This window comes from Shewanella sp. HN-41 (genome assembly GCF_000217915.1).
GTDB lineage: Bacteria > Pseudomonadota > Gammaproteobacteria > Enterobacterales > Shewanellaceae > Shewanella.
On the sequence record NZ_AFOZ01000017.1, the window covers coordinates 57,672 to 115,342 of the forward strand.

The following is a 57,671-nucleotide window of genomic DNA, read 5'->3' on the forward strand; positions in this document are numbered from 1 at the left end:
CTAAATAGTGAAGGTGAGGTGGTGTACACCACCCACGAGTCTGATGCCAATCTTGACCGCTTTCTAAGCATGTTAGCTAAAGGTTCGCAGCTGAGCTCTGCAACCACAGATGCCATTGATGGCGAACGGATGCAGGCGCTGCTGGCGCCGTGGCAGAAAGGGGAACACTTGCTGTTTTTCACCGCGACGTGGTGCGACTGGTATCTACTCGACTCTAGGCCTGCGATGGCACAGCAATGCAAGCAAGTGCAGGACGGTTTAAACGGTTTGCAGCAGCGGTTGCCAAACACACCTTGGCATGGGTTTGTTAATCATCTATGGACCGACGAGCAGGCGCTGGCAGAGTTCAATCAGCTTTATCACATGCAGGTGCCGTTTAGCATAGATACCGCCGGTGCTCTGTTTACTGAGTTTAATATCAGGAGCATCCCTATGTTGATCAGAGTCAAAGATGGCAAGGTCACGGCTCGTATTAGCGATTTTAGCAATCAGGATGTCGTGATTAAGCAGCTATCAACAAATTAAACAACGATCCACAGATTAAGAAATGTTCACATGCTGAAAGCATGTAGCAGCGATTAGCTGTGGGTGTTGCCAGACAATAGAGGTCTTTCTGGGGTCGCTTACCTGTGACTAAATCGACTCGTGGGCGTGACTGGAAACTAAGTCACTCCCCGCAAGTATTTCACCCAGTCGATTCTTCTAATGTGTGTTGCTTGGACACCCAACCTAAAATGGCGTAACAGTTAACCTCTGACTATGTTTTGGTTGAATATTAAACAAAGATCCGTTCTCGCAGAAATCAGATAAGTCTTGAAGAAGATTTAATCAGACTCATTGTTAAATTAGGCATCATTTATTCAATAGTTTGCAGACGAGAACTGTCGCGCTAGTGGCCATCGGGAAAAGGGATTTTTCCGTTGAGCCCCCAAGGATGGGTTTACGGCGTGCCACTGACGTGACAGTGCCGAGCAGAAACTGAACCAAAAATTGAACCCAAAAAACGAGCAGGTTAAGTTTTCCTTCACCTGCTCGATAGGCTTTGATCAAAAGGGACTAGCAGCGTTGCAGTGGTTTCCAGCGTTGCAGGCTAACCGGAATGCTCACCCCTTGGGATAACAGCAGGTTAATGCGGGATTGATATGCTGCGCCCACCATTAAATGTTTGGCTAAATCGACCGCATTGCGCTCGCGGTAATCATCTAAATAACTGCCTTTGGCCCAGGCGTTAAATGCGCCTAGGGCTGGGCCTGCCCAGATTTGGTAATCCATTTCGCGGCCGACTTCACCTGTGTTTGACCAGCGGCTCGATAAACCTAAATACCAGCGGAAAATCAACGCCATCTTACGTTTTGGATTATCCAGTGCGCGCTCGATTTGTTTAGGATCGCGCTCGTTAAAGTGGGCGACTGTGCCTGCCCAAATATCATCGAGTGATGCGCGGAACACTTGCTCTTCGAGCTTTTTACGCTCATCCGCAGGGATGGCATCAATCGAATCGTAACGGGTGTAGATCTCATACAGCTTATTGGCGCGCATCGGGAACAGGGTACCGCGCTTAACCACTTGTAATTTCACGCCCATTTCGAACATATCGGCGGCAGGCGCCATAGTCACATCGGCCATTTCTGTGGTGGCGAGTAACTTACGGGTGTGCTCGCTCGCGCCCGCCTCCACACACGCTTGGTTGATTGAACCTGTGACTATATAAGCCGCACCCATGTTGAAGGTGGCTAGCGCTGCATCGGGAGTACCGACGCCGCCGCCTGCGCCCACGCGGATGGGCGTCTTGTATTGGTACTTAGCTTGGATTTCATCTTTGAGCGCCAAAATTGTCGGCAATAGCGTGACCAAGGGACGATTGTCGGTATGGCCGCCTGAGTCGGCTTCAGCCGTGATGTCATCCGCCATTGGCACGAGTTGCGCCATCGCCATTTGATCTTGGCTGATAAGGCCTTCAGTCACTAATTGCTGGAGGATTTTGGCAGGTGCCGGCTCCATAAACTTAGTCGCGACTTCGGTGCGGCTGATTTTTGCGATGACTTTATTGCCAATAACTATCTCGCCATGTTCGTCACGGCTCAACCCCGCCGCGCGGTAATAGACGATTTGTGGCGTTAAACCTAAAAAGGCCGAGGCTTCGACCGTGCGCACTTTATGTTTTAAAAACAGCTCGACGCTGCCGCGCTCTAATGCGGGTTCACTCGGGCTGTGAATTAAGTTAAAGGCGTAGGGACCATTGGGCAGCGCCGCTTGGATGCGGGTAATGGCCGCTTCAACGCGGGATGGAATTAACCCCGCCGCGCCAAATGAGCACAAAATGCCCGCTTGGCCGAGCGCGATAACCAGCTCTTCAGAGGCAATACCGTTAGCCATAGCACCGGCGTAATAAGCGTATTTAACCCCATGGACGCGGCGAAAATTACTGTCACCTAAACTTTGGGTACCAAGGGCGGGCGCAAAGGCACTGACGGGGTGTAAGCCAAGTGGTGCTTGGCTGTCATTTGTGGTCACTTCGGCAACTTGCGCTATGCCTAAGCCTTTTTCGCTGTGATTCACTAAGTAGCAGGCTTGGCTTAAATCTTTGAGTTTTTTGCCTAATGAGTCGATATCAAAGCTCAACTGTGCATCGTTGACTTGCCACGGCCAAGGGCTGAATTTTTCGTTATTGCTATTGAATTGATCTAGGGTATGGCTCGTCATCTTGGGTCTCGTTTTTATTGCCGCTGCGTTGCTTTTACCTGGGTAAAACGTTCGGGTGTAAAAGCCAACGCAGCGGCAGGATTATTTTTAAGTTATTCAATAAAAAGAATTTACCGCATTAAGCTTCTTCAATACAGATGGCGATATCTTTAACTTCATAAATCCGCAGGCCATCTTTACTCAAGTTGGCGTCGCCCATAATGATGCGTTTGCCATTGTCGTCTGTCACGCTGGTAATGTGCACATCCAGCGACATCTGTTTGTTTAATGGGTTAATTTGGCCGCGATACTTCCATTTGATATCCGATAAAATCTGCCCAAATTTAGGGCTGTTAAAGCCCGCACCAAGGTCTTGGTCAATCGCATAGGTTTGCATCAGCTCGATAATGGCTTCAACCCCTAAGGAGCCTGGCATGACCGGATCTTGATGGAAGTGGAATTGGAAGAACCAATCACTCGGGTCAATGGTGCGCTCGGCGTATAAATAGCCAAGGCCCGCTTTACCGCCGGCTTTCACGATTTCGGCCTTGTCGATAAAGTTAAGTTGACCGCCCGCTAAACGGTAATGTGGCTTGCCTTCTGGGGCGTTAAAGCTGCGATGCTGTTTATCTAACAGATTGATTTGGCTGTCGGCCGCTATGCCATTTTGCACATGCCAAGGCTGAGTTGTCTTGCCGTTGTCTATGCCGAGTTGGTTTTTCAGTGCATCGCCCTTGAAGTAACCAAATACCGCTTTACCTTGGTAGAAAGGCTCACCATCGCAGCTTAATTCAAAACTGAAATTCTGGATGATGTTGCTGCCGGCAATCACAGTCGATAACAGACGGGAGTCGTTCACTATGGTTTTGCCGCGTAAATCCACATGGCGCAGCAGCTTACCGCTACCGTCTAAGTTACGGAAAAACAGCTCTTGGCCGGGGAAGCCCAAGGTGGTGCCCATATAGCCTGAGATAAAGCCGTTTGGCTGCAGTGATATCTCCATCAGCACGGAATAGGGCATCACGGCGTGATGGCTATTTTTACTGTAATACCAAGCGTTTGCTGGCACTTCGTATTCGGCGATGCAAGATGATGGCTTTTTCAGTTCGCCGCGTTTGCCGTCAATCGCAATGACGCGGGTGGTAAGCTGTAAATCACCGCAAGGCGTGCGCGGTGGAATAAGGCCGCGATAGATGCTGAAATCGGGGCCGAAGCAGTTTTCGATGTCGCCCGTGGCAAATTCGAACATGTGGTATGGCGTGAACGGCAGGGTATCGGGCACGCGGTTGGCGTACTTTGAATCCGCTGGCGCAATCGGCGCAGGTACATGCTTAAGCGGCACTACGCCTTTGTTGGTTAGCGCGGTTAAATCAGGCAATTGTGCCATCTGCGGCGCGGCGAACGATGCGACTGTTGTCGAAACCAGCGGCGCAGCCGAAGCAGTTTTTTTAGCTACATTTTTAGTCGTATTGTTAGCTGTGCTGGCATGATTATCCGCAAGGTAGCGGGTGCATTCGGCTTCTTCTTTGATCATCACCCCAAGGTTTTGGAAGTCCACCACCACTTTGCCATTGAGCAGAATATCGATATTCGCCTTAGCATAGGGGCGCGGGCTCATACCAATTTCGGTGATTTCCATGCGATAGGTGAGCAGGCCAGATTGCGGTAAGACTTGACCGCGACAGCGCACTTTTTGTGAGGCGTTTTCTAACGGTTGGAAACGACCATCTTTAACACCGAGGTGCATGCCAATATGCAGCATGAAGAATTGCAGTAATTGACCACAGCCTTCGGCCATTAATGACCCCGCCATCACTTGGTCGCCCTTGAAATGACACGGGAAATACCAATGGTCGGCCTCAAGTTGCTTATGGCCTTGAACTGAGCCTAAGCCCCACGCGCCGCCGTGCACCTCAAGATGACTGACCTGTTCAATCATCAGGAATTTTTCCGAGGCAAAACATAATGAGGGCTGCAAACCATATTGGGCTTGATGCGCCGCATGAGCGCCGCCAAAACAGCCACCGATATCGGCGCCGAGCAGTTTATGGATTTGGCTGTAATCAAATTGGTTTTGCGCGCAGTCAAGTAACGGATTAAAGCGCGGCTTATTCGGATTGTTCAAGGCAAGGTTGCGCGCTTTGATTTCGGCTTCGGTGTGAATCACGCCCTTGCCGTCCGCTAGTTCTTTATCGGTGAAGAAACCGGCGCAGCCGCCATCCATTTTCAGGATCAGCTTGTCGCCCACGAAACATTCGTAGGAGAAGAAGAACAACAAGGTATCGCCATTGCGGGCAAAGTGATTGATGGAAATATCGTAGCGCAGGGTGTCGCCACCGCGCGGTAAGTCGCCAAGGAAGGTCAGGGTGCAATCGAGTAGGCGATAAACGCGCTCGCCCTTGTTTTCAAAGTCGATACCTAAGTAGCTGATCAGCATTAAGTCGCATTGACCCGATTCAACGGCTACGGCCCAGGGGATTTGACCATCGACCAAATACGGCGCGTCCACAGGAATGTCGTATTCCGTGGTCATAGTGCAAGGCTGATATTGGTTCATCTGGGCGTTTAATTTCGTTACCCGAGATACCAGCAAATAGTCCGTGGTTGGCAGGCGCACACGGCGCGAATAGCTGTCGATAATGGCGTAATCTTGGCCAAATACCTTAGCGATATCCCCTTCGGCGTACTCGACTAAATCCGCATAATCCCAAATACAAGGCTTGTTTATCGGCGTTGGTGGCGTGTACTGCGGCACCTTTGCATGGTTTGGATAAAGCGCTGTTGGGCTTGGCTTTGTTGCTACAGTTGGTGCTAAAGCGACATTATGCTCCGCCGGCGCAGCGTGGCCAATCGATGTCAGTTCGCCCTTAAGCTGGGCTTTCATCAAGGCATCGGCCAGTTTCAGTCCTTCAGCGCGACTTTGCAAAAAGGCTAAATGGGCTTCACGGGCGAGTTGCTGATTGTTTAAAAATGCAGCGTCTTTTAGCTCTGCTTGAGCGGCGTTGTCATTGGGCGTGCTTTGGGCATTCATTGGCATGCTGCTTAATGTCTCTTTTAGTAGAGCCGTGGTTGGGCTGCTTGTTGCGAAGCGATTAATATCTTTGCTCGCTATTTTGGCTAAATGCTTGCGTTGGCTGCGCACTGGCAGTGCTGTCATGGCTCGGGCTTTTTGTTGTATTGCATCTAGATCTGCCAACGGCGTATCTAGGATATGCTGATAGATATCGCGGCCTCCGAGTGTCACTTGTTTTATTAAGTGTTTTTGCTCAGAAAGCGTTAAGTCTTGTTCAAGCCTTTGCTGCAAACTCTGTGCTTGCGTGGTGCTTTGGCTAAGCAATAACTGTGAACATTTCCCTTGGCTAAACGTGGCAACGAGCGCGTGCTGCGCTTGAGTTTTAAGCTGAACTTGATTTTTTAACTGAAGCAGCGCGCTCAAAATACTCGCCATTCCCGCGGCGGCAAAGTTGTGGCCAATGGTATCAGCGGCTTGGCTGCGCTGGCTGACACTCGGCAGCAGCGTATTGAGTACCAGCGCTGGACCGCTGAGTTGCTCAACCGCAATACTGGTTTCAATCAAGCTAATCTGGCTGCTATTCACCTTGGCCTGGGTTAACAAGTCATCGCAAATGCGCGCTGTGTTGCTGTGACCTTGTATGTCACACATAGCGCCAAACACTTGGCCGCTGATGTGACCATAACTGTTGCTATTGGCATCATTAAGTAGAACATTAGTATTTGAATTTTCAGCAGTGAGTACCAGTGCGCCGGCACCTTCACCGACTTTCCAGCCAGCGTCCGTCGCATTCAATGCCACTGGCGATACGGCGTTCTTGAGGATCACTTGCTCTAGACTGCCACTTAAATCGACGGCGGCGATCACCACGGCATCTAAGGATTCTTGGGATAATAGGTTTTCCGCCACATCGATACAGCGGGCGACTGAAAGCTCTGCCGCCGAAATGGTAAAGGCTGGGCCGTTAAAGTCCCAAAGGGATGCGATGCGTGACGCCATGATATTGCCAATAAAACTGGTGTATTGGTTCAGTTTGGCGGCATCGAGCACACTGTCCATGGCGATTTTTTCAAGGGCGAGATACTCGGCTTGTGTGAGTGTTATCCCTTGTTTTTGAAGACTATCTGCCAGTTGCGTGTGCAGATTCACTCGGCCACGGAACTGGTGCAGCTCAAGCTCTGTTTCCATCGCCACTAATACGGCCACCTTGCCGCCGGGCTTAAGGTTGGCATCACGGATCGCTTCATCGGCCACTTTGATCAGCAGCAGTTGCTGGGAGATCAGGCGATCATCCTCATTGGGCGGCACTTTAAAGCGCAGGAAGTCAAAATCGAACTGGTCGATATAGGCGCCTTGGGGGACAGAAGGCAAGCCAAAGTTAGCTAAGATGTCAGGATGTTTATCTAAGCCTTTCCAACGTTTAGCGGGCAGCGGGATAAAGGCATTCTTCTTTGCACTTAGCGTATTATCCAGTGCATTAATCGAGGATAAAGGGCCGAAGTGTGATGCTAAGCCAATGATATTTAATGGCGTGTGCTGGTAACTTACAGCGGCTGCGGCTTGTTCATTCTTCTTGTTTGTATTGGCAGCATAGGATTCCAGCAACAAATGCGCGTTACAGCCGCCAAAACCAAACACGGAAACCCCCGCGTGGCGGCGGTCATTGCCGGCTTTATCGGGCCAAGCATGCATCTCTGTCGGCAGATTTTTAGCGCTAAACAAGCCCTTAGGCGAGGATATCGGCGCCGATAAGTTAATACTTGGCGGCAAGCGGCCCGAGCGCATGGCAAAAATCATCTTCATGATCCCCGGCATGCCAGCGGCCGTGAGTAAATGGCCTAAGTTGGATTTTGCCGAACCGATCAGCGGCACTGCAGAGCCCGCGAGTTTGTCCTCGAAGAAGCGCTCCATCGAGGCGAGTTCGACCTTATCCCCAAGCGGCGTGCCCGTGGCATGGCATTCAATCACTTCAATATTGGCGGGCTGTGTGTTTGCGGCACTGTAGGCGCGCTCGAAGGCTTGCACTTGGCCCTTGCTGTTGGGGCTTAATACAAATTGGCCTTTACCGTCGTTGGACAAACCAATACCGCTGACGACGGCATAGATGTTATCGGCATCGCGCTCTGCATCCTCCAAGCGTTTTAAGACTAAAACCCCTGCGCCTTCTCCGGCGAATAAGCCCTTGCTGTTGCGATCAAAGGGCGCAGAGATACCATGATCTGGATAGGCGTGGAAAATCGAGAATCCCATGTTGATAAAGAAGGGATCTGCGCCCGATACTGCGCCCGCTAGCATCATATCTGCCTTGCCTGTGGTCAGGTAATCGCAGGCAAGTTTGAGCGCATAAACCGAGCTAGCACAGGCTGCGTCCAGACTTAACTGGGTGCCACCTAAACCGAGTGCATCGCTGACTAGCTTTGAGGCTGTGTGGGCAACGGCGCCATTGGCAAGGTTTAATGCTTGCTCGCCGTCTAATGCTTTATCAGCGTAAGGTTGGTTAAAATCAGCCAGCTGAAATGCGCTTTGGTTAAGTTTGTTTTGCAGCGCCTTTTCAACGGTTTGATGATACAGAGGCAAAAATAATTCGTTGGAGCGAGCCGTGGGGAACGACAAGGTTCCCATTACGATACCTGTGCGCGCCAGCACGGCATCGCTTGGGGCAATCCCTGCGTCTTGCAGGGCTTTGCGACTGCAATCGAGTGCCCATAAAAAGCTTTCATCTAAACCATCAAAGGCGGACTCAGGCAGTTGATAACCCTTGGCATCAAACTGGAAGTGTTGGATATAGCCGCCTTTATCACAGTAAAAGCGATCAGACTGGCCCTGCACACCTTGGTAATCGGCGGGATTAGCATTGAGCTTTTCGCGGCTGATTTGGCTGCGCGAGTCTTTTTTATCCAGCAAATTTTGCCAGAAGGTGTGGGGATTATCGGCGTCAGGATACTGAGTCGCAAGACCGACAATCGCAATTTTTGACGCGCGGTTTGACGAAATCATAGTCACGCTAGTGTTATCAATCCTAGGGGAATGCTGAGAACTCACTGGGGTTCTCCTTGTTGTGATACTGCTGATGATAAAGGGGCTGCGTTAGCACTTAAGGGCTGAATAAGCGGCGCGAGCGACAGCGGTACTCTGTGGCTTATCAGCTGAGCTAAACACTTGAGTAAGCTGGTGATAGCATCGGCACCCTTGGCATTGCAAGCAATGGCGGCTGTTGCCTCGTTCGCAGTGCTTTGGCCTGCATGGACGTGGCTAATTTTATCGATAAGTGTGCTGGTTTGCCTATCGGCGCCCACTTCGACAAACAGCCTTGCGCCTTGCTCGGTGGCATTTTGAATGAGTGCACTAAAGTCGAGTGGCGAACAAAAGGTATCGGCAATCGCGCGGCCGATGCTTGTGCTATCAACGGTGACTGGCGCAGTTTGCGCTGCGCTGATAAAGCGAATAGGCAGATCTTGCGCCGCCGCTTTTAGCACCTCAGGTTCCAGCGCCTCAGGTTCCAGTGCCTCAGGTTTTAGCACCTCAGGTTTTAGCGCTTGAGTATAAAAATCTTGTACTTGCCCGTGAACTAACATGGCGGGCGCGGTATGCATCGCCGTGACGCGATTGGCGGCAATGCCGCGTTTGCCTAACGTGGCAAGCAGGGCTTTACAGCTTGTTTCGCAGCCTGCTATGACGCAAGTATCACCTTGGGTGATGGCTAAGTAGGCACGAGGAAACTCTGGCAATAATGCCTTGATTTCATGGCTATCAGCGCGCACCACAAAGCTGTTCCACACTATGGCTTCATCATCCGCAAGCTGCCACGCTCGGCGCACTGCGGTTAGCTCGCCAGAAATGGCATGGTTGAAAATATCGCTATTTTCGGTGGCGTTGATCATAGCATGGGGCGTTTGCCACACATCTAGGCTGGCCCACATGGCGGCTTCACCCATTGAGTAACCGAGCGCCATTTTTGGCTTAATATTAAAGACTTGGGTGAGCAATTTAGTGAATAGATAACTGGCACCCACACCACTAATCGCTTGCTGGCTTAAGCTCATGTTGGCTGCAGTTTTAACATCTGCCGCATAGATTAGCGATGATTGCAGCATGGCGCTTAAATCGCCTTCACGTTCTAGCTGGTGATACAGCGCGGGGAAATACTCATGCAAGTTATTGAACATATTGGCGTAAACCGTACCAACGCCGGGATACACGAAAGTCAGCCCCGCATCCCCTAGCGGCTTAGCGGTAAAGCAGCTGCCCGCTGGGGTCTTAAAGTGTTGACCATGATGACGAATAGCATCATTTTCAAGCGCCGTAAGCATGGCCTTAGCTTCAAGTTTAAGATCGTCAATCGATGCCGCCATCAAGACTAATGCCAGAGGCGCGTTGGCATCGTAGCGTTCAAACCAAGGTTTGAGTTGCTCAGCGCGAAAGTCAGCGTGAAAGCCCGCGCTATTTTCCAGTGTGCCCGGACCATTTTCTAGAGTAACTAGCTGCAATAGTTGCGCGATGAGTGAATCAATATTGTCACCACTTATTGGCGCAAACAGCCTGTTTTCATCGACAAGGGCTTTGGGCGCGATAACTTGTGTGCCTTGGGTCAGCACAATGCTTTGGTTTAGATTTCGAGACTCATCCGCTTGATGTGACGTCTTTGCTACAAGATTTAGACACAACACCCGCGCTTGATGTTGGCCGCTAAACCAATAGCCCGTTTGCTGATTTTCCCCTTCTTTACCATTAAGCGGCGCTTGTGTTCGGGCGGCGATGGCGGTTACGCCTTGGCGCAGCGCAATAAATGCCTCGTTGAGTGTGTTGGCGACTCGCCGGTGCTGAACGGTTTGTGCTGGATTGCGCTTTGCCGCCGCTAATGCCGCATTAGCAACAGCCGCCGCATTTTCAACAACCGCATTCGAACCACCTGTAGTCTCATTGCCAGCGGCAAAGCCAGCAATAAACGCGTGGGCGTGAAGACGCAGTTTGGCGGCGCTTAAACCATCGAGCAAATACAGCGACTGAGTCAAAGGCTGCGGCTGATTAGCATCATTGAATATCAGTTCAACCAGCTTGCCTTGCTCAATGGCCGTCACCGCTTGGCTCAATAAGGTTGTGAATGACGTCGGCTCATGTGTTGTCGATAGGTCGACATCTAAGGTGCAAATTTGAACGCTTTCAAGTTGCGCTAATTTAAGGGCTGAATGAGCGTCAAGATTGACCGCATCGCCAAGCAACACTGCAATACGCAGTGGCTTGGCGCTTTTGTCAGCAATAGCCTTGTCCTTAATCGAAGAGTCAGCTTGGCCGCGATTTGTCGTTGCTAAAGGGTTGGCTAAGTTCACTCGACTTTTGCCTCCACGCTTTCAATGGCTTTATTGGCAACTTTATTGGCTAAGAATGCACCGTTAAGGTTTTTGCTGATCGTGACTTTAGCGTTGCTCATCCCGCAGCTTAAGCGGCCATCTTGATGATACAGCGCGATATTGGCTTCAAGGGCACGGCCTGAGTGTTTTACCACCTCGAGCACTAGATAACCTTTATCGCCAAAGGCAAACGGAGTATGGGAGATAAACTCACCAATGCTTGATGGCAAACTCGCCGCGCCATATTTGAGTCTCGCCCACACCAGCATCGCCTGCAGCAGCAAATCTTCCGCAAAGGCTTGTGAGCCTTTAGAGGCCAGATTGGGCACAAAACTCCCGCAGTCCGCTAACGCAACATGGGGTAGGCTCACCTTGGCGACTAAGCTTGCATCGTCAAACTTCACCACAGACTCAATACCTTGTAGTCGTGGGCCGTGGAAAAGCGTGCCGTCGCTGTAAAGGCTGCTCGCGGTTGTGATGGCAGAAAGTCCCGCCAAACTTTGCGCGTCAAAGGCTATTGCTTTGCTGTTAGTGGCTAAGTAATCACTAGCCACGTCATCAATAGCGTCATCAACGACTAGGATGGCCTGATATTGCGGACGACCTTCAAAGCTGATTAAGGCACTGAATTGTCTACTCAAGCACTCGTCTGTGTCTTTCGCGGCTTTATCCGTTATCGCCATCGGTGCCAGCTCAAGTTCTAGTGTGATGGGCGCGCTATTTTCTAACGCACCGTTTTCTAAGGTCACAGCATCGAAGATTATGCCCTTCAACAGCTTGTAGCTTTGCACTTTGACAGGCTGCTTGAGCAGATCAAAGGCGGCTTCTCGCATCCACTGAATTGCGCACACAGTCGGTAATACGGGATTACCATTAATGCAGTGATCTTCAATAAAGATCATTGCCTTAGGGTCTAGTGTGCGCTGCAGTTTTACTGTTTGCGTGAAAGCGATTGCAGTAAGTGTTGATGCCAAAGCATGCGGACCCGACGAGTCAGTGGTCAGATCCGCTTTAGGCTTTTTTAGATTGCTACCTTGTGTTGCTTGCTCGTCACTTGGAGCTGTGCCTTGCATATCAGTACCGACCAGCAATTGTGCGCCTGTGTTGCTCAGTAACTGGCTCGCAAATAACTCAGCACCCGCCTTTAACGGGATCACATACACACCGCGATCGATAAACATCTTTTTCAGCGCAGGATTCACCATGCCGCCGTCCCACGGCCCCCAATCGAAGCTCATCACTTTGGCATTGGGCAGTTGCTGCGCCAGTTGCAGTGCGGCTTTATTGAGAATGTCGTTGGACATAGCGTAATCGCTTTGGCCGGTATTACCGTAAAAACCCGCCGCCGAAGAGAACAGGGCAATCAGTTTTAATTTATCTAAATCCAGTGCGGCAAGGAGATTACTAATGCCCGTGACCTTAGTGCCATACACCCGTGCTAACTCATCTAAGGTCTTGTCTTGGATGTGTTTATCGGCGAGTACGCCCGCACCATGGATAATGCCGGTAATAGGCGATAACTCGGAGATCGGCATTATAGTGCTGGCGATCGCCTCTGGATTGTTAACATCGAGACTTAAGTACTCGGCGCTGGCACCCACGACGGTAAAGGCTTCTAGTGCGGCTGCAATCTCAAGGCTACTTTGAACTGGCCATACTAAGGCATCCACTTGTTTTGGCGTGGGTTTCTCGCCCAAGCTTTGGATGTGGGCAATGGCAGCGGCTTTGAGTTCACTGTTATTTTTACCCTGTGCCCAAGCGGGAATGGCTTGTCGGCTGCTTCTGCCAGCAAGGATAAAGTGCGCCTTGCTGCGTTTGGCTAAACTTAGCGCACATTCAAAGGTCACGCCTTTCGCGCCGCCAGTCACCAGGATTTTATCTGTACTGGTCAAGTTTGCCGCGCTGTGGCGGGTATCAGCCTTGCCAGCAACTAAGGTTACACGCTCAAGTGCTTGGGCTGCGCCTTGGCTAACACCGACTTCCAATACGTTATCGGTTGCAAAGAGCTCAGCGATCACTGCATTGGCCAGTTGCTTGGCATCAAGTGCTGGCGCGATATCTAAGGCGCGGCAATGCACGCTTGGCCACTCGTGGCTCAAGGTTTTCGTCAGGCCTGCTAATGCCGCTTGGTTTAACTCGCTGCGGGCAATTTGGCTGTGGTTAAGATATCCAAAACCACCGTCGATACGACTGACGCTGATAAAGCTGCTGTCAGTATTGGCGGTTGCTGCTGTTGTTAAAAGCGGTTGTAAGTGCTTGGCGAACAAGAAGGCTTGTTCGACCGACGCTTTGGCGGCACTGGACAACACTAAACCTTTCGCATCGGCTGAGGTTTTATGTTGTGGTTGCAGATGAATAAAGCCTGCAACCGTACCTAAGCTTTTGATCTCATTAATCACAGCACTGATGCTGGCATCGTCAATCGCCGCTAAGGTGAAGCTGGCAATGTGGCTATTGAGCGGTGATGCACTGGCTACAAGGCTTTCTGGCGAGCGCACAACCGCAACCGTTAGACCTTGAGCATACAATTTCTCGGCAAGTACACCGGCATTGTGACCATCATCTGCGATGATAATGCAGGCATCTTTAGCAAAAACGCGTGTTAGAGCTTGTTGCGACTCACCTTGCGCTGATTGTTGCGTTAGCTCAGCCGCCGCTGGCAACTTTTTTAGCACCACCTCACTATGGGGTGGCAAATCATGGGGTGGCAAATCGATAGCAGGCTCAGGCTGAACGACAGCGCTAACTGGCGCGACATTCTGGCTTACCGCGTTTTGCCCAAGTTTACTCTGCATATAGCTAACGATTTCGCCTAGGGTGCGACACTCGGCTAGATCTTCAGGATTGAGCTCAGGTAAACCCGGTAGTTCATCTTGTACTGTACCCAAGATTTCAACGCGCTTGATGGAGTCGATACCGAGATCGGCTTCCATGTCCATGGAAAGCTCCAGCATTTCAGTGGGGTAGCCCGTCTTGTCGGCGACCACAGCCATCATGGTTTGTTGAACTAATGCAGCGCTTAAACCGTTGGCGGCAGGCGCAGCTTGTGCTGTTGTAGAAACTACAACGGAACCCGCTGCTGGCAACTTAGAGTTCATATAGGCAACGATTTCGCCTAAGGTACGACACTCGGCCAGATCTTCTGGGCTAAGTTCAGGTAAGCCCGGCAGTTCATCTTGCACTGTGCCTAAGATTTCAACCCGCTTGATGGAATCGATACCTAAATCGGCTTCCATATCCATGCCAAGTTCCAGCATTTCAGTGGGGTAGCCTGTTTTATCGGCAACCACAGCCATCATTGTTTGCTGTACTTTTTCAGCACTTAAACCGCTCGTTGCTGTTGCCACAGGTGTCACTTCTGGCATCACTACAGCAGGCATGACTAATGCAGGAGCGGCAGGAGCTGCTGGCGCAACTTGTACTGTTACCGCAGGCGCATAAGCAACGGGAGCGGTTTGCACAACAGGTGCAACAGGTGCAACAGGTGTGCTAACTGCTGATCTCGTCGCAACAGCTTGAGTCGCTACTGGTGCGGCATTGTGTGCCACTGTCGATGCAGCAACAGGCGTTGCAGCCACAGGCGCTGGAGCAACAGGTGCAGGAGCAACAGGTGCAGGAGCTGATGCAGTTGCTCGTGGCTGACTTGCAACCGCTGGAGTCAAGTGAATCGGCGCATTGTTTAACATCGCCAAGGCCGCTTGGCTGTTACTGCTTTGCAGTTGCATAAATTCGGCGTGGCTTTGCAGGGTTTGCGCTTGATGCTGGTGGAACATTTCCATTGAGCGTTGCAGGCTTTCTGGGATTGCAATGCCAAGGCTTGCCATCTTGGCTTGTTCTGTCATCAGTGTCGTGAAAGTATCGCCATATTGCTGCGGGATGGCTAAAAACTGTTGATGTAACTGCGCCGCTTGAGATTGTGCGCTGAAAAATGCCGTTAACGCATCGCCGCTGACGCTTGCTGTGCTTGGGCTCAACGGCGCAGTTGCTTGTTGCTGGTGATGACTTAAGCCTTGCGTAACGCTTAGGAGTTTTTGTTTTATTTCAACAGTTGCCACTTGATTTGCTTCCACTTCTATTATTTTTTCAACCACTTTTTCGACGATGACTTCTTTCTCAACGATTTTTTCGACTTCTTTTTCGACAACGGTTTCAACGATGCGATCCACATATTGCACTTGGCTAGACACGCTGCCTGTGGCGAGGGATTTGGCCATCTTAGCTTTGGTCGCTGCACTAATATGGTTAGTGGCAGTGAGTTTGATGTTCATTGCTGATGGTGCTTCACGCTCGGCAATCTCCTGTGACGTCACGGCTTGATAGGGGTCAACCTCAGTTAACGCCACACCGGCTACTGCTAATTGCACCGCGGCTAAGCGCAATTGACTGTCACTGTCGCCCTTAGGATTCGGGTTCATGCTGATAAGGCAAAGCTCATTTAAGTGTTCGCCTAAGGTGTTTTCAACTAACTTTTGCAGTATGTTTTTAGGGCCAAACTCGACAAACACCCGGGCGCCAGCGTCATACATGGCCTGCAGTTGTTCACTAAAGCGAACCGATTGCAGCATGTGTTGCTTAAATTCTGCTTTAATCGCTTTGCCATCGCTTGGATGCAATTGACCCGTGCCGTTGGCATAAAGTGCGATTGAAGGCGCGCTGAATTTAGCTTTATCAATGGCTTTGGCAAAGGGTTTTTGTGCGTGTCCAACCAAGGGAGTATGGAACGCGCCAGAGACGGGCAGGGCAATCGCTTTAAAGCCCAGTTCGCTAATGGCTTTCGCGGCCAGCTGAGTTTGCTCTGTGCCACCTGCGATGACTAATTGCGTCGGCGCGTTGTAGTTGGCAATTTTAACGCCATCAAACTGGGCTAAACAGCTATTGAGCGCATCGATATCATTCTTTTGCTTAAGAATGATGGCGTACATGGTTCCTAAATCAACCGCTTTACTCGCGGTATCGCTCGGCACTTGTGCCATGGCATGTCCACGGGCGAAGGCCAGCTCGACGTAATCCTCATTGGAAATCACGCCCGCCGCGCACAGTGCTGACAGTTCACCAAAGCTGTGACCCGCCACCATATCGGGGGCAAAACCTGCCTGAGTTAATAGCGAATATTGCGCCATTGAGACCGCACCTATGGCGCTTTGGGCGAACATGGTATTGGTCAGTGCCGCTTCTTGGGCTTTAACCGCATCGGCATCGAATGCCGGAATAGGGTAAAGGATATTCGATAACGGCGTTTGGCCGTGGTGAGCAAAGACCCTATCGCTGGCCATCACTTGCTGGCGCATTTCAGGGAAATGGCAGGCGAGTTCACGGCCCATGTTCAGGTACTGTGAACCTTGACCGGCGAACAGGGCGGCCACTTTCTTTGATTCATTCTTAGCCACTAAGGCATAGGAGCGGTAGCTGATACCAGAAGGTAACAGCCATGCCTCGCTTGCATTGGTTTCTAAGTGTGCAATCGATTGATTTAACTGGGCTTGTAGCTGAGCGATATCCTTAGCCACAAAACCTAAACGGGCATCTGTGTCTGCCAGCGGGCGCAGCGGATATTGCTGAGCGATAGCGTTTAGGCTCGCAGCGCTGCTCTTATTGGCGTTTGCACTCACGCTTTGGCTTAGCGCTGCTTTTAACTCGCTAAGTAGCGCGGCTTTATTGGCGGCGGCAAACAATAGTGTCTGCGGCACACTGCGCTGACGATATTGCTCATCGCGGCTGTGCTCGGGTTTGTATTCTTCTAATACGAGATGGAAGTTAGTGCCACCAAAACCAAAGGAGCTTATGCCAGCACGGCGCGGCGTACCGTCAGTACGTTGCAGCCAAGGGCGAGTTTCGGTATTTAAATAGAATGGCGAGCTTTCGATATTCAGTTTTGGATTGGGCTTACTGACGTTAATGGTCGCAGGCAATACTTTGTGGTGCAGTGCCAGCGCGGCTTTGATCACCCCCGCAGTGCCCGCAGTGGATTTAGTATGGCCCACTTGGGATTTCACAGAACCTAATGCGATATGCTGATTGGTGTCGTTACCTTGGGCAAATACCGATTTTAAGCCATTAAATTCAGCTACATCACCCGCGGCTGTGCCAGTGCCGTGGGCTTCAACTAAGCCAATGCTGTGCGGTGCAAAACCCGCGTCGTCGTAGGCGCGCTCCAATGCTTTGGCTTGGCCTTCGGGGCGCGGCGCATAAATACTCTTAAACTTACCGTCCGATGATGCGCCAACGCCTTTGATCACGGCATAAATTCGGTCGCCATCGCGCTCGGCATCTTCAAGGCGCTTAAGTGCGACCATGCCGATACCTTCGCCGATCATCATGCCCTTAGAATCGATATCAAAGGGCTGAATGGTTTCGTTAGTGGTGAAGGCGGGCGTTTTTGAGAAGCTCATGTACATGGACGGCGAGTTGTCGGTACAGACGCCGCCGGTGATCATCATGTCGCTGCGACCTTCGGTCAGCTCAGTCAGCGCCATACGCATGGCGGCCAGCGAACCTGCACAGGCTGCATCGACTACGCAGTTCATGCCGCCAAAATCAAATCGGTTGGCGATACGGCCTGCAATCACGTTGCCTAAGGATCCTGGGAAAGAGTTTTCTTCCCAGTGGATATATTGGTCTTGGAACTTTTTGATCAGCATTTCGCTGTCTTCATCGCTCAGGCCGCTGCTTTTGAATACTTTTTTAAGCACAGGATATTGCAGGCGTGAGTTCAAGCTCTGACTGATTTTTTGACCACCGCCCACGCCTAGGGTGATGCCGATACGGTCACGATCGTAATCGGTGGGCAGATTGGCGTCGGCGAGCACTTCTTTGGCGACAATCAGCGACAGTAGTTGCGAGGTATCTGTCAGCTCAAGAATATTGGGTGGCAGGCCGAATTCCATGGGGTTGAAGTCCACTTCAGGCAAAAAACCGCCGCGTTTACAGTAGCTTTTATCGGCTTTGCTTTTGTCTGCATCGTAATAATCTTCGGCGCGCCAATGGGTGTCTGGGATGTCAGTGATGGCATCGATTTTTTCGCTGATTAAATCCCAAAATTTATTTAAATAACGTGAGTTGGCGAAGATACTGGCCATGCCGACGATGGCAACGGGCATATCTTTCAAACGTTTGTTGAGTCGTTTATCTTTTTTTGACTCAGTTGCTGAATTAGGTACAGAAGGGGTATGGCTCATAAAGAGTCTCCACGGGTCGACCTAGACACGGTGACCTTGTTTTGGGATCCCGCCGCGCTTGTCTTTGGAGTGCCATGGGCACCGGGAAAACGGGCTAAGAAGGTGTGATAGTTGCGAACGAGCAACTTTCGTAAATGAAACGGCCCATGTCTGAGGACATAGGCGATATATCTATTGGTCGCTTGGGTATTGCTGTCTTGATAAATATCGAGATAAATCCAATCACTTGCCGTGTCTATGCCTAATAGCACAGAGCTTGGAGCTTGCTCGGTGAGTTGCGGTGGTATGGTGAGTGACACCACTTGCACCACAGTGTCGCCGTCGATACTCGGTAGGGCCAGCGCCTTGGCCAAGGTTTCTGGATTGACCGTATAGGTTTGGATATCGCTGCCTTGAGTCACAGGCAATTGATTAAAATAGCGTTCGGGTACTTGTGGTGCTTCAAATTCATCGAGCCGCGATATGCCGTAGCGCTTTAAGCAACGGGCAAGGCCGGAGCGCGACACATTGGGATTGATGTAAGTTTGGGTGACGTTGAGCAATCTATCTAAGGTGAGTCTGAGTTGGTAGCGTAATCCCACCACCACATATTCTTCCATCGGTGTGAGCGTAGTGTTGAGATGGTGTGGGGTATTTGGGCTGTCAACAATCGACTCCCGCTTACGCCATTTACGCACAGTCGCCTCGGTGATATTCAAAATTTTGGCAAGCTGGCTCACACTCAAATCAGATTGCTGAATAAAGTGCCGCATCTCAGGCGTAGTGGTGGCGTTGCCGTGTCTCCTCGTTTGTTTGGAGGACTTTTTATCTGCTGCGCTAGAACTCATTAACTGCTAGTGCTCATTTATCAATATCATCCAGCATAATCTATCGGGACTGGTTGCCATTCTTGCGGGTTGCACTATAGGGTGCTCTCGTTCGGTGGCTCGCTAATTCAGAATTACAGGCTTTGGGGTCACACAATGGGGATGCAGATTACCTGAGGTTTCCGGCCGATACAATCATCTGGGACTGGAAAAGCGAATCGATTGGCTGCGGATGTTATTTTTTGTGCACTGGGATGGCTTTATATGTTCGATTGACAGGATTTTTAGGTAATAAGTGAGCGAGTTAAGCTGTGAAGACTGCGGTTTTGCCCTTTTACGGGGTAAAATGTTCATAAAATTCAGTCTTAATCAGTGGAACTATGACAACAGCAATCCCAGCCGCGAGCACCAAATGAGCAGATTAATCGCAGAGCAAAGTGATGTTTTACCTGTTGAGCCCATGAGCAAGATAGCGCTATTTTTTATTCCGCTTGAGGGGATAAGTGCTGAGTTGCAAACTCAGGCTATGGCGTGGTTGAGTGAGGATGAGCGGGCTAAGGTTGCTCGTTATCGTGATCCCAAGGCTCAAATGAATGCGTTACTGGTGAGGGCTGCACTGCGTGTCGTATTATCAACAGTGCTACCCCACATAGGATCGGCCAGTGCTCAGCCTTTCCATCCACAGGATTGGTGTTTCGAATATGGCCCCAAGGGTAAACCGAGTCTAACGGTTTCGCAGTGGCAACAGACAGGACTGGATTTTAATCTAAGCCATAGCGGTGATTGGTTATTGATAGGTGTGGTTAAGGCGCAAAATGCGAGACCTGTTTTATTCGGTGTCGATATTGAGAGGTCGAGACCCAAAACGGATATTTATCCGATTTTAAATCACTATTTTTCCCCCCAAGAAACGTCGTCACTCTTAGCCCTTAAGGGGGAGGCGAGCCAACGGCAGCGATTTTTTGATTTATGGGCACTAAAGGAGTCTTACATTAAGGCAACGGGTTTAGGCCTAGCTCAATCGCTTAAATCCTTTGCTTTTGATTTAGCGGCGGTGGATTTAGCACAAAATAGTCATTTTAACCTGAGTGTTTCACCTGACTTATTGGGACAGGTTGAGTTTAAACCTATCGAAATACAGGGGGGCTCCGCACTCAATGTTTCTCCTCATTTTCCGCTATTTGGCAATATTCCTGTGCTGCAATTGGGCTCACCCAATGCCCATCAATGGCAGGTTTATTTTGGTAGATTGAATGAAGAGTACCGTTTTGCATTGAGTTTGGCGGTGAACGACTCAACCCACTTGACCCTGAACAAATTGGCTTTGTCGATGCAGATGCTCAGTATTGACACTTTGCTTAGCGGGATTTAGGTGTACACTTTTAGCCATTATGCTTGAGTGTAAATTGCCATCATTAAATGAGCTGTGTTGTACAAAACCTTGGGCGGTTTTCATGGCAAACAAAATGAACCGCGAACAATAAGGAAATACCATGTTTAAAAAAATGCTTGCATCCATTGGTATTGGCGGCGCGAGTGTTGATACCCAATTAGTGGATAATCGACTACAGCCAGGGCAAATTTTTCATGCGACCATAGTGATAAAAGGCGGTGATGTGGCGCAGCAGATCTCTGGGCTTGATCTCGCATTATTGACTAAGATAAAAGTGAGTGGTGACAATGAAAATTATTTTAAAAATCATCAACTCGCCAGTTGGCGTTTAACCGAATCCTTTGAGATCAAGGCCGGTGAAATCCGTGAAATTCCCTTTGCAGGTAAACTGCATCCAGAAACGCCGTTTACGCTATTACCGGTACGGAACAATCAGTGCCAAGTTTGGCTGCAAACCGGGGTGGATATTGATACGGCGCTCGACCCAAACGATGTCGATGCACTTGATATTCAACCAACACCAGTCGCTGAACATGTATTAAATGCCATGGATAGCTTAGGTTATGTGCTCTTTAAGGCAGATGTGGAGCAAGGTTTTTTAAATACCCGGGCCTTTAGCTCAACTTCTGGTTGTTATCAAGAATTGGAATTTAAGCCCCGCAGCATGGGATATAATGCGGTGCGCGAAGTGGAAGTTTCTCTGGTATGTGAAGCCGAGCAAACCCATGTATTAGTCGAATTAGACCGTGGATTTAGAGGTGATGGATACCAGTATTTTACCTTGTCTAACGAGGCTTCCTTCGGCCAAGTACTAGAGGCATTTAAAGCTAATATACGCTAATAATGGTTATGAATAATAAAAAGCCCTGATAATTCAGGGCTTTTTACTTTGAGGTTATTTCATTGTCGGTAAGGGGACAATCTCAAAATTGGGATCGAACTGCACTAAGGTCGACATGATTTTACCAAAAGCCGTTTTATCACCCTCGAGTCTGGCGGTGCCGTTGGCGAGTAAGTCTTTTAGAGTCGCTTTGCCGAGTAAAATCCCGGTAATATAACGCTTATCGATATAAAGATTACTATCGGCCTCCATTGGTTTATCAACCTTAATATTGCTTAAGTTACCGTTGCTTAGCTCAACGTAAAGCGTTTCTTGGGTGTCGGGGTTAATCACATTAAGCCTGATGAGCCCAAGTTCAGCGGCCTTGATGCTATCGACTTTAACGGCGAGGAAGTCAAACAGGGTCGAGATCTCCATTTCACCTAAAATATCTGCCGATGCCGATTTGGGTGCGCCGGGTTGAACTCCCACGCGTAACTCTTGGGCGCCGGTAAGATAGATGTTACGCCAGCCTGCGCCTTCGGCTTGATAGCCCAATTGTTCATAGGTATCTGCAAGTAACTGTCTGGCTTTTTCGTTATTGGGTTCTGCCATAACGATTTTATTCAGCGCTGTTGCCACAAAACGGTATTCGCCTTGGGCATAGTCGGTTTGTGCTCGTTCAAGTACGGCTTTGGCGCCGCCCATATACTCGACAAATTTCTTCGCTTCATCCTTAGTCGGGAGTGGGTTTAAGTTGGCTGGATCCATATCGAAATAGCCTAGGTACAGGTTGTACACGGCTTTGGCGTTATGGCTGTAGGTGCCGTGGTAACCATTGGTATACCAAGTATCGCGTACGGCTTTAGGAATAGTGGTCTGAATCGCATCACCAATATCTTGAATTCCCACACCATTATTGGCTAAACGTAGGGTTTGATTATGCACTAGGCCATAGTTATCCCTTTGCATTCTTAAGTAGGCATTCACATCCGCATTGCCAAAGACGGGCGCTGAATGGGCCTCGAAAAGTACCTGCGCATCATCGCCAAAGTGGGTTAATAATGTATTGATATCTTTAGACCATTTAATGGCGTCACGGACTTTTGCACCGCGCAGGGTGTAGATGTTGTGCATGCCATGGTAGGTGAGTTCCCCCGTCCACAGCGCTTTCATCGAGGGAATATAGGTGGCCATTTCCGAGGCGGCTTCAGTGCCTGAGGCATCCATAAACACCATATCGATACCATCGATAGTGCGTTTTTCCCACTTATCTTTGCCGTTTAAGGTGACATCGGGTTTAACGTAGGTCACTTCGCCTTTGGATAACCCCTTGGCGAGTGCGGCATCGACAATGCCTTGATCGTTTCGCTCTAATGTTGCGCCGTATTGATAGGCAGCGCGGCGGCTCATGGCATTACCTGCGAGGACGTTTTCGTCGACAATTTCTTTGGTAATGTTATTTGAACCATAGACTTTGACCTTAGGGTACATGTCTTTGATTGCACGGGAACCGCCAAAATGGTCCGCATGGCTGTGGGAATAAATCATCGCAACCACAGGTAAGTCATTACCCTCAGGCAAGTTTTTTAGCGCAAACTCGAGGGATAACTTAGCCGCTTCTTTAGTGAGCAGCACATCATAAAGGATCCAGCCCGTTTTACCGCGGATAAGCGTTAAGTTCGATAAATCGGTGCCGCGAACTTGATAAATGCCATCGGTGACCTTGTACAAACCATTCGACACCATGTTCAACTGCGCTTGACGGTAGAGTGATGGGTTGACTGTGTCTGGGATTTTGTCGCCGATAAAGCTGAATTCGGCGCGTAAAATAGCGGCAGTTGGCTCATCCAGTTCGGCGATGAGATTCTTAGAAAACTCTTCAAAGGCTTTCTTGTCTGCATAGTTAAGTGTGGCTGCTGTGGCCTTGTTGACCTCAGCGGTTTGCTGGGTCGCAGGCTTTCCCTGATAGTGCAGGCTGATATGTTCATGCTCGTGTTCCGCCGCCGTAGCGCTGAGGGAGAACGCTGCGATAATACTCAATGTCATCAAAGATTTTTGCATCATTTTACCTATCGAAAAGTGAGAGTGTGTCGTTGATTGTTTGAGTATAGCCAGCTTGTGTATTTAGATAACTCGAGTTAACTTGGGTTGTAATATTCATATTGTGAATGAGTGATTTCTCCTATGCCAACACAAAAACCGTTAGATTTAAACTTATTGCGCGTGTTTATGGTGGTTTACCGTACCCGTTCATTCACCCTAGCCGCACAGGAGTTGGATTTAACTCAGTCTTCGGTGAGTAATGCGATAAGTCGATTCAAGGCGTGGGTCGGGGAGTCACTGTTCAATCGTGTTGGACGGGGAATTGAGCCGACAGCGGTGGCGCGGGAAATGTACCGAAAGTTTGAGCAGCCTATGGCGGATATCGAAACCGTATTGCTGGGGTTTGAGCATTTTGATCCAAAGTGTAGTCAGCGGCGCTTTTATGTATATGCCAATGAGTCGGTTATCGAAGCGCTGCAAGCGGGTGTACAAGTTTTATTACAGGATGCGGATGTTGAAGTGATTTTCCGTGAGTCGCCGCCACAGGAGGCTGATTTATATCGCGATATCTTACTTGAGCGGGTCGCCGTGGCGATAGACATTAAACCCGCGCAGCAAAGTTTGCTCTCGAGCAAACTGCTCTTCACCGAAACCTTAGTGTGTATTGCCAGTCGGCAGCATCCCCGTATTCAAGGCGTCATTAGCCATGAACAGTATTTTGCGGAGAAACACGTCTTTTTGAATCTGCGGCGTTTTAACCTGACTGCGGGAGATTTGTTTACCGAAGGTGTGTTGCCAAGGCGCAGGATGTATAGCGAGCAGTCATCCCTATTGAGTATGTTTGCTGCTGTCGGTAAAAGTGAGGCAATAGGCATAGCGCCTTTACGCTATGCCAGCCAGTACGCTGAGATGTTTGGCTTACAGATTTTACCTATGCCACTGAAAACAAGGCCAATTGACTTGTATATGGTGTGGAGCAGTAAGTACACTCAAAACCAGAGTCATCAATGGTTACGAAGCCTCTTGCTCAAAGCAAGTGCAATCACAGTGAATGAAAAAGCGCTGGATCAGACTTGCGGCTAGTACAAGTGAACCAGAGCTTAGTTTCAGTTTTTGTCTTAGATTTTTATCTAAGTGGGTAACCTTAGTTTACTGTCTTGCTAGCCTGTGGCTTTCGCTTGGATGCTCAAAATCACTGCGATAAGGGTTAATATCTAAGCCACCACGGCGAGTATAGCGGGCGTATACGGTTAATTTAGTACAATGACAGTAGCGTTTTAAATCGACAAAAATCCGCTCGACACATTGCTCGTGGAACTCGTTATGCTGGCGGAAAGAAATCAAATAACGTAGCAGTTTCTCGCGATCGATCTTAGGCCCTTGATAACGGATCATCACACTGCCCCAATCGGGTTGCGAGGTAATTAAGCAGTTAGATTTCAGCAGATTTGAATTGAGCGTTTCTGCGACCGTTTGCTTATCGTCCGTGCTGTCTTCTAAGTAATCAGGATTAAAACAATAATCGCTGACTTCAATATCGAGATCGTCAATACAGGTGCCTGGTAGCTCGATAATGCGCTGAATACCAAAGTTTTTGGGTTCGATAATCTTGACTGTGACCTCGCCTTGAGCGCACTGACTTAAATCCTGCACTAAGGTTTTTTGGACCGCATCTATACTGTCGAATTTGGTCTGATTAAAGCTGTTTAAATACAGTTTGAAGGATTTTGACTCAATCAGATTTTGGCTTTGATAACTCAAATGGATATCGGCTATGGCGACCATAGGCTTACCTTTTGCATTCAGCCAAGACAACTCATAACCCGTCCAGATATCAACACCGTGGAAGGGTAAGCTTTCACCCAGATCGATAGCGTTACGGTTTAGTGAGCGGGGAACCCCTTGCAGCAGTGATGCATCATACTCAGCTTGGTAATCTGTAGCTTTACCTAAGGTTAAGCCCGTAAGCTCTTTTGCATCACTATAGGGATCGTGATTCTGTGTCATCAATACTGTTTCCATGTCAAAATAGGCGCACATTATACCTGAAATTGGATTGTGCTTAAGTGTCTTGTCTACCTGCGCTCGATAAATTTTTGCAAAACTATCATCAGTCTTACCTATCAACTTTAGGTGAATTACCGCGATATTACCCGCAGGGTGAGCCATCTTTGTGTATTCAAGGTGAGTTTTTGCAAGATCCGGATGCAGCTATCACTTGGAAACCGATTAAGCGTGATGAGAAGGGCAGTTTTGCCAACCTTGAGCATGCACTTGAACTAAGCCTCTGGCCCGATATTAATGTGTTTTACGGTCAGTATTTTGCAGCCCCTTTGCTATTTGACTCTAAATGGGGCACGGGCGAATTGTTGCAAGCATGGAATGAAGCTGATTTTGATTGTTTGCAACAAAACATCATTGGCCATTTAATGATGAAGAAACAACTCAAGCAGCCACCAACTTGGTTTATTGGCCTTTTAGACGATGGTGACCACATGCTGACAGTCAATAATGCCGATGGCAGCGTTTGGATTGAAATTCCAGGGGAACTCCCATCGCAGCAATTATCTTCTAGCCTTGCTGAATTTATCGAGTCACTGTCACCGCGGATTGCGCCGCCCGTAAAACATGAAGAATTATCTATGCCCGCATTAGAACATCCGGGGATTTTTGCCAGCTTTAAACGTATGTGGTTCAACCTTAGGGGCAAGCGTTAACGCGAGGTGCACTTTCGCAAACTCAAGGCCATATCGGTATCAATGGCTGATTGGTGCACTTGAGTTTGCCAAGTGACAAGCTTCACCACAAAGTTACTGATGGTCCCAGGATAGATTAGACACGATACGGCAAGGCTCACAGCGAAAGTGAAACATATCCAATAGAGGTTCATCGAGCTTCCAATCTTGACTGCCACAACGAGGGCAGGGGCGCGCCATTTCTGAAGCTAAATCTTGGCCGCCGACGCGATATAAATAGTAATAGGTCGGGATCTGAGTGAGATATTCGATACGGCCGCGCAAATCCCAACCTCTGCGAAATAAATCGCTGTCAGGACTCGATAATTCCTCTAGCGCGGCAAACTCAGCTTTAGTGGCCGCCGCCATTTGCAGTTCGTCACAGGCTTGCCATTCGCTCTGCCAACGAATAATACGCTTATGGTCGCCATTAAAGGTTGCAGGTATACGGTACAGGGGAATGGGCAATAAATTATCGCCACTGCGCAGGGGAGAGCACATATGTACATAACTGGTATATAGCAATTGCCAGCTTGGGATATCGGTATTACTGACCTCAGAATTGATATCTTGTCCGATAAACTTTTCCCGTGGTGCAAGTAACTTGGCTTCGGTTAATTCAGCTAAGGCTTTTTTCACCCATGGGCTGTGATATTTGTGTGCTAGGCTGTTAGTTTCAGGCGTTAATAGTCGCACCCTAAACTCACCGTCATTAAAGGCGACCGCAAACTCCCGTCCTAATACTTGGCCATTGGCTCGATAGGCCTCGAGGAGCTGATTAATGGCTTTCTCGGCGGCAGATATTGTGGTGTCGGCGAAGCATTCGAAGCGCAGTTCAGTGACAAACATTAAGCTGTTTTTCCTTGGGATTCTAATAAGTCGATGCGTTGTTTTAGTTCAAGCAGTTCGCTTTTTAATTGCATAATTTCTGCTTTTTGCTGCTCAGCATGACGATCAAAATGCGCCTGTTGCATCTGCAGGCGCTCGGCGAGCATCGCAAGGGTTAAGGTATCGCCAGTTGCAGTTACTTCGGTTGTCGGGCTGATGACTTGCTGCTCGGCTAAACGTTCGCGGTCTGCCTTAGGCATAGATTTAAATTGCTGTAAGCCTTGGATCAATATAGGTAAAGGCAGACTGCTACCTAGGCGAGTCTTAATTAAGGCTAAGCTAGGGACTTTTCCGCTGGCCTCGAGTGCGCGTGCCGCAGCTAATACTTGGTCAATGGGACTCATAATGAGTGAAATTCCTTAATTCGAGTTGTCATTTACACTAACTCCCGGCATGTAATGTTAATTTTATCATTAAACAACAATGTGTTACATTTTTGGCGTGTATTTTGCTTTTGCAGCATCTCAATAACAATTACACAGGAAGTCATATGATGAACACTAGATTTAATCGCAAACTTATCGCAGTTACGTTTTTAGGGCTTGCAAGCTTAGGTCTTAGTGGCTGCGTGGTCAATGTTGGTGATGGCGAATCGGGTTGGGATAGCAGCGAGTCATGGGAAAAAGTGCAGGATAAGAATCGCAATAATCTCATTAAACTCAGCCTTGGAATGAGCAAAGACCAGGTCATCACCTTAATGGGAACCGCTGATTTGAGTGAGGCTTATATTCAGCAAGGCGAAGCCAATAAAGAAGTGTTAGTGCTTTTTTATCGTACCCAACATACCCACAGTGATGGTAAAACCACTAAGGACGAATGTACACCAATCGTCCTTAGCAATAATGCGCTAGTGGGCTGGGGTGATACAGCCTATAGCAAAATCTGACCGAGCCTAGCCGTAAGCCCTACGAGATTAGGGCTTTCTGAGCTGAGTATCTAGTTGCTCAATAAGCTCAGTCCATTGGGCATCGGCTTCTAGCGCTTCGATAATGAAGCTCTTCTGGGCCGATGTCCAAAAGGGCGCTTGGCTTAAGTGTATGTGAGACGCTAATTTATGGTTTGCGATAAATTGCACTATGGCTGCGGGGCGATTATCTAATCCCAGCTGTTCAAATAAATGCGTTAAGTCTACGGGTGTGGTATCCATTTGTTATGCCTTTCCAATATGTGTCTTAACCTAGGGTATGCGACTCTCTGAAAAATGCAATTCATGATTAAAATTTGCACTTTCTTGTTTCCTTGTTACATTGATTAGTACTCATAAGAGTGTGATCTAAATCAAGGAATTCTAATAATGGACAATAAAACCTTGGACGAGTGTCGTGCTGTTTATTTGACCGCCGAAGATTTACGTGTTGCCGCTTCAATTCTCTATAATGCTTACCATGATGATCCCTTTTTTGTCGAAGCGCTATCTACTTCCGACAAGTTTGCCTACGAACAAAAACTGCGCGCCGCTATTCGTGAAGAACTCAATACACTATGGCAACAAAAACAAGCGTTAATTGGGTTATTTGACCAAGAGCGTTTAGTTGGGTTGGCCTGTATCGTGACTCAAGAAGTGCCGCTCGGAGAAGGGCGTTACTGGCATTGGCGTTTAAAAATGTTGCTCGGTACGGGATGGCAATCGACCCAAGCTATGATGAAAAAAGAGTCGACAATTTTGGAGTTGTTACCTAGCAATCACTGTGGGATCTTGCAGTTTATTGCCTTAGCTCCGAATGAACAGGGTAAAGGCTTAGGCCATCAGCTCGTACAGGCCGTTGTGAGTTGGTGTGATGAACAGCCCGAGCTCGATGGTATCGGGGTTTTTACTACTCAAGAAAGTCATACGCATTTATTGACTCAGCATGATTTTGTCTCACTGGGCGAATTGGTTATTGGCAGTGTGCCTGGGCAATTATTATTTTATGCGGGTCAACAAGATGAATGAACGATACAAATGTTTTGCTGATTTTTATCCCTTTTACCTCTCACAGCACCAAAACAAAACTTGTCGGTGGCTGCATTTTATCGGCAGCAGCTTAGTGTTGCTGTTACTGGTGGGCGCCATAGTCACAAATAACGGATGGCTATTATGGTTTATTCCTGTGGTGGGTTATGGGTTTGCATGGGTTGGGCACTTCATCTTTGAACAAAATCGACCAGCTACATTTCAATATCCTTTGTATAGCTTGATGGGGGATTGGGTGATGTTCGTACAGATGCTTCGTAACTTATTGAGGCATTAAATGAGCGGCACCAGTGAGATGCTCATACCCTTGTGAGAGATCGCTTACAAAGACTGTAGGATAAAATGTTTTTTTGGATTGTTTTGCTATTGATGTTTTTAAAATTACTTATCAATCAATATTTTGTGTGATCATTGCTCGTTATCGTACAAATTTTAGGCTGATAGGTGTTCTTCTCACGGAACAAAAACAGCGGGATTGGCGTAGAATTTATTCATCGCCAAAGCGAATGGATAACATGGATAGCAATACAGGCGAGAGGGATGCAGGAGGCTACAGTTTAGGTTCTTGGATTTGAACCTCTGATAGTAAGGAAACTGTCATCTGTCTAGGATAGGCTAAGGGAAAGCAAGGTTGCTCGTTCATGGACGATATCAGGACAACGTACTTATCAGGAAGATGAGTTTCAGGGTGAATACAGGACAGGCTTAAGGATTAAGCATCTTCTCGGTACAGGAAGTATCGGGATAAGGGATATAGTATAAGGGTGAACAGCTTGTACTCAATTCATGGAAGAGACATCCGCAGGATGCAGATGCGATAGGATTAGGTCATAGGATATGGCAGGCTCCGAACAGGACGAGTCGGATCAAGGGACTGAGTGTTATGACTCAATAACACAGGTTAACGCAGGGATGACAGGAAGCAAGCATACGCATGGATGGTGCAGGGAGCACGAATCGAGCAGGGTGGCTTACAAAGGATAAATGGGGCGCACAGAGTGCGCCCTTTTCTTTTGTATTTTGTTAGGGTGTGTTGAGGTTTCGAGATTGAATTTTGCTCGCTTTCGCAAGGTGTGCTCACGAAGCGAGACATGCTGAATTGCTTAACTGCGTGTGAGATATGTCTCACAAGGATGTAAGCAATTTGTAAGTTTTTTTGGCCGAAAATGGCGTGTTAGTTTAAGTTGGTTATTATTAATTAATAACTTAGATTCGGCTTTGGATTGTGTATTTAATGTTACGTCTAACTTTTTTTTCTACTCACATATAAGACGTAAGTACTCTGGCGTAGAATTGGTTTCGTAGAGGGAATTACATCTAACAGGATGTTAGCAGTCAGGATGACTGGGCAGTGTTTAAAGAATGAACACTGGAGGAATGGTAGGGACACAGGCTTTCAGGATGAGAGCGCATAGACTCCACGGAAGGGAAGACTATCAAGGACAGATAGCCTAATTGCATAGGACTGCAATGGCACATGGAGTGCAATAGAAGGGATGCTTATATACCTATTTCATGGATGATGGTGGAACCGCTCAGGAAAGAGCAAGCTTGGTAAAAGGAACGCCAAGAGATAGGGAAGTACTTAGGTACAGGGAAATATCAAGGATTGAGCAAGGATGGCAGGATGCTTGTTAACGCATGGATGGTGCAGGGAGCACAATAATAGCGGGATAGCTTAACAAAGAACAGAAGGGCGTGATCTTAGGATCACGCCCTTTCTTTTGAGACTGTTCAAATTCTGTATTGGGTCAACTTAACCGTTCCTATGATTGACTAAGCGCTTTTCAACATTAGTGGCATTTCCCCGAATTGCAGCCACTTTGGCTACCACAACCACCAAATTTGCCTTGAGCCGTTGGTGCTTCATGCCATTCAGGCTCAGGGAAGATCGGCCACTCAATTTTTTGAATTTTTTTGCCGAGCATCCAAATATGACCACTGTATTGATTGATACCGTCGGTGCTAAATTCAAACAAGTATTTAGCTTTCCAGCATATTCCTGTTGTCCCACCAAGGCTTGGGCGGGCGGTTTCCATGGCAATCGCTAATAGTTGAACTTTTTGCCGACAACATTCTTTCTCGGCAAAAATACGGCTTAATTCTGCCATTTGCCGTAGTTGCCAAAAGAATGCGGCAATCACTACCAATGCAATAATTAACAGTAAATCTGACATCATTTGCTTGCTGCCTTAAACAAACCACCTATGGCTTGTGATAGTTGAATACTACGATTGGGGTTTCTTAATTCACCTAGTAGTTGATTGCGTAAACTAGGGATAGCCACAATATCAGCAAAGACCTGATTAAAAAAGGCTTGGGGTTGAAGGGCTAGTGCCTCTAAGTAAATACTGCGATTCACCTCTTGCTTTAGCACTGTCCAGTTACGCCCAGCGATACTGAGCAGGCAATTGGCATCTAGCAGGGATGCTTGATGTAAATGAATAAATGCCTTTTGACTTAGGTCACAATTGGAGGCTAATGCACGAAGAAAATAGGTTTTGTACTCAACAGGGGCCATGGTGAGTTTGTCAAAAATTTTGCTGGCAAGGATTGGACTTAAATGCACATGCTCTAAACATTGGCAAAGGGCGATTTGCACTTCCATTGCTGCGGTATCAAAACTGGTCGTAATGTGTGCCTCATGGTCCTGCTCGTTAACTCGTACGCATACGTCGGCAATGCCTTGCATTCCTATCTGTTGCCATTGGTTGGAAGCGAGTTGACCTGAAAGGTATTGCATTGCAAATTCGTACTGTGTTGATGCCCTTTGCCCTAATTGCTTACGTACTAGGGCATTGAATACCGCTAACTTTTCTTGGCTTGGCTTAAAGCTAAAAGGGTTATTTGCAAGGCGTTCCTGTTGCTCATCGCTAAGTGGCTGGGTGGGATCTTGCCCTAGAGCCGCTAACACCATTTCGATAAATTGTGACCGGGGGGCGGGTGAAAGTAGCCCTTGCTCATCTAACGCCAGTTTTAGGAACCAGATAAAATGCTGCTGACTCACATCCCAAAATACAATAGCAAATTGTGCATGTCCCTGAATGGGATAGGGATAGGGAGTTGCAAGGGATTCGATTTGATGAAACGCCAGCAGATCAATATGTTGCACTCTGCGACCTAGATCATACACTTGAAACTGGGTTTTGGCTGTGGTTAAAAATTGGCTAAGAGTAGTAATTTCAGTCATTTGGCTACTATATCATCAAAAAGGTTCAATAAATTGGCGACATTATAGGGGGAACTAGGGCGAGATGGTATGATTGCCAGACTTTAATCGGCCAAATGAGCGTGTGGGCATCTTGGGGATGTCGCTATCCCGCGCTAAATGTGCAGTGGATTTGAAACCAATGTTATATAGTCAAACGCGAACAAAACTGGTGCAAATATCTGATTGTTTACGTCAAACTGGATTGTGGTCAACCACAGCCCCCTCCGATGAGGCTATGGCAAGTACAGCCCCATTTGCCTGTGATCTTATGCCCTTGGAGCAATGGCTGCAGTTTATTTTTATCCCCCGCATGCAAGCGCTGATTGACGCCGGGCAGCCATTACCATCGCAAATTGCTATTGCACCAATGGCACAGCATGTGTGGCAAAACATGAGCCAGTTACAGTTGTTAATTGGTGTCTTAAACGAATTGGATATGTTGTTAAATGAACCAAGATGATGCATGGCTGGAGATGCCCGATACTGCACTAGACCCCTCCTCTCAAGGGGACGCTGACGAACAAGCGCCTGAGTTGACTATTTTATTTGAAGATGAATATATAGTTGCGATTCATAAACCCGCAGGGTTACTCGTTCACCGTAGTTATTTGGCCCGCCGTGAGCGTTTTTTTGCTATGCAGTTGACTCGTGATTTAGTCGGTTGCCATGTATTCCCCGTGCATCGTTTAGATAGACCCACATCCGGTGTATTGTTATTTGCTAAGAGTAGTGAAGTTGCCAATGACCTTTGTGAACAATTTGCTAATCATACTGTTGAAAAACAATATCTTGCATTAGTTCGTGGCAATATGCATGAGTCTGGTGTGCTCGATTACGCCCTCAAAGTCGAACTCGATGAAGTGGGAGATAAATACGCAAGCCAAGATAAAGCGGCGCAGGATGCTGTGACCGTCTATGAGCCTTTGCTCAATGCGGAAATTCCATATCCTTCAGGGCGATATCTAACGAGTCGTTTTGCGTTAGTGCGCCTTCTCCCTAAGACGGGGCGCAAGCACCAACTAAGAAGGCATATGGCCCATTTGCGTCATCCTATTTTAGGTGATACCACCCATGGTGATGGTAAACAGAATGCTTTTTTTCGGGAGCATTTTGGTTTGAATCGCCTGTGGCTTATCGCTAAAAAACTCACCTTTACTCACCCCATAACTCAAATTCAGATCAGCATTGAGACCGAGCTTGAGCCACAATGGGAACAGGTATTTTCCGGTCTTGGCTGGGATGATGCCGTACTCAGCCAAGAGCCGACACTATTGATTGCTGAGAACGAGCAGAACCCTAGATAAAGAGGGTTGACTGGTTATTCGAGTTTATGGTGATGGGGTTTATCAAAGTAATACACGTCACGGCAATTTGCTGAGCGCCTATCTACACCTGTATTGCTATCAGTCTTGTATGGTTGAAGTATTTGTCACCTGTGGACGCAGCTTTTGCATCATATTGGCTAAGGTTGAAAAACCGGGTGTCGGAGCGAGGGGGGATTGAAGGTTCTGTTGGGCAGCGTGGAAGTAATGCTTGCGTCTAGTTTTGGTGGTTTTGTGATGCTGTTTGAGGTGTTTTAACCTAGTGGTCTGTCGCATCAGTCGCCTTCCTCATGCTCAATAACTTGATTTATAAAAATTTTACGTCGTCACTTGCCCTAAAGCCTGAGAATAAAGTAAGTTCAGCTTAATAGTGCAAGATGGAGTATATCATGAGAAAGGTAAATCTGGTGTTTGGTACTGTGTATGGTAGTGCACAGTTCACGGCCGAAACCTTAGAAAAGGCATTAATTCAGCTCGGTTATGAGGCGAAACTATGGCAACCGGACGAGATTGTCCATTTTACCCCTCCCCAGGATGAGTTGTTAGTGGTGGTGACCTCTACCACGGGGCAAGGTGATTTACCCGATGATATACAGCCTTGGTTTTATCATCTAAAAAATACAGCCCCCTATTTACCAGAGCTTAAATTCAGTGTCATTGCACTTGGGGATTCGAGTTACGAGACTTTCTGCGGTGCGGGCAAGTCGGTCAATGAGTTACTGATTGAATTAGGGGCTAAACCTATCCTTGAGCGTCTTGAAATCGATGCCTGTGAAACCATGGAACCTGAGGTAGAAGCAATAAAATGGCTGGAACGTTGGAATCGAGTCGTCAAATCCGAGCTCGCCGCTTAGGTCGCTTTGTCACTCAACAATGGTTTAAATTTGCCCAGCGCCTAAGCCAAGCGCTACTCATACCTATTGCTATTTTACCCGCGGCAGGAGTGATGCTGGGGTTAACCGTGAGCCCCATTCCTTTTATGCCCGCCGAGCTTACTGTGTTGATGTTGGCCGTGGGTAAGTTGATTTTTGCTATTATGCCCATGCTGTTTGCAGTGGCGGTTGCCATCGGTTTTTGCCGCGATCAAGGCATTGCCGCATTTACGGCTGTTTTTGGATATGGGGTGATGACGGCAACCTTAGCGGCCCTCGCCGATCTGTACCGACTTCCAACCCAGTCTTTACTTGGGATGGATACTTTAGATACTGGTATTGCAGGCGGTATGTTGCTCGGTGGTATCACATGTCTTGCGGTGCGTTGGAGCCAATATATTCAACTACCAGCCATTTTTTCCTTCTTCGAGGGGCGGCGTAGTGCATCTTTGCTGATTATTCCTTTAACCATGGGCTTAGGTTATGGGCTTGCCCATGTTTGGCCACCCCTATCGCTCCTGATTGAGCAAGTATCGGATTGGGCCGTATATCAGAAACCCGCTATTGCATTTGGTGTGTATGGGGCGCTAGAGCGCTTACTCATTCCGCTAGGATTGCATCATATCTGGAATGCACCTTTCTATTTGGAAGTGGGACAGTACCAAATGCAGGGGCCGGAAGTTATTCGTGGCGAAGTGGCACGCTATTTAGCCGGCGATCCTCAAGCGGGCAATCTAGCCGGTGGGTATTTGATTAAAATGTGGGGACTGCCCGCGGCGGCCCTTGCTATGTGGCGTTGCGCCGATAGGCCTGAGCGTAACCGTGTTGCGGGCATTATGCTTTCGGCCGCTGCGGCGAGTTGGTTGACTGGGGTGACTGAACCTATCGAATTTGCCTTTATGTTTGTGGCACCCGTTTTATTTTTAATCCATGCGTTACTCTCAGGCCTTGCCTATTCTGTGTGCATTCTGCTCGATATTCACCACAGCATAGTGTTTTCCCACGGGCTGGTGGATTTTTCACTGTTGTTTCCCCTTTCTCGCAATACGAGTTGGTTTATTTTCCTTGGCCCGTTAACGGCGATCATTTATTACCTTTTGTTTAGATTGAGTATTTTAGCCTTTAATTTAAAAACCCCCGGTCGACTCGAACGACAAGAACCTCAGGGGGCTAAGGAGAGTTTAAGGGCGATCATTGCAGCACTTGGCGGAAGAGAGAATATTGTTGAGTTGAATGCCTGTTTAACCAGGTTGCGCTTAAGTGTGCATAAACCTGAGTTGGTGAATAAAGTTCGTTTGAGTCAGCTAGGGGCTAAGGGGGTGATTGTGATGGGAAAAGGAGTACAAGTGGTTTATGGCACTAAGGCTGAAACACTGCGTAAAGTGCTACAGCGCTATTTGGATACTCGTCGTTAAATCCATTGATTTTGAGGAATATTGGTCGAGATATCCGCTGATCTTTCGTGTGGTATTCATTTGCTGGTCTCAATATAGCTCCCATCGCCTTAGATTCTCCAAATTAGTGGCTTAAATTTTTGGGTTTATCGAATGAATCTTCTGAAATGTCGGCTTTATCTCGTTATTTGTTAGATTTTCTGCTGTTTGATGTAATGAGCTATGGCACACTCAAACGAGGGACCATAGAGGAGATCAAATTTTGCCGTCACAGCATGAACAAGCATTAAATGCTCAGCCAACCTTAGCACGTAAAATCCTACTGACAGATTGTGCCGATGCCCAAGGGCTTATCGCCAAAATCACCGGTGTTTGCTTTAACCATAAACTCAATATCATCAAAAATAGTGAGTTTGTGGATAATGCTCAGGGGCGATTTTTTATGCGCACTGAGTTAGAAGGGGTATTCGATAGCGAGCAGTTGCTGCAGGATTTACGGGATGTACTGCCAACACAGAATCATATGACCTTGGTCAGTGCGGGTAAAAAACGCATTGTGGTGCTGGTCACTAAAGAAGCGCACTGCTTAGGCGATTTACTGATGAAGGCCTATTACGGTGGGTTAAGTGTTGAAATTGCGGCTGTGGTCGGTAATCACAATGCGCTGCGGGAACTGACGGAGAAGTTCAATATTCCCTTCCATTTAGTCAGCCACGAAGGATTGGACAGAATTCAACACGAGCAAGCACTGCTCGCTGCGGTATCTCAATATGAGCCAGATTATCTAGTATTGGCTAAATATATGCGGGTATTAACCCCAGATTTTGTGGCGCAATACCCTAATCGTATTATTAATATCCATCATTCCTTCTTGCCTGCCTTTATTGGTGCAGCACCCTATCGTCAGGCCTGGGAGCGCGGAGTGAAGATCATCGGAGCGACGGCTCACTTTGTGAATAACTGCCTCGATGAGGGGCCAATTATTAAGCAGGATGTTATTCCCGTTGATCATAGCTACAGCGCCTTAGAAATGGCGAGGGCAGGGCGGGATGTAGAGAAGAGTGTGCTTAGTAAGGCATTGCAGCTAGTACTCAACGAGCAAGTGGTCGTTTATGGCAATAAAACCATCGTATTCTAAGGATGGTTTTTCGCTGGGTGGGAGTATCTGCTTAACGTCGATATTGTCGCCCTCATTGACTCATAGCAATATCAAATTTTATATTATCGAATTGTTTATTAAGATTTTTATTAGAATATTTTGGCAAGTACCCGTAAAGTGTTTATCCAATGTGCTCGTCATGGTTTGGAGTGATAAATGTCAACTAGTCGAAGTCTTATCGTTGGGATGAAGGATCTCCCTGACAATTTGAATTTATCATGGGCGCAACTTGATGGGCAATTTCGAGTGCAACGCATGAGCCAAGCCTTTTACTCCCGTTGTAAGCGCTCTGCAGCGCAAATCATCAATCAACCACTCTCTGAACTTTTTAGTGCTTTCAATGTTGAACTCTGCGCCGATATTACTCGGCAGCAAAGGCAAATCGTGGGGTTTCAGTTACAAGACGATCAAGGCATGCGGTTACATTTTTCACTGCATTTAGTGCCCCAAATAGGTTGGAATTTGATTTTATCCGACACCAATTTTGAAGACCCTCAGATGAAAGAATTACACTCGGATTACCGGCGTGCGATTCAAGCAAGTGATGCATGGCTACAACATATTGAAGATGTTATTAAATCTCCCCAAGAAGAGGTATTTAGTGTCGCAGTATCGAAAGCCATGTCCTTAACCGGGAGTCTGTATGGCTTTATTTTGTTGCATAATGAGAAGTCAGGCTCGTTGACACTGGCTGCGCGTTCTGAATATCCCACCCCTAAGATTAATGCTGCGGATTTTGCCAGAGAAAGTACCCAAGTCGCGGACCGAGAGTGCCGTTTATGGCTCGAATGTACCAAAAATTATAAACCTATCATTCACAACGAAAGTGACAATCATCCACATCGGGAGGATTTTGTGTTTGATCAGTTGCTGCTCAATGGACGCTATATGGCTGTGCCGATCTTATTTCGCGCTCGAATGTTAGGGTTAGTCTGTGTGATAGGCAGGGACGAACCTTATACTCGCAGTGATGCAAGATCTTTGCTTACCTTTGCGAGTATTCTTTGGCACACCATAGAGTTACCTAGATCATTACGGGCCGTTTCCCGCCAGTCAAAAATTATCAAGGCGCAAAAGGAGCAGTTATCCCAATCTTTAACTCAGCTGATCAGCGCGATTTCAGAGGCGCTAGAACTAAAGGATGCCTATACCGCGGGACACCAAAAGTCAGTTGCACAATTAAGCTATTTGATTGGAGAAAAGCTTGGCTTAGAACCACAGCGTTTAGAAGGACTTAAAATTGGGGCTTTGGTGCATGACATTGGGAAGCTTGCCATACCTTCACAAATTTTGACTAAACCTTCTAAGCTATCTAAGGAAGAGTATGCGTTAATCCAAACTCACCCGCAGCATGGTGCAGAAATTGTTGAAGGTGTAGAGTTCCCATGGCCGATTAAACAGATGATTTTACAGCATCATGAACGGCTCGATGGGTCAGGTTACCCGCTAGGGCTGAAAGATAAAGCCATTCTCTATGAGGCCAAGATTATAGCGGTTGCCGATGTGGTCGATTCAATACTTTCCCACCGACCTTATCGGCCATCTCTAGGCTTAGCTAAAATGACCGAAGTATTACGGGCGGGTAAAGGCACACTGTTCGATCCGGAAATAGTGGAAACCTGTTTAGATATTTTAATTAACCGTGAGCTTAGTCTCAGTGATCATATAGGTTCCGCTGCATTAGACCCTATAGTGGCTGTGACACTTGACCATGAGCTTGCCGATATCAAACGTTTATTAACGACAGCCCATGCGAAAGTTGCTGTAGTGTTGGATGAAACACACAAGATCATAGGTATGATTACTCAACGTCTCTTAGATTACTGGTTGAGTCCATTAATAGGCACCGCTGCAGAACGGGAACAGGATAGGGCCTTTCTTCATAAAAAAGCCCATCAAATTATGGAGCACTCGGTCCCCTTGATTAGCGATGTGGCTACCTCCGAAGATGCTTTGCAACAACTTAATCAATTAGACACTGAGTTTCTTGTGGTCGTTAATAAGGCCCAACATGCCATAGGTGTCATCGGCTGGCGAGCGATAGCGATGGCAAATAAGGAGCTGCAAGACGTTGAGCGTTTGATTTAACCTATCGATCGCGTGCGCACATATTGCACACGGTCAATCAATAAATCAGCCAATAAAAAGGCGTCTGAATGACGCCTCAATAATGGAACGTGCATGGATTAAAAATTAACGGCATAGACCTCATCGATTGCGTTTGCTGCAATATCCTTAATCGTCACCTGACCTTGTACATAACGTCCTATACGTTTTGCGGTTTTATCGGCACCTTGACTCAAGGCGAACTGATGAAAGTTCTCACCATTACAGACTAAACGTGGAAATATTCGCCCTTCATTAATCCGATATTCTTTCATCGTACCATTGAAGGACACCAAGCTATTGCTGGCACCTGCTTTACATACCGCGATAAGGGTATTTTCAAGCTGTGGATCCATTGCAGCCAAGGCGTGAGTGCTCAGGCCCAGTGCACAGACTGCTGCTATACCAGCTAATTTTGCCAATGTAGATTTCATTTTAAGCTCCTTGCCGAGGGATATTCCTTTTCAGTTAAGTTGCTTTTGCATGGTTTTGCCGGAGGATTTAGGCGGTCAAGTGTATCCAAATGTTGGATCTGGATCTGCATGTGTCCCTGTGTAACGACATGTGTTTTTTTGAGGAAAAGAGCGGTTTTAGAGCATAAAAAATGCCAAGCAAGGGCTTGGCATTTTAGTCCATTGTGACCGAACCCTCAGGATTGAAGGTTAATCAACAATACGCAGTAGCTCGTTTATACCGACTTTACCGCGGGTTTTGGCGTCCACTTTTTTAACGATAATCGCAGCATACAGGCTGTACTTGCCACAGGCTGAGGGTAGGTTGCCAGAGACGACAACCGAGCCTGCGGGGACGCGACCATAATGCACTTCGCCGGTTTCGCGGTCATAGATACGGGTGCTTTGGCCGATATACACGCCCATAGAAATCACTGAGCCTTCTTCGACCACCACGCCTTCAACAATCTCAGAGCGCGCGCCGATAAAGCAGTTATCTTCAATAATCGTCGGGCCAGCTTGCAGTGGCTCAAGTACGCCGCCAATGCCCACGCCACCAGATAAATGCACGTTTTTACCAATTTGAGCGCATGAGCCAACCGTCGCCCAAGTGTCAACCATAGTGCCTTCATCAACGTAGGCGCCTAAGTTCACGTAGGATGGCATTAACACGGTATTCTTGCCGATAAATGATCCCTTACGCACTGTGGCAGAGGGCACCACTCGAATGGCTTCGGCTTTAAAACGAGCCTCGTCATATTCGGCAAATTTTAATGGCACTTTATCGAAATATTTGGTTTCGGCGCCATCGATAACCGCGTTATCGAAAATACGGAAGGACAGTAATACCGCCTTTTTCAACCATTGATGCACATGCCACTGGCCGTCGATCTTTTCGGCGACACGTACTTCACCTTTGTCGAGCATATTGATGACATGTTGCACATCGCTGCGTACGCTGGCGTCAACTGTGCTTGGTGTGATGTCGGCGCGTGCTTCAAAAGCCGCCTCAATACGTTGGCGTAAAGCCTCCATTTACTTCTCCCACTGGTTTAGTTAATTAAACTGATTCGGTATTACTTGCGCGAAGGGCACTGATTAACGCTTCCCTAAGGGTATTTTCTTGGGTTTCATTAAGTTGCAAGCCATCATTGGTCTGCAACATAAAAAAGTCTTCCGCACGCTCGCCGATAGTAGTGATCTTGGCCGCGAGCAGAGTTGTGTTACAACGGTAAAAAATATCACCCACTTTAGCCAATAGGCCCGGTGTATCTAAGGCGATAAGCTCCATCATACTTGTACCATGGCGACTGCTTTCGAGGAAACTGACCTGTGTTGGTACATTAAAAGGTTTCATCTTACGCGACAGTTTTCTAAAGCGTGGCAGTTTGGGGCTGTCGCTCGACAGGGCCTTTTCGAGCGCCTTGCGGATACTTTGAATGCGCGAAAGCTGACTCACTGGCTCACCATCCTGCTCTAAAATCACAAAGGTATCGAGGGCGTAATTGTCTTTTGACGTCATGATGTTGGCATCATGGACGTTGATATTTTTATTGTCGAGTACCGCCATCACAGTTGCGAACAATTTTGGCCTATCTTGGCAATAGACAAATAGCTCAGTGCCACCACGGGTAGTGTGCTTAGAGACGAGCACTAAGGGCTCATCTTGTTGTTTATGCTTTAAAATCGCTTCTGCGTGCCAAGCGACTTGATTTGGCTGGTGGCGTAAAAAGTAGTCCGCTTTGAAGCGCTGCCAGAGAGTATCCAAATCTTTTTCTTTTAGTCCGCGGCGTAGCAGTTCTTTCTTGGCCTTGGCTTGGTATTCGCGCACCCTGGCACGGATATCGACGGGTTTTTCCTTACCGCGGGCGAGCACCCTTTGGGTTGAAAAGTACAAGTCGCGTAGCAGAGAGCCTTTCCAGTTATTCCAGGTTTTTTCATTGGTGGCGCAGATATCGGCGACGGTTAAGCAATATAGATAGCTTAAATGCACCGCATCACGGACTTTATTGGCAAAATCGGCAACCACATCGGGATCGGAAATATCCCGGCGCTGGGCAGTGACAGACATCACTAAATGATTCTCGACCAGCCAAGCCACCAAACGGCCATCGTGGTCGTTTAACCCGTGCAGTTTACAGAAGGCGAGGGCATCGCTACTGCCCAGTTTACTGTGATCGCCGCCGCGGCCTTTGGCGATATCGTGGAAGATCGCGCCTAACACCAGCAAACCTTTTTTGGGTAGCTGGTTGATCAGAATCGAACCTAAGGGAAATTCTTCCTTTTGTTCGGGCTGAGAGAATCGTTCAATGTTCAGCAGCAATCTGTGGGTGTGTTCATCGACGGTATAGGCGTGGAACAGGTCAAACTGCATTTGCCCCTCAATATGGCGCCACGCGGGTAAATAGGCCGACAGTACGCCGTGTTTATGCATTAACGATAGGGCCACAATCCCCCGAGGATGACGCAGAATTTCCATAAAGGCTTGGCGACAGAGCGGGTTTTCTTGCAAGGCTTGCGGCTGGGCGCGTCTTGCGCGGCGCAGTGATCGCAGCGTAGGGGCGTAAATGCCTTTGATGTTGGAGTTTTTCGCCACATGCACAAACAGACGTACAATTTCTTCGCCACTGTCGAACAAATCCTCCCGTAGGGCTTCGATAAAGGCGCCACGACGTTGATAGTCATTATCAATCGCTTGGATTTCCAGTGCCTTGGTATGGCCAAGGGTTGCCCGTTTAAACAACTGCAGCAGCATTTCGTTAAGCTCCATCACTCGGCGAACCGTGCGATAGTAGCGTTTCATCATTTGTTCTACGGCGAGTTGGGTGGCGTCTTCATACCCCATTAATTCAGCGACTTGGCGCTGTACATCGAACAACAGCCGATTTTCATCGCGTCCAACCGTCATATGCAGAGCAAATCGCAGCTTCCACAGAAAATACTGACATTCGAGCAACTCTTCTAATTCGGCGGGTTCTAAAAAATCGTACTGAACGAGTTCTTCAAGTCTTGACGCGCCAAAGTGGCGCATGGCGACCCATGCTATGGTCTGAATATCCCTAAGGCCGCCAGGACAGCTTTTTAAGTTTGGCTCTAAATCGAAGGCGCTGGCTTTGGCATGGCGGGCCGTTTGTTCATCCCGTTTGGCGATAAAAAAATCGCTAGAGGTCCAAAAATCACTCTGGCGAATGGCGTCATATAAACGGTCGAATAGGGATTCTGGACCTGAGATCAAACGGGCTTCTAAAAGATTCGTCGCAATAGTGATATCTTCGCGGCCCAATCTTAGGGTGTCGTCCAATGTTCGCACGCTGTGGCCGATTTCGAGACTGGCATCCCATAGAAAGGCGATAAACTCGCTCAGTGCCCCTTCGGCTGCGGAGGATAATTCCCCACCGTACAGAACCAACAAATCAACGTCTGAGTGGGGATGCAACTCGCCACGGCCATAACCGCCCACCGCAATGAGGGCAATGTCATAGGCGTCTAGACCGTGCTGTATCCATGCCTGTTTGACGAGGGAGTCGACAAATTGGCAGCGCTGCGTGACGAGCTCTTCAATCGGGACTTTTGCTTTAAATTTTGCTAAAAGCGTTTGATTTTGTTCGATTAGTGCAAGTTTTACGAGCTGAGCTGTATTCATCGAGTCCCTTGTTTGGATTATTTAGTGATTGATAAAGCGTGGAAAATCTTCCTCGTCCCGTAAGGTGAGCACTTCAACACCGGTTTCAGTCACTAATAAAGTGTGTTCCCACTGGGCTGAGTTTTTACCATCGGAGGTGGTGACCGTCCAATTGTCATTGCGGTCTAACACTGTGGTGTGACGACCCGCGTTGATCATAGGTTCAATGGTAAAACACATGCCTGGGCGTAAAATGGTGTTGTCGCCATTGCGATAATGCATCACTTGTGGTTCTTCGTGGAAACCAGCACCAATACCGTGACCACAATAATCTTGCACGATGGAATATTTCTCAAGGCCTGTTTTGCTGGCTTTGATGAATTTTTCGATAGTATTGCCGATTTCACCCAGTTTTAAGCCGGGACGTACCTTACGAATCGCCAAATACAGGCTCTCCTGGGCAATGCGGCACAGACGTTTATCTTTCGGGCTCACGTCACCTATTAAAAACATTTGCGAGGTATCGCCGTGGTAGCCATCTTTAATGACGGTAATATCGATATTGAGAATGTCGCCATTCTTCAGTGGGGGATTATCATTTGGGATACCATGGCAAATGACGCTATTTACCGAAGTACAGATGGACTTAGGAAAACCATGATAATTGAGCGGGGCGGAAATCGCACCTTGCTCTTCGGTATACTTGGCGCAGATATCGTTCAGTTCATTGGTGGTGACACCCGCCTTAACATAGGGGGCGATCATTTCTAACACTTGTGCGGCAAGCTTACCCGCTGCGCGCATTTTTTCGATTTCTTCTGCTGTCTTGATGACGATACTCATTGCGTTTTCTCTTGTGTCTTCGATGTCTATTGGCCACGCTATCCCTGTGCAAAAATTTGTGCTTTAGGGCTATTTATGGTATAAAGCGCGCCGTTATGTTTAAGTCTTGATGAATTGCCCGAGGTCAGCTTTATGCGCTCTTGGGCGATGGCAAAACTAAAGATGGCGGCCATTATACATGGCAATTTGTCTAAATACTAAATCACACACGTGTCGACACATTCTTCGGGGTGCCCTCAGTTATTCACTGCGGGGTCGAAGACATGGGATACGTGGAGGTCTAACCCCCTAAATTTAAAGGTAATAGAAATGACTACAGTTTCAATGCGCGATATGCTTCAGGCCGGTGTCCACTTTGGTCACCAAACCCGTTACTGGAACCCAAAAATGAAGCCATTCATTTTCGGTGCTCGCAACGGTGTTCACATCATCAACCTTGAGCATACTGTGCCAATGTTCAATGAAGCGCTGGCTTTCATCAGCAATGTAGCTTCAAAGAAAGGTAAAGTATTATTCGTTGGTACTAAACGTGCTGCAGGCGAAGCGATCAAAGAAGCTGCTCTGTCTTGTGACCAGTACTACGTTGATCACCGCTGGTTAGGCGGTATGCTGACTAACTGGAAAACCGTTCGTCAGTCAATCAAACGTCTGAAAGAACTGGAAAGCCAATCAGTAGATGGTACTTTCGACAAGCTGACCAAGAAAGAAGCGCTGATGCGTACTCGTGAGCTTGAAAAGCTGGAAAAATCTTTAGGCGGTATTAAGAACATGGGCGGCCTGCCAGACGTATTATTCGTCATCGGTGCTGACCACGAGCATATCGCTATTAAAGAAGCTAACAACCTGGGTATCCCTGTTGTTGCAGTTGTTGATACTAACTCTGCGCCAGATGGTGTTAACTACATCGTTCCTGGTAACGACGACGCGATGCGTGCTATTCGCCTGTACACTACTTCTGTAGCTGCTGCTGCTAAAGCTGGCCGTGGTCAAGATTTAGCTGTTCAAGCTGAGCAAGACGGTTTCGTAGAAGCCGAATAATAATAAGGCGGGATGATTATCATCACCCTTATTAACCAAGATTTTTGATTGGTTAACAGGGGCCATTCGGCCCCTGTTTTATATCTGCAAATTAGTCGAATTTTTAGAGAGGATTTAACAATGGCAATTTCTGCTGCCCAAGTTAAAGAACTGCGTGAGCGTACTGGCGCAGGCATGATGGATTGTAAAAAAGCCCTAGAAGAAACCAACGGCGACATGGAGTTAGCAATTGACAACATGCGTAAGAGCGGTGCTGCTAAGGCTGCTAAGAAAGCAGGTAACATCGCTGCTGACGGTACTATCCTGATCAAAAACGGCGAAGGTTTCGCAGTTCTGTTAGAAGTAAACTGCCAAACTGACTTCGTTGCTAAAGATGCGAACTTCTTAGGTTTTGCTAACTCGGTATTAGACGTTGCTGCAGCATCTAAAATCGCTTTAGAAGACTTAAAAGCACAGTTCGAAGAAGCGCGTGTTGCTTTAGTTGCTAAAATCGGTGAAAACATCAACGTTCGTCGCGTTGAGTACATCGACGGTGCTAGATTAGCTTCTTATCGTCACGGTGAGCGTATCGGTGTGGTTGTGACTGGTGACGCTGATGACGAAACTCTGAAGCACATCGCTATGCACGTTGCCGCTTCTAAGCCTGAATACGTTAACCCAGAAGACGTTCCTGCTGACGTAGTAGCTCGTGAACAAGCTCTGCAAATCGAAATTTCAATGAATGAAGGCAAACCTGCTGACATCGCTGAAAAAATGGTTGTTGGTCGTATGAAGAAGTTCACCGGTGAGATCTCTCTGACTGGTCAAGCTTACATCATGGAACCAAAGAAAACTGTTGGCGAATTCTTGAAAGAGAAAGGCGCTAAAGTCACTAACTTCATTCGTTTAGAAGTGGGTGAAGGTATTGAGAAGAAAGAAGAAGATTTCGCAGCTGAAGTTGCTGCTCAAATCGCTGCTTCTAAAAAGGCTTAATCGCCAACGCTAAATACCCCCAAGACCGCAGCAATGGCTGCGGTCTTGTTATGACCAGGATAAAAATTATGAGCACCAATCCAAAACCTACATTTAGACGCATTCTTCTAAAATTAAGTGGCGAAGCACTGATGGGCGACGAAGGCTTCGGCATCGATCCAAAAGTATTAGATCGCATGGCTCAGGAAGTGAAAGAGCTGGTAGAGTTAGGTATTCAGGTGGGAGTGGTCATTGGTGGTGGTAATCTGTTTCGCGGTGAAGGCTTGGCAAAAGCTGGCATGAACCGTGTGGTGGGCGATCACATGGGTATGCTGGCAACGGTGATGAACGGCTTGGCTATGCGTGACGCCCTGCACCGTGCCTATGTTAATGCTCGTCTAATGTCAGCAATCCCATTAAAAGGGGTGTGCGATGACTACAATTGGGCTGAAGCGATCAGCTTATTAAAATCAGGCCGTGTGGTTATTTTTGCTGCGGGTACCGGAAATCCCTTCTGTACAACGGATTCTGCGGCTTGTTTACGTGGCATTGAAATTGAAGCCGAAGTCGTGCTAAAAGGCACTAAAGTTGACGGCGTTTACTCCGACGATCCAATGAAAAACCCTGACGCCGTTAAGTTCGATGAGTTAACTTACGGTGAAATACTTGAAAAAGAATTAAAAGTAATGGACTTAGCTGCCTTTACTATGGCGCGTGACCATGACATGCCTATCCTAGTGTTCAATATGAACAAACCCGGCGCATTACGTCGCGTGATTATGGGTGAAGAAGAAGGCACATTGATCCGAGCGAAAAAAGTTATTTAATGACCAAGAAGGACATTTAACGTGATTACTGATATTAAAAAAGATGCTCAAGAGCGCATGGGCAAGTGCGTAGAAGCGACTAAAAACCAAATGGCTAAGGTGCGTACAGGTCGTGCACACCCAAGCTTGCTGGACTCAATTCAAGTGTCTTACTACGGTACTATGACACCACTGAACCAAGTGGCCAACGTGGGCGTTGAAGATTCTCGTACTCTGTCTGTGACCGTGTTCGACCGTAGCGCTATTCAAGCGGTAGAAAAGGCGATCATGAGTTCAGACTTAGGTTTAAACCCAATGTCTGCTGGCGCAACTTTACGCATCCCATTGCCTGCGTTGACGGAAGAGCGTCGTAAAGACTTTATCAAAGTTGTGCGTAACGAAGCAGAAGCAGGGCGAGTTGCTATTCGTAACGTCCGTCGTGACGCTATTTCTGAAGTGAAAAAGCTTGAGAAAGCTAAAGAATGCACCGAAGATGATGTTCGTCGCAGCGAAGAAGAAGTACAAAAGTTCACCGATGCTCACATTAAAAAGATTGATGAGATTTTAGCGGCCAAAGAAATTGAGTTGATGGAAGTCTAATCTCAAGTTCGATAAGCTAGAGTTGATGCGCCGTGTAGGGGTATACTACACGGCGTTTGTCTATTTTAAAGGGTTGTAATAGATGTCATCCACAGTGGAATTTGATCCGCAATCTAGGTCGGACGAGTGTGAACACTATGCTCAAACGACCTTGCCTGGACAATTACCCGAACTCGTTAAACAGTCATTACCTAAGCATGTTGCCATCATTATGGACGGTAATGGACGCTGGGCTCAAACCCAGGGCAAGCCGCGAGTCATGGGGCATAAGGCCGGTGTTAAAGCGGTGAGACGTGCGGTGAGCACGGCGAGTCAATTAGGGATCCAATCGCTGACGTTATTTGCGTTTTCTAGCGAGAATTGGCGCAGACCCGATAAAGAAGTCAGTTTACTGATGGAATTGTTTTTACTGTGTTACAGCGTGAAATAAAGCTACTGCATAAAAATCAAGTTAAGCTCAATATTATTGGTGATATCAGTCGTTTTTCCGCTCGTTTACAGAAACAAATCAGTGCCGCCCAAGAAAAAACGGCGGGGAATACTGGGCTTATCCTCAATGTTGCTGCCAATTACGGTGGGCGTTGGGACATACTGCAAGCGGCACAAAAGTTAGCGCAAAAGGTCGAAACTGGCGAAATGACCAGCAGTCAGTTCACCGAAGAAGCCTTAAGTGAACATTTGTGCATGCAAAATCAGAGTGAAGTTGATTTAATGATCCGCACGGGTGGAGACTGCCGTATCAGCAACTTTGTGCTGTGGCAGGCGGCCTACGCAGAATTGGTGTTTATTGACACCCTTTGGCCTGATTTTGATGAACAGGCTTTTCATGAAGCGATTGCTATTTTTGCCAGTCGCCAGCGCCGTTTCGGTTTGACGGGAAGTCAGATTGATGAGATGCGCGCATTGTAAAACGTCATGAGGGATTTTTTTTGCTAAAACAACGTATAATAACAGCAATTTGGTTAATTCCATTAGTTTTGGGGGCAATCTTTTTACTCCCTATCGAATACTTTGCTTGGGCTTTAGTTGCCGTCTTTCTTATCGCCGCTAAGGAGTGGGGGCGGATTATTGATAGTCAGTGCGATGTCACCCAATGGAGTTTTACCTGCACTGTCGGTATTTTATTAATTGCAATAAATTTAATTGTTCCAATCGATGCCGTTTGGCTTAGGGGACAGTTGCATCCTATCTATTTAGCCGTGATCTTTATAGGTGCTCTTTGGTGGGCGGTTTCGCTTTTTCTGGTTATTACTTATCCTAAAAGCGCCAAACTCTGGCAAAAAAATCCCATGTTAAAGTCCATGTTTGGACAATTAACCTTAGTGCCCTGTTTTGTGGCGCTGATTGCCCTTAAGTCTATTAGCTCACAGATTTCGCCTTACTATGGAGCATCTTTAGTGCTACTGGTGATGCTGATTGTGTGGGCGGCGGATTCAGGCGCTTACTTCGTTGGCAAGGCGATAGGTAAACGCAAACTGATGCCCGCGGTTAGCCCAGCTAAAACCCTTGAAGGGCTGATCGGTGGATTGGCGACGACCATGGTCGTCGTGGCAGGGATCATGTATATCTCCCCAGAGCAAGAACTGGGCTTAGTGGTGGCGGTAACGATTTTTGTGGCGCTGATTTCGGCCCTTGGCGACTTGTCCGAGAGTATGTTTAAACGTGCCGCTTGTATTAAAGATTCGGGAACGATTCTCCCTGGGCATGGCGGTGTACTCGATCGCATCGACAGCCTGACAGCGGCTTTGCCGGTGTTTACCCTGATCTACATTGCATTTTGGATGTGACGCTATGCAAAATATGGTGATTTTGGGTGCGACAGGCTCGATTGGTGCCAGTACCTTAAGTGTCATTTCAGCCAATCCTGCCGCTTACCGTGTTTATGGGCTAGTGGCGAATGGGAGTGTCGATAAGATGCTCGCCCTCTGTGTGGCACATCGACCCCAAGTCGCCCATATGGTTGATAAAAGCGCGGCCTTGGCACTAAAAGCATTATTACCTCCGGCGCTCAATATCCAAGTCACCAGTGGTGAGGATGAATTGCTCGATTTAGTCACCTCACCAAAGGTGGACACTGTGATGGCGGCGATTGTCGGCGCCGCAGGTCTTGTGCCGACGCTCGCCGCGGTAAAGGCAGGTAAACGCGTATTGCTTGCCAATAAAGAGGCGCTGGTGATGTCCGGCGAGCTGTTTATCGAAGCCACCAAAGCCTCTGGTGCAACCTTGCTCCCCGTTGACAGTGAACATAATGCCATTTTCCAATGTTTACCCCAAGAAGTGCAGGCCAATCTTGGCCGTTGTGACTTAGCGGCATCGGGGATTTCCCATATTCTGCTAACGGGTTCTGGCGGACCTTTCCTGCGTTCGGATCTGGCAACGCTTGCCGCCATGACACCTGCACAGGCCTGTAAACATCCTAATTGGTCCATGGGGCCGAAGATTTCGGTGGATTCGGCAACCATGATGAATAAGGGTTTAGAGTTTATCGAGGCGCGCTGGTTGTTTAACACTCAGGCAGAGCAACTTAAAGTGGTTATCCACCCACAAAGTGTGATCCACTCTATGGTGCAGTACAAAGATGGTTCTGTGATTGCCCAGATGGGCAACCCAGATATGCGTACCCCTATCGCCCATTGCATGGCCTATCCACAAAGAATTCATTCGGGCGTTGAACCTTTAGATTTTTTCAAAGTCGGACAGTTAAGCTTTTATGAACCTGATTTTGAACGTTTCCCCTGTTTGGCCTTGGCAATGGAGGCCTGTGCCCAAGGTCAAGAGGCGACAACCGTATTAAATGCAGCCAATGAAATGGCGGTAGAGGCGTTTTTGCAAGGGCGAATTGGTTTTACGCAAATAGCTAAAGTCAATGAAGCTTGTTTAACGGCGGTTCCTAAAGGGGCGATGACCAGCATTGATGATATTATTGCGTTAGATACGCAAACGCGGGTTTATGCGCGTGAAATCTTGGCCAAAATCGCTTAAGCACAGTTGATTGATGCCGATTAACGGATGACATAAGGAGTGGAATGTTAGATTTTTTATGGAACTTAGGTTCTTTTATCGTTGCATTAGGGCTGTTAATCACTGCCCACGAGTACGGCCATTTCTACGTTGCGCGTCGCTGTGGCGTCAAGGTCGAGCGTTTCTCCATTGGTTTTGGTAAGGCGATTTGGCGCAAGATTGGTAAAGACGGCACCGAGTATGTATTAGCCATGATCCCCCTTGGCGGCTATGTCAAAATGCTCGATGAGCGGGTAGAAGATGTGCCCGATGAATTAAAAAATCAGGCGTTCAACCGTAAAACCGTGTGGCAGCGTATTGCCATTGTGGCCGCTGGCCCCATCGCCAATTTTATTTTTGCCATCTTAGCACTGTATTTTATGTACTTGATCGGCGTGCCATCACTTAAACCTGTTATCACCTCGACGACCCCAGGAACCGCTGCGGCGCAAATTCAAGTCACTGAGCCTATGCAAGTTACCGCGATATCGGGACAAGCTGTGCGTAACTGGGAAGAAGTGAATTTAGCCTTGGTTGGGCATATTGGTGATGAAAGTTTAAGCATATCCCTTACACCTTTAAATGGTCTACAAGGGTTAGACTCAAGCTCGCGGACTTATACCTTAGATACCCGTCAATGGCGTTTTGACCCTGAAAAAGAGTCGCCTATTACAACCTTAGGCTTGGGAATTTATCGGCCAGAAATTGAGCCTAAGATTGCATCAATCAGCCAAGATAGCGCCGCCGAAAAAAGTGAACTTAAGATCGGTGATATTTTAGTTGCCATAAATGGTGAAAATTATACCGATTGGCAGGCTTTTGTTGACATTATTCAACATTCTGCCAATGTGCCTGTGGGTCTAACAGTGCGTCGTGGTGGAGAACAGTTTACTGTCTCTGTGACTCCTTCGAGTGCAACAAATAGCGAAGGAAAGGAAATCGGGGTATTGGGCGTGAGCCCCGCTCAGGCACAGTGGCCTGAGAATATGCGTTTACAACTAGAATATGGACCAATCGATTCTTTGGGCATCGCAGCCGATAAAACATGGCAACTTGTTGTTGTGAGCTTTAAGATGATTGGCAAATTATTTACCGGCGATGTGTCGGTGAAAAACCTGAGTGGGCCCATTTCAATCGCACAGGGTGCGGGCAGTAGTGCAAACTATGGCTTGGTCTACTTTCTCGGGTTCCTCGCGCTCATCAGCGTTAATTTAGGCATCATTAATTTGTTGCCTTTACCCGTGCTCGATGGGGGACACCTGCTGTATTACTTTGTTGAAGTAATAACTGGTAAACCTGTATCTGAAAAGGTGCAGGAAATAGGATTCAGATTTGGGGCAGCACTATTGCTGATGTTGATGAGCATTGCGCTTTTCAATGATTTTGCCCGACTCTGAGCAAGGACAGACTAATAATTAGAAGTGCTCTATGAGATTGAATAAACTTTTTGCCTCGATGTTATTCGTCGGTGCGTCGTTTTCAGGGACTGTGTTGGCGGATACTTTCCAACCCTTTGAAGTGACCGACATCCAAGTTGAAGGTTTGCAGCGAGTCGCACTGGGTGCTGCCTTGTTAAGCTTACCAGTAAAAGTAGGTGACACTGTTGACCAGTTAAGAATTCAACAAGCCATTAAAAGCCTGTATGCATCGACTAACTTTGAGAATGTCTCTGTGAGTCGTGACGGTGGTGTATTGGTGGTGAAAGTCACTGAACGTCCAACCATTAGTGCTGTAACCTTTGAAGGCAACAAAGACATTAAAGACGAACAGTTACAGGAGAGTCTGGACGGTTCTGGTGTTAAAGTCGGCGAGTCCCTTGACCGTACTATGTTGACGGGCATTGAAAAGGGCCTGCAGGACTTCTATTACGGTGTGGGTAAATACGGCGCCAAAGTCGAAGCGCAGGTGATTAACTTGCCCCGTAACCGCGTCGAATTAAAATTCAAATTTACCGAAGGTTTAGCCGCCGAAATTCGCCAAATCAACGTGGTCGGAAACAAAGAGTTCACCGATGCCGAGCTTATCGGCATGTTAGAACTAAAAGACTACGTGGCATGGTGGGATCTGTTTGGTGAACGCCGCTATCAAAAGCAAAAGCTACAGGCCGACCTCGAGACCATCAAAACCTATTATCACAATAAAGGTTATATCCGCTTTGAAGTCACCTCGACTCAAGTGGCGATGACCCCAGACCGTAAAGGCTTATATATCACCATCAACGTCAATGAAGGTGAAAAATATAAAGTGAAAGGGATAAACCTGACCGGCGATCTGATGGGCCGTGAAGAGTTGATGCAATCGATTCTGCCGATCAAAGCGGGCGATATGTACAACGGCGGTGATGTGACCTTCACCGAAGAAATGTACAGCAAGTATTTAGGTCGTTTCGGTTACGCTTATCCTGAAGTCAAAACCTACCCAGAAATCGATGATAAGACTAAGGAAGTGACCTTAAATATCAACATTAAACCGGGTAAACGGGTATATGTACGTTCGGTAAACTTCAGCGGTAACACTGTCACCAAAGATGAAGTGATGCGCCGCGAGTTGCGTCAGATGGAAGGGGCCTGGTTAAATTCGGCGCAAATAGAGCAATCGAAAGCTCGTCTTAACCGTTTAGGCTTCTTCGAAACTGTAGATACCGAGACCATTCAAGTGCCAGGTACCGACGATTTAGTCGATGTGGCCGTTAAGGTGAAAGAGCAGCCATCGGGGTCATTCAACGCCGGTGTCGGCTATGGTACAGAATCCGGTCTGAGCCTACAGTTTGGGGTGCAGCAAAATAACTTCCTCGGGTCGGGTAACCAAGCGGGCGTGAGTTTAAGTACCAACAAGTACTCTAAGAACGTTAACTTATCTTATACCGATCCCTATTGGACGAAGGATGGTGTTAGCTTAGGTGGCAGCGTTTATTGGAACGAGTTTGATGCAAACGAAGCTAACTTAGAACGTTATAAAAACAGTTCTTACGGTGTGGCGCTCAACTCAGGTTTCCCGATCAACGAATATAACCGCATCAACGGTGGTGTAGGCTATCGCCATAACACGATTTCTGAAATCTCTGCCTATGAACAGGCACTGCGTTTCTACAACATCTACCGTGACGATGATCCTAACGCAGACTTAAGTTTCGATAACTTCGAGTTAAACCTCGGTTGGTACCGCAGTACCTTGAACCGTGGCACCTTCCCAACGGACGGTTCATCACAACGTTTAAGCGGTAAGATGACGGTACCTGGCTCGGATTTACAGTACTTTAAGACAGACTTTGACACTAACTTCTATCAGCCAATCACTCGCAGTCACAGCTTTGTGCTTCTGGCCCGTGGTCGCCTAGGTTATGGTAATGGTTATGGTCAATTTAATGATAACGATCAGATCCTACCTTTCTGGGAAAACTATTACTCTGGTGGTAGTAGCTCCTTGCGTGGCTTTAAGTCAAACTCTGTGGGCCCCCGTTCATTCTATCTCTATCGTGGCAGCGAACCCTGTGCGCCAGAACCATCGGGTGATGGCTGTAGCTTACCAGGCGATCCAAATAGTATTCAGGTCAGTTCAGGCCGTTCTATTGGTGGTAACGCCATTGCAACAGCCAGTATGGAGTTGATTGTTCCGACGCCATTCTTGGATGAGGCTTACACTAATTCCGTACGTACCAGTTTCTTCGTCGATGCAGGTAACGTATGGGATACAGAGTTTGATTATGATAAGTATCGAACACTGCCTGCGGAAGAGTTTGATAAGTTACAGGACTACAGCGATCCATCCCGTATTAGGGCTTCCTGGGGCTTAAGTTTACAGTGGCTATCGCCAATGGGACCTATGGTATTTAGTCTGGCGTGGCCAATAAAAGAATACGAAGGCGATGAAACAGAGATCTTCTCGTTCAATATTGGCAAAACTTTTTAAAAGGCATACACTCGGCAGGTTTTGCTGAATATAACAAAGGTAACAAGGAGTCTATTTTGAACAAGATGGTAAATCGTGCCCTGATGACGTTAGTTTTATTAGGTGCGCCGTTAGCAGCACAAGCTGAGAATATTGCCGTAGTGGATATGGGTGCTGTGTTTGAACAGTTACCACAACGTGAACAGATCTCTCAATCTCTGAAAACAGAGTTTGGTGACCGCATGGCAGATGTTCAGAAAATGCAAGAAGAAATGCGCTCTCTAATGGAGAAGCAGCAACGTGATGGCGCGTTAATGAATGACGCGCAAAAAACGGAACTGGTTCGTAAAATGGAATCGCTAAAATCTGAATATCAGTTAAAGGGCAAAGCACTGGATGAAGACTTACGTCGTCGTCAAGGTGAAGAGCAAAACAAACTGTTAGTTAAAGTGCAAAAAGCCATTAACACTATCGCTGAAAAAGAAAAATACGATTTAGTCTTACAACGTGGTGCCGTCATTTATGTTAAGCCAAACGCTGACATCAGTGGCAAAGTGGTTGAAGCCTTAAGCAAAGGCAAGTAATAGATGAAAAGTGTGACTTTAAAAGAGTTAAGCCTGCTATTGGATGGTGTGATCCAAGGTGATGATGCGTTAGTGATATCCAGCGTAGCGACCCTAGAACATGCCAAAGCGGGTCAAATCTCTTTTTTAGCCAACAGCAAATACCGTACTCAGCTTGAGGCAACTCAAGCGAGTGCGGTGTTATTGTCGGCTAAAGATGCGCAGGACTATCAAGGTACTGCATTAATCGTAAAAGATCCGTACGTGGGTTTTGCCCGTGTTGCCCAGTATTTAGACACTACGCCTAAGGCGGCTCAGGGGATTCATCCTTCCGCGCAAATTGACCCCACAGCACGCTTAGGTGAAGGCGTGTCTATCGGTGCTAACGCAGTTATCGGGGCGAATGTTATCCTCGGTGAAAATGTGCAGATTGGTGCGGGCACTGTGATTGGACAAGATACGATCATAGGTTCAAACACTCGTCTTTGGGCGAATGTGACTGTGTACCATGATGTGCAACTCGGTCAAGATTGTATTATCCATTCGGGCGCAGTATTAGGTTCCGATGGCTTTGGTTATGCTAACGAACGTGGCCAGTGGATTAAAATTCCACAAACCGGCGGTGTACGTATTGGCGATCGGGTTGAGATTGGCGCGAATTCAACGGTAGATCGCGGAGCATTAGGTCATACCGAGATCCACAGTGGTGTGATTATCGATAACCAAGTGCAAATTGCCCATAATGATATTATCGGTGAGAATACTGCCATTGCAGGCAGCACCACAGTTGCGGGCAGTGTCACTATTGGTAAATATTGTATTATTGGTGGTAATAGTGCTATTGCTGGCCATTTGTCCATTACCGATGGTGTGCATATTTCCGGTAGTACTAATATTACCAGTACTGTGCGTGATCCCGGTTTATACTCTTCTGCCACTGTGGCAATGGATAACAAACTTTGGCGTAAAAACACAGTGCGTTTCCGGCAATTGGACGAGCTATTTCAGCGCGTGAAGACGTTGGAAAAAAATTTAAAAACACCAGATTAATTGCCCCAAGGCAATTTGAGGAACAAGGTTCGTGTCTAATCAAATGAACACTATGGATATTACGGAGATCCTTAAGTATCTGCCCCATAGATATCCATTCCTATTAATCGATCGCGTGCTGGACTACACCCCAGGTGAGAGCCTGCAGGCGATTAAAAACGTGACCATTAATGAGCCCTTTTTTCAGGGACACTTCCCCGTGCAGCCAGTGATGCCAGGTGTGCTCATTTTAGAAGCGATGGCACAGGCAACGGGTTTGCTTGCCTTTAAAACCATGAGTGATGATGTACCGCCACCGGGCGTACTGTATTACTTCGCGGGTATCGACAATGCACGTTTTAGACGTGTGGTTGAGCCAGGCGATCAAATCCATTTTGATGTCAAAATGATTAAAGAGCGCCGCGGGATTGGCGTCTTCTACGGTGAGGCCAAAGTGGATGGTGAAGTGGTTTGTTCCGCTGAAATCATGTGTGCCCGCAGAGAGATTAATCAGTGATAGATACATTAGCGTTTGTGCATCCCGATGCAAAAATTGGTAAAAACGTCACCATAGGTCCATGGAGTTATGTGGGCGCGGGTGTTGAAATTGGCGACGATTGTTGGTTGAGCTCCCACGTAGTGGTGAAAGGTCCAACGGTTATTGGTAAAGGCAACCGTATTTTCCAATTCGCCTCAGTGGGTGAAGAATGCCAAGACAAAAAATACGCTGGCGAGCCGACTCGGCTGATCATTGGTGATAACAACGTTATCCGCGAACACGTGACTATTCACCGGGGTACAGTTCAAGATAACAGTGAGACCCGTATCGGCTCCAATAACCTGTTTATGAACTATGTGCATATCGCCCATGACTGTGTGGTTGGCGATAATGTGATTATGGCAAATAACGCGTCTATTGCAGGTCATGTGCATGTGGGTGACTGGGCGATTTTAGGTGGCATGACAGGTGTTCACCAATTTGTGCATATCGGTGCCCACGCGTTTACTGCGGGTTGTTCTTTAGTGCTGCAGGATGTGCCTCCCTTTGTGATGGCATCGGGTCAACCAGCCATTCCACGCGGTTTAAACAGCGAAGGCATGAAGCGTCGTGGTTTCTCTAAGGAAAGCCAATTAGCGGTGCGACGTGCCTATAAAACCTTATACCGCAGTAGCTTGACGGTAGAAGAAGCGATGGAAGCCTTGGCTGAAGATGCACAGAACGATGAACAAGTGAAATTATTCCTTGAATTTGTCAAATTATCGAGTCGTGGCATTATTCGCTAACTCGATCAATGCATGAAAAACAAAAGGGCATTTTTATGCCCTTTGTTTTATGGGCTTGGAATGATGTGTTTGACGTCATCCACTGTCATTAATTCATGAGATGTGGTTTATGAGCAATAAAACTCCATTAGTGTTTGCCATGGTGGCCGGAGAACTCTCCGGCGATATTTTAGGTGCAGGTTTAATGGCGGCGCTGCAAAAGAAGCATCCCGATGCGCGTTTTGTCGGTATTGGTGGCCCCCGCATGGAGGCCCTCGGCTTTAAATCCCTGTTTGCGATGGAAGAGCTCGCTGTGATGGGCATTGTTGAGGTCTTATCCCGTCTGCCACGCTTACTTCATGTACGCGCATCCTTGATTAAATCCATCACCGAACTTAAGCCCGATTGCTTTATCGGAATTGATGCACCGGATTTTAATATCGGCTTAGAGCTTAAACTGAAAGCGCGCGGTATTAAGACTGTCCATTATGTGAGTCCTTCCGTGTGGGCATGGCGTCCCAAACGTATTTTTAAAATCGCTAAGGCGACCCATATGGTGTTGTCACTGCTGCCCTTTGAGAAAGCCTTCTACGATAAGCATCGAGTGCCTTGTACCTTTGTGGGCCATACCTTGGCCGACGATATTCCCCTTGAGAGTGATAAGCTCGGTGCGCGTCAGTTGCTGGCGTTAG

General features: G+C 47.6%; 43 protein-coding genes and 1 pseudogene (2 of these 44 cut by a window edge). 28 read left to right on the forward strand and 16 right to left on the reverse strand.

Annotated elements, in window-relative coordinates; genetic code table 11:
* Positions 1-525, forward strand: the 3' portion of a protein-coding gene (locus SOHN41_RS06255) for a TlpA family protein disulfide reductase (protein WP_007646723.1). Its footprint begins 396 nt before the window's first position; 525 of the gene's 921 nt are visible here — the last part of the coding sequence; the start codon falls outside the window, past its left edge; its stop codon occupies positions 523-525.
* A gap of 531 nt (positions 526-1,056) precedes the next feature.
* On the opposite strand, the gene pfaD is transcribed toward SOHN41_RS06255, so the two are convergent.
* The 5 genes from pfaD to SOHN41_RS06280 form a co-directional block, all read right to left on the reverse strand.
* Complete coding sequence (gene pfaD / locus SOHN41_RS06260; protein WP_007646725.1) at positions 1,057-2,703, reverse strand: eicosapentaenoate synthase subunit PfaD; 1,647 nt, start codon at positions 2,701-2,703, stop codon at positions 1,057-1,059.
* A gap of 118 nt (positions 2,704-2,821) precedes the next feature.
* Entirely contained in the window at positions 2,822-8,737 is a 5,916-nt protein-coding gene (locus SOHN41_RS06265) for a beta-ketoacyl synthase N-terminal-like domain-containing protein (protein ID WP_007646727.1), read from the reverse strand.
* Positions 8,734-11,022, reverse strand: a complete 2,289-nt coding sequence (locus SOHN41_RS06270; RefSeq protein ID WP_007646729.1) for a PfaB family protein — start codon at positions 11,020-11,022, stop codon at positions 8,734-8,736. Before SOHN41_RS06270 ends, SOHN41_RS06265 begins: the two co-directional genes overlap by 4 nt.
* Entirely contained in the window at positions 11,019-18,218 is a 7,200-nt protein-coding gene (locus tag SOHN41_RS06275; RefSeq protein WP_007646730.1) for a type I polyketide synthase, read from the reverse strand. Before SOHN41_RS06275 ends, SOHN41_RS06270 begins: the two co-directional genes overlap by 4 nt.
* Positions 18,215-19,045, reverse strand: coding sequence for a helix-turn-helix domain-containing protein (locus tag SOHN41_RS06280; protein ID WP_007646731.1), 831 nt, complete (start codon positions 19,043-19,045; stop codon positions 18,215-18,217). Before SOHN41_RS06280 ends, SOHN41_RS06275 begins: the two co-directional genes overlap by 4 nt.
* Before the next feature lie 391 nt (positions 19,046-19,436).
* Between SOHN41_RS06280 and SOHN41_RS06285 the strand changes: the two genes are divergently transcribed.
* Together SOHN41_RS06285 and SOHN41_RS06290 are read left to right on the forward strand one after the other, a co-directional pair.
* Positions 19,437-20,396, forward strand: coding sequence for a 4'-phosphopantetheinyl transferase family protein (locus SOHN41_RS06285; RefSeq protein WP_237703907.1), 960 nt, complete (start codon positions 19,437-19,439; stop codon positions 20,394-20,396).
* A gap of 121 nt (positions 20,397-20,517) precedes the next feature.
* The gene (locus SOHN41_RS06290) at positions 20,518-21,258 is read left to right on the forward strand and encodes a sporulation protein (protein ID WP_007646734.1); all 741 of its coding nucleotides are present in this window, start codon (positions 20,518-20,520) and stop codon (positions 21,256-21,258) included.
* Positions 21,259-21,312: 54 nt separating this feature from the next.
* Here SOHN41_RS06290 and SOHN41_RS06295 read toward each other — a convergent pair whose 3' ends face one another.
* On the reverse strand, positions 21,313-23,301 hold the full coding sequence (locus tag SOHN41_RS06295; RefSeq protein WP_007646735.1) for an alkyl/aryl-sulfatase: 1,989 nt from the start codon (positions 23,299-23,301) through the stop codon (positions 21,313-21,315).
* 123 nt (positions 23,302-23,424) lie between these two features.
* On the opposite strand from SOHN41_RS06295, the gene SOHN41_RS06300 reads away from it, so the two are divergent.
* Positions 23,425-24,366, forward strand: coding sequence for a LysR family transcriptional regulator (locus SOHN41_RS06300; RefSeq protein WP_007646736.1), 942 nt, complete (start codon positions 23,425-23,427; stop codon positions 24,364-24,366).
* 66 nt (positions 24,367-24,432) lie between these two features.
* On the opposite strand, the gene queF is transcribed toward SOHN41_RS06300, so the two are convergent.
* The gene (gene queF / locus SOHN41_RS06305) at positions 24,433-25,290 is read right to left on the reverse strand and encodes an NADPH-dependent 7-cyano-7-deazaguanine reductase QueF (protein WP_037458298.1); all 858 of its coding nucleotides are present in this window, start codon (positions 25,288-25,290) and stop codon (positions 24,433-24,435) included.
* 59 nt (positions 25,291-25,349) lie between these two features.
* On the opposite strand from queF, the gene syd reads away from it, so the two are divergent.
* The gene (gene syd / locus SOHN41_RS06310) at positions 25,350-26,000 is read left to right on the forward strand and encodes a SecY-interacting protein (RefSeq protein ID WP_007646738.1); all 651 of its coding nucleotides are present in this window, start codon (positions 25,350-25,352) and stop codon (positions 25,998-26,000) included.
* A gap of 93 nt (positions 26,001-26,093) precedes the next feature.
* Here the strand turns inward: syd and SOHN41_RS06315 are convergent, their stop codons facing one another.
* Positions 26,094-26,867, reverse strand: a complete 774-nt coding sequence (locus tag SOHN41_RS06315; protein ID WP_007646740.1) for a Zn-ribbon-containing protein — start codon at positions 26,865-26,867, stop codon at positions 26,094-26,096.
* Positions 26,867-27,250 carry a hypothetical protein gene (locus tag SOHN41_RS06320; protein WP_007646742.1) on the reverse strand — a complete coding sequence of 128 codons (384 nt, stop codon included), beginning with the start codon at positions 27,248-27,250 and terminating at the stop codon, positions 26,867-26,869. The genes SOHN41_RS06315 and SOHN41_RS06320 overlap by 1 nt, the downstream gene beginning before the upstream one ends.
* Positions 27,251-27,396: 146 nt before the next feature.
* Here SOHN41_RS06320 and SOHN41_RS06325 point away from each other — a divergent pair, with 146 nt between their 5' ends.
* Positions 27,397-27,792: a DUF3192 domain-containing protein gene (locus tag SOHN41_RS06325; protein WP_007646744.1), complete on the forward strand. Its 396-nt coding sequence runs from the start codon at positions 27,397-27,399 to the stop codon at positions 27,790-27,792.
* 27 nt (positions 27,793-27,819) lie between these two features.
* Here the strand turns inward: SOHN41_RS06325 and SOHN41_RS06330 are convergent, their stop codons facing one another.
* Positions 27,820-28,053 (reverse strand): DUF2789 domain-containing protein, encoded by a 234-nt coding sequence (locus SOHN41_RS06330; RefSeq protein WP_007646747.1) that lies wholly within the window; start codon positions 28,051-28,053, stop codon positions 27,820-27,822.
* Positions 28,054-28,200: 147 nt separating this feature from the next.
* Between SOHN41_RS06330 and SOHN41_RS06335 the strand changes: the two genes are divergently transcribed.
* Entirely contained in the window at positions 28,201-28,839 is a 639-nt protein-coding gene (locus tag SOHN41_RS06335; protein ID WP_007646749.1) for a GNAT family N-acetyltransferase, read from the forward strand.
* Entirely contained in the window at positions 28,832-29,137 is a 306-nt protein-coding gene (locus tag SOHN41_RS06340; protein ID WP_007646750.1) for a DUF962 domain-containing protein, read from the forward strand. Before SOHN41_RS06335 ends, SOHN41_RS06340 begins: the two co-directional genes overlap by 8 nt.
* Positions 29,138-30,653: 1,516 nt before the next feature.
* On the opposite strand, the gene SOHN41_RS06345 is transcribed toward SOHN41_RS06340, so the two are convergent.
* Positions 30,654-31,040 carry a DUF3301 domain-containing protein gene (locus SOHN41_RS06345; RefSeq protein ID WP_007646751.1) on the reverse strand — a complete coding sequence of 129 codons (387 nt, stop codon included), beginning with the start codon at positions 31,038-31,040 and terminating at the stop codon, positions 30,654-30,656.
* The gene (locus tag SOHN41_RS06350; protein ID WP_007646758.1) at positions 31,037-32,050 is read right to left on the reverse strand and encodes a DUF3549 family protein; all 1,014 of its coding nucleotides are present in this window, start codon (positions 32,048-32,050) and stop codon (positions 31,037-31,039) included. Before SOHN41_RS06350 ends, SOHN41_RS06345 begins: the two co-directional genes overlap by 4 nt.
* Before the next feature lie 160 nt (positions 32,051-32,210).
* Here SOHN41_RS06350 and SOHN41_RS06355 point away from each other — a divergent pair, with 160 nt between their 5' ends.
* From SOHN41_RS06355 to SOHN41_RS06385, 6 genes are all read left to right on the forward strand, one after another.
* Positions 32,211-32,531 carry a YqcC family protein gene (locus SOHN41_RS06355; RefSeq protein WP_007646761.1) on the forward strand — a complete coding sequence of 107 codons (321 nt, stop codon included), beginning with the start codon at positions 32,211-32,213 and terminating at the stop codon, positions 32,529-32,531.
* A complete protein-coding gene (gene truC, locus SOHN41_RS06360) occupies positions 32,518-33,375 on the forward strand; it encodes a tRNA pseudouridine(65) synthase TruC (RefSeq protein ID WP_007646763.1) in 858 nt (285 codons plus the stop codon). The genes SOHN41_RS06355 and truC overlap by 14 nt, the downstream gene beginning before the upstream one ends.
* A gap of 407 nt (positions 33,376-33,782) precedes the next feature.
* Positions 33,783-34,247: a flavodoxin gene (locus SOHN41_RS06370; protein WP_007646767.1), complete on the forward strand. Its 465-nt coding sequence runs from the start codon at positions 33,783-33,785 to the stop codon at positions 34,245-34,247.
* Complete coding sequence (locus SOHN41_RS06375) at positions 34,199-35,680, forward strand: PTS transporter subunit EIIC (protein WP_007646768.1); 1,482 nt, start codon at positions 34,199-34,201, stop codon at positions 35,678-35,680. The genes SOHN41_RS06370 and SOHN41_RS06375 overlap by 49 nt, the downstream gene beginning before the upstream one ends.
* Positions 35,681-35,921: 241 nt before the next feature.
* Positions 35,922-36,797: a formyltetrahydrofolate deformylase gene (gene purU / locus SOHN41_RS06380; protein WP_007646771.1), complete on the forward strand. Its 876-nt coding sequence runs from the start codon at positions 35,922-35,924 to the stop codon at positions 36,795-36,797.
* A gap of 177 nt (positions 36,798-36,974) precedes the next feature.
* Positions 36,975-38,906, forward strand: a complete 1,932-nt coding sequence (locus SOHN41_RS06385) for an HD domain-containing phosphohydrolase (RefSeq protein WP_007646773.1) — start codon at positions 36,975-36,977, stop codon at positions 38,904-38,906.
* A 98-nt stretch (positions 38,907-39,004) separates the two neighbouring features.
* Here the strand turns inward: SOHN41_RS06385 and SOHN41_RS06390 are convergent, their stop codons facing one another.
* The 4 genes from SOHN41_RS06390 to map all read right to left on the reverse strand — a co-directional run bounded on the left by SOHN41_RS06390 (position 39,005) and on the right by map (position 43,841).
* The gene (locus tag SOHN41_RS06390; protein ID WP_007646775.1) at positions 39,005-39,358 is read right to left on the reverse strand and encodes a DUF3718 domain-containing protein; all 354 of its coding nucleotides are present in this window, start codon (positions 39,356-39,358) and stop codon (positions 39,005-39,007) included.
* A 228-nt stretch (positions 39,359-39,586) separates the two neighbouring features.
* Positions 39,587-40,411, reverse strand: coding sequence for a 2,3,4,5-tetrahydropyridine-2,6-dicarboxylate N-succinyltransferase (gene dapD, locus SOHN41_RS06395; protein WP_007646778.1), 825 nt, complete (start codon positions 40,409-40,411; stop codon positions 39,587-39,589).
* Positions 40,412-40,436: 25 nt separating this feature from the next.
* Positions 40,437-43,019: a bifunctional uridylyltransferase/uridylyl-removing protein GlnD gene (gene glnD / locus SOHN41_RS06400; RefSeq protein WP_007646780.1), complete on the reverse strand. Its 2,583-nt coding sequence runs from the start codon at positions 43,017-43,019 to the stop codon at positions 40,437-40,439.
* Positions 43,020-43,040: 21 nt separating this feature from the next.
* The gene (gene map / locus SOHN41_RS06405) at positions 43,041-43,841 is read right to left on the reverse strand and encodes a type I methionyl aminopeptidase (protein WP_007646782.1); all 801 of its coding nucleotides are present in this window, start codon (positions 43,839-43,841) and stop codon (positions 43,041-43,043) included.
* 309 nt (positions 43,842-44,150) lie between these two features.
* On the opposite strand from map, the gene rpsB reads away from it, so the two are divergent.
* The 14 genes and pseudogenes from rpsB to lpxB all read left to right on the forward strand — a co-directional run.
* Positions 44,151-44,879 (forward strand): 30S ribosomal protein S2, encoded by a 729-nt coding sequence (gene rpsB / locus SOHN41_RS06410; RefSeq protein WP_037458301.1) that lies wholly within the window; start codon positions 44,151-44,153, stop codon positions 44,877-44,879.
* Positions 44,880-44,999: 120 nt separating this feature from the next.
* Complete coding sequence (gene tsf / locus SOHN41_RS06415) at positions 45,000-45,851, forward strand: translation elongation factor Ts (protein ID WP_007646787.1); 852 nt, start codon at positions 45,000-45,002, stop codon at positions 45,849-45,851.
* A 68-nt stretch (positions 45,852-45,919) separates the two neighbouring features.
* The gene (gene pyrH / locus SOHN41_RS06420) at positions 45,920-46,657 is read left to right on the forward strand and encodes a UMP kinase (protein ID WP_007646789.1); all 738 of its coding nucleotides are present in this window, start codon (positions 45,920-45,922) and stop codon (positions 46,655-46,657) included.
* A 21-nt stretch (positions 46,658-46,678) separates the two neighbouring features.
* On the forward strand, positions 46,679-47,236 hold the full coding sequence (gene frr / locus SOHN41_RS06425) for a ribosome recycling factor (RefSeq protein WP_007646790.1): 558 nt from the start codon (positions 46,679-46,681) through the stop codon (positions 47,234-47,236).
* A gap of 82 nt (positions 47,237-47,318) precedes the next feature.
* Positions 47,319-48,145 (forward strand): annotated as a pseudogene (locus SOHN41_RS06430) (isoprenyl transferase).
* Positions 48,146-48,165: 20 nt separating this feature from the next.
* Positions 48,166-49,023 (forward strand): phosphatidate cytidylyltransferase, encoded by an 858-nt coding sequence (locus SOHN41_RS06435; protein ID WP_007646793.1) that lies wholly within the window; start codon positions 48,166-48,168, stop codon positions 49,021-49,023.
* A gap of 4 nt (positions 49,024-49,027) precedes the next feature.
* The gene (gene ispC, locus SOHN41_RS06440; RefSeq protein WP_007646794.1) at positions 49,028-50,218 is read left to right on the forward strand and encodes a 1-deoxy-D-xylulose-5-phosphate reductoisomerase; all 1,191 of its coding nucleotides are present in this window, start codon (positions 49,028-49,030) and stop codon (positions 50,216-50,218) included.
* Between the two features lie 44 nt (positions 50,219-50,262).
* Positions 50,263-51,633: a sigma E protease regulator RseP gene (gene rseP / locus SOHN41_RS06445; RefSeq protein WP_007646795.1), complete on the forward strand. Its 1,371-nt coding sequence runs from the start codon at positions 50,263-50,265 to the stop codon at positions 51,631-51,633.
* 31 nt (positions 51,634-51,664) lie between these two features.
* Positions 51,665-54,145 carry an outer membrane protein assembly factor BamA gene (bamA, locus tag SOHN41_RS06450; protein ID WP_037458304.1) on the forward strand — a complete coding sequence of 827 codons (2,481 nt, stop codon included), beginning with the start codon at positions 51,665-51,667 and terminating at the stop codon, positions 54,143-54,145.
* Positions 54,146-54,210: 65 nt separating this feature from the next.
* On the forward strand, positions 54,211-54,708 hold the full coding sequence (locus SOHN41_RS06455) for an OmpH family outer membrane protein (RefSeq protein ID WP_037458306.1): 498 nt from the start codon (positions 54,211-54,213) through the stop codon (positions 54,706-54,708).
* Between the two features lie 3 nt (positions 54,709-54,711).
* Positions 54,712-55,737: a UDP-3-O-(3-hydroxymyristoyl)glucosamine N-acyltransferase gene (gene lpxD, locus SOHN41_RS06460; protein WP_007646800.1), complete on the forward strand. Its 1,026-nt coding sequence runs from the start codon at positions 54,712-54,714 to the stop codon at positions 55,735-55,737.
* A 31-nt stretch (positions 55,738-55,768) separates the two neighbouring features.
* A complete protein-coding gene (gene fabZ / locus SOHN41_RS06465) occupies positions 55,769-56,233 on the forward strand; it encodes a 3-hydroxyacyl-ACP dehydratase FabZ (RefSeq protein ID WP_007646801.1) in 465 nt (154 codons plus the stop codon).
* Entirely contained in the window at positions 56,230-57,000 is a 771-nt protein-coding gene (gene lpxA, locus SOHN41_RS06470) for an acyl-ACP--UDP-N-acetylglucosamine O-acyltransferase (protein WP_007646802.1), read from the forward strand. Before fabZ ends, lpxA begins: the two co-directional genes overlap by 4 nt.
* 109 nt (positions 57,001-57,109) lie before the next feature.
* Positions 57,110-57,671, forward strand: partial view of a lipid-A-disaccharide synthase gene (gene lpxB, locus SOHN41_RS06475; RefSeq protein ID WP_037458308.1) — the beginning only. Its footprint extends 596 nt past the window's final position; 562 of the gene's 1,158 nt are visible here — the first part of the coding sequence; it begins with the start codon at positions 57,110-57,112; its stop codon lies off the right edge, out of view.

Coding starts and splice junctions, on each gene's coding strand:
- bamA (WP_037458304.1), top strand. CDS start 51,665: ATGAGATTGAATAAACTTTTTGCCTCGATGTTATTCGTCGGTGCGTCG.
- SOHN41_RS06290 (WP_007646734.1), top strand. CDS start 20,518: ATGTTTAAAAAAATGCTTGCATCCATTGGTATTGGCGGCGCGAGTGTT.
- SOHN41_RS06315 (WP_007646740.1), bottom strand. CDS start 26,867: ATGTTTGTCACTGAACTGCGCTTCGAATGCTTCGCCGACACCACAATA.
- pyrH (WP_007646789.1), top strand. CDS start 45,920: ATGAGCACCAATCCAAAACCTACATTTAGACGCATTCTTCTAAAATTA.
- SOHN41_RS06280 (WP_007646731.1), bottom strand. CDS start 19,045: ATGAGTTCTAGCGCAGCAGATAAAAAGTCCTCCAAACAAACGAGGAGA.
- SOHN41_RS06355 (WP_007646761.1), top strand. CDS start 32,211: ATGTTATATAGTCAAACGCGAACAAAACTGGTGCAAATATCTGATTGT.
- rseP (WP_007646795.1), top strand. CDS start 50,263: ATGTTAGATTTTTTATGGAACTTAGGTTCTTTTATCGTTGCATTAGGG.
- SOHN41_RS06340 (WP_007646750.1), top strand. CDS start 28,832: ATGAATGAACGATACAAATGTTTTGCTGATTTTTATCCCTTTTACCTC.
- SOHN41_RS06285 (WP_237703907.1), top strand. CDS start 19,437: ATGAGCAGATTAATCGCAGAGCAAAGTGATGTTTTACCTGTTGAGCCC.
- SOHN41_RS06345 (WP_007646751.1), bottom strand. CDS start 31,040: ATGATGTCAGATTTACTGTTAATTATTGCATTGGTAGTGATTGCCGCA.
- lpxD (WP_007646800.1), top strand. CDS start 54,712: ATGAAAAGTGTGACTTTAAAAGAGTTAAGCCTGCTATTGGATGGTGTG.
- map (WP_007646782.1), bottom strand. CDS start 43,841: ATGAGTATCGTCATCAAGACAGCAGAAGAAATCGAAAAAATGCGCGCA.
- SOHN41_RS06295 (WP_007646735.1), bottom strand. CDS start 23,301: ATGCAAAAATCTTTGATGACATTGAGTATTATCGCAGCGTTCTCCCTC.
- truC (WP_007646763.1), top strand. CDS start 32,518: ATGAACCAAGATGATGCATGGCTGGAGATGCCCGATACTGCACTAGAC.
- SOHN41_RS06455 (WP_037458306.1), top strand. CDS start 54,211: ATGGTAAATCGTGCCCTGATGACGTTAGTTTTATTAGGTGCGCCGTTA.
- SOHN41_RS06300 (WP_007646736.1), top strand. CDS start 23,425: ATGCCAACACAAAAACCGTTAGATTTAAACTTATTGCGCGTGTTTATG.
- SOHN41_RS06330 (WP_007646747.1), bottom strand. CDS start 28,053: ATGGATACCACACCCGTAGACTTAACGCATTTATTTGAACAGCTGGGA.
- SOHN41_RS06335 (WP_007646749.1), top strand. CDS start 28,201: ATGGACAATAAAACCTTGGACGAGTGTCGTGCTGTTTATTTGACCGCC.
- queF (WP_037458298.1), bottom strand. CDS start 25,290: ATGACACAGAATCACGATCCCTATAGTGATGCAAAAGAGCTTACGGGC.
- SOHN41_RS06390 (WP_007646775.1), bottom strand. CDS start 39,358: ATGAAATCTACATTGGCAAAATTAGCTGGTATAGCAGCAGTCTGTGCA.
- glnD (WP_007646780.1), bottom strand. CDS start 43,019: ATGAATACAGCTCAGCTCGTAAAACTTGCACTAATCGAACAAAATCAA.
- SOHN41_RS06375 (WP_007646768.1), top strand. CDS start 34,199: ATGGCTGGAACGTTGGAATCGAGTCGTCAAATCCGAGCTCGCCGCTTA.
- SOHN41_RS06320 (WP_007646742.1), bottom strand. CDS start 27,250: ATGAGTCCCATTGACCAAGTATTAGCTGCGGCACGCGCACTCGAGGCC.
- dapD (WP_007646778.1), bottom strand. CDS start 40,411: ATGGAGGCTTTACGCCAACGTATTGAGGCGGCTTTTGAAGCACGCGCC.
- SOHN41_RS06370 (WP_007646767.1), top strand. CDS start 33,783: ATGAGAAAGGTAAATCTGGTGTTTGGTACTGTGTATGGTAGTGCACAG.
- SOHN41_RS06350 (WP_007646758.1), bottom strand. CDS start 32,050: ATGACTGAAATTACTACTCTTAGCCAATTTTTAACCACAGCCAAAACC.
- SOHN41_RS06385 (WP_007646773.1), top strand. CDS start 36,975: ATGTCAACTAGTCGAAGTCTTATCGTTGGGATGAAGGATCTCCCTGAC.
- SOHN41_RS06325 (WP_007646744.1), top strand. CDS start 27,397: ATGATGAACACTAGATTTAATCGCAAACTTATCGCAGTTACGTTTTTA.
- SOHN41_RS06275 (WP_007646730.1), bottom strand. CDS start 18,218: ATGAGCCATACCCCTTCTGTACCTAATTCAGCAACTGAGTCAAAAAAA.
- tsf (WP_007646787.1), top strand. CDS start 45,000: ATGGCAATTTCTGCTGCCCAAGTTAAAGAACTGCGTGAGCGTACTGGC.
- pfaD (WP_007646725.1), bottom strand. CDS start 2,703: ATGACGAGCCATACCCTAGATCAATTCAATAGCAATAACGAAAAATTC.
- ispC (WP_007646794.1), top strand. CDS start 49,028: ATGCAAAATATGGTGATTTTGGGTGCGACAGGCTCGATTGGTGCCAGT.
- rpsB (WP_037458301.1), top strand. CDS start 44,151: ATGACTACAGTTTCAATGCGCGATATGCTTCAGGCCGGTGTCCACTTT.